Source organism: Arthrobacter sp. CC3 (genome assembly GCF_039907775.1).
In the GTDB taxonomy this organism is placed as follows: Bacteria; Actinomycetota; Actinomycetes; order Actinomycetales; family Micrococcaceae; genus Arthrobacter.
In genome coordinates this window covers 57,672-114,331 of record NZ_JARCCY010000012.1, presented here as the reverse complement: position 1 = coordinate 114,331, position 56,660 = coordinate 57,672, and the positions used below count along the sequence as shown (strand labels likewise).

The 56,660-nt window shown below is 66.0% G+C and carries 49 protein-coding genes, 4 tRNA genes, 1 other RNA gene and 1 pseudogene (2 of these 55 cut by a window edge); 36 read left to right on the top strand and 19 right to left on the bottom strand.

Annotated features, from left to right (window positions below):
- The 4 genes from rnpB to PV761_RS09675 all read left to right on the top strand — a co-directional run.
- Nucleotides 1–224, top strand: an RNA gene (gene rnpB, locus PV761_RS09690) — RNase P RNA component class A; it begins 168 nt to the left of the window's first position.
- Nucleotides 225–495: 271 nt separating this feature from the next.
- The gene (locus tag PV761_RS09685) at nt 496–1,974 is read left to right on the top strand and encodes a glyceraldehyde-3-phosphate dehydrogenase (RefSeq protein WP_081818761.1); all 1,479 of its coding nucleotides are present in this window, start codon (nt 496–498) and stop codon (nt 1,972–1,974) included.
- Between the two features lie 79 nt (nt 1,975–2,053).
- A complete protein-coding gene (locus PV761_RS09680; protein ID WP_028268959.1) occupies nt 2,054–2,263 on the top strand; it encodes a hypothetical protein in 210 nt (69 codons plus the stop codon).
- A 92-nt stretch (nt 2,264–2,355) separates the two neighbouring features.
- Nucleotides 2,356–3,153 carry an HNH endonuclease family protein gene (locus PV761_RS09675; protein WP_347896236.1) on the top strand — a complete coding sequence of 266 codons (798 nt, stop codon included), beginning with the start codon at nt 2,356–2,358 and terminating at the stop codon, nt 3,151–3,153.
- A gap of 91 nt (nt 3,154–3,244) precedes the next feature.
- Here PV761_RS09675 and def read toward each other — a convergent pair whose 3' ends face one another.
- The 3 genes from def to orn form a co-directional block, all read right to left on the bottom strand.
- The gene (gene def / locus PV761_RS09670) at nt 3,245–3,817 is read right to left on the bottom strand and encodes a peptide deformylase (RefSeq protein ID WP_028268961.1); all 573 of its coding nucleotides are present in this window, start codon (nt 3,815–3,817) and stop codon (nt 3,245–3,247) included.
- A 99-nt stretch (nt 3,818–3,916) separates the two neighbouring features.
- Nucleotides 3,917–3,989: transfer RNA gene (locus PV761_RS09665), tRNA-His, on the bottom strand.
- 131 nt (nt 3,990–4,120) lie between these two features.
- Complete coding sequence (gene orn, locus PV761_RS09660) at nt 4,121–4,756, bottom strand: oligoribonuclease (protein WP_081818762.1); 636 nt, start codon at nt 4,754–4,756, stop codon at nt 4,121–4,123.
- Nucleotides 4,757–4,913: 157 nt separating this feature from the next.
- Between orn and mptB the strand changes: the two genes are divergently transcribed.
- Entirely contained in the window at nt 4,914–6,470 is a 1,557-nt protein-coding gene (gene mptB / locus PV761_RS09655) for a polyprenol phosphomannose-dependent alpha 1,6 mannosyltransferase MptB (RefSeq protein WP_347896234.1), read from the top strand.
- 35 nt (nt 6,471–6,505) lie between these two features.
- On the opposite strand, the gene PV761_RS09650 is transcribed toward mptB, so the two are convergent.
- Complete coding sequence (locus PV761_RS09650; RefSeq protein WP_347896232.1) at nt 6,506–7,192, bottom strand: DNA alkylation repair protein; 687 nt, start codon at nt 7,190–7,192, stop codon at nt 6,506–6,508.
- A gap of 108 nt (nt 7,193–7,300) precedes the next feature.
- Here PV761_RS09650 and PV761_RS09645 point away from each other — a divergent pair, with 108 nt between their 5' ends.
- Complete coding sequence (locus PV761_RS09645) at nt 7,301–8,206, top strand: aldose 1-epimerase family protein (RefSeq protein ID WP_347896230.1); 906 nt, start codon at nt 7,301–7,303, stop codon at nt 8,204–8,206.
- 8 nt (nt 8,207–8,214) lie between these two features.
- Here PV761_RS09645 and xylB read toward each other — a convergent pair whose 3' ends face one another.
- Together xylB and xylA are read right to left on the bottom strand one after the other, a co-directional pair.
- Nucleotides 8,215–9,642: a xylulokinase gene (gene xylB, locus PV761_RS09640; RefSeq protein WP_347896228.1), complete on the bottom strand. Its 1,428-nt coding sequence runs from the start codon at nt 9,640–9,642 to the stop codon at nt 8,215–8,217.
- Between the two features lie 86 nt (nt 9,643–9,728).
- Entirely contained in the window at nt 9,729–10,916 is a 1,188-nt protein-coding gene (gene xylA, locus PV761_RS09635; RefSeq protein ID WP_347896226.1) for a xylose isomerase, read from the bottom strand.
- A gap of 137 nt (nt 10,917–11,053) precedes the next feature.
- Here xylA and PV761_RS09630 point away from each other — a divergent pair, with 137 nt between their 5' ends.
- On the top strand, nt 11,054–12,292 hold the full coding sequence (locus PV761_RS09630; RefSeq protein ID WP_347896224.1) for an ROK family transcriptional regulator: 1,239 nt from the start codon (nt 11,054–11,056) through the stop codon (nt 12,290–12,292).
- Between the two features lie 34 nt (nt 12,293–12,326).
- Here the strand turns inward: PV761_RS09630 and PV761_RS09625 are convergent, their stop codons facing one another.
- The 3 genes from PV761_RS09625 to PV761_RS09615 are packed head-to-tail and all read right to left on the bottom strand — an operon-like array spanning nt 12,327 to nt 14,769.
- Nucleotides 12,327–12,932 (bottom strand): GNAT family N-acetyltransferase, encoded by a 606-nt coding sequence (locus PV761_RS09625; protein ID WP_347896222.1) that lies wholly within the window; start codon nt 12,930–12,932, stop codon nt 12,327–12,329.
- The gene (locus tag PV761_RS09620; protein WP_347896220.1) at nt 12,929–13,687 is read right to left on the bottom strand and encodes an alpha/beta hydrolase; all 759 of its coding nucleotides are present in this window, start codon (nt 13,685–13,687) and stop codon (nt 12,929–12,931) included. Before PV761_RS09620 ends, PV761_RS09625 begins: the two co-directional genes overlap by 4 nt.
- Nucleotides 13,675–14,769, bottom strand: coding sequence for a LacI family DNA-binding transcriptional regulator (locus PV761_RS09615; RefSeq protein WP_347896218.1), 1,095 nt, complete (start codon nt 14,767–14,769; stop codon nt 13,675–13,677). Before PV761_RS09615 ends, PV761_RS09620 begins: the two co-directional genes overlap by 13 nt.
- Before the next feature lie 159 nt (nt 14,770–14,928).
- Between PV761_RS09615 and PV761_RS09610 the strand changes: the two genes are divergently transcribed.
- The 5 genes from PV761_RS09610 (at nt 14,929) to PV761_RS09590 (ending at nt 18,999) form a co-directional block, all read left to right on the top strand.
- Entirely contained in the window at nt 14,929–16,098 is a 1,170-nt protein-coding gene (locus PV761_RS09610) for a Gfo/Idh/MocA family oxidoreductase (protein ID WP_347896216.1), read from the top strand.
- Nucleotides 16,098–17,312 carry a dihydrodipicolinate synthase family protein gene (locus tag PV761_RS09605; protein ID WP_347896214.1) on the top strand — a complete coding sequence of 405 codons (1,215 nt, stop codon included), beginning with the start codon at nt 16,098–16,100 and terminating at the stop codon, nt 17,310–17,312. Before PV761_RS09610 ends, PV761_RS09605 begins: the two co-directional genes overlap by 1 nt.
- Nucleotides 17,309–18,166, top strand: coding sequence for a sugar phosphate isomerase/epimerase family protein (locus PV761_RS09600; RefSeq protein ID WP_347896212.1), 858 nt, complete (start codon nt 17,309–17,311; stop codon nt 18,164–18,166). The genes PV761_RS09605 and PV761_RS09600 overlap by 4 nt, the downstream gene beginning before the upstream one ends.
- A gap of 140 nt (nt 18,167–18,306) precedes the next feature.
- Nucleotides 18,307–18,738: an SRPBCC domain-containing protein gene (locus PV761_RS09595; RefSeq protein ID WP_347896210.1), complete on the top strand. Its 432-nt coding sequence runs from the start codon at nt 18,307–18,309 to the stop codon at nt 18,736–18,738.
- Between the two features lie 84 nt (nt 18,739–18,822).
- Nucleotides 18,823–18,999: a hypothetical protein gene (locus PV761_RS09590; protein WP_156037030.1), complete on the top strand. Its 177-nt coding sequence runs from the start codon at nt 18,823–18,825 to the stop codon at nt 18,997–18,999.
- 52 nt (nt 19,000–19,051) lie between these two features.
- Here PV761_RS09590 and PV761_RS09585 read toward each other — a convergent pair.
- Nucleotides 19,052–19,124, bottom strand: a tRNA-Arg gene (locus tag PV761_RS09585).
- A gap of 220 nt (nt 19,125–19,344) precedes the next feature.
- On the opposite strand from PV761_RS09585, the gene ssb reads away from it, so the two are divergent.
- The 3 genes from ssb to ettA all read left to right on the top strand — a co-directional run bounded on the left by ssb (nt 19,345) and on the right by ettA (nt 22,332).
- Nucleotides 19,345–19,890 (top strand): single-stranded DNA-binding protein, encoded by a 546-nt coding sequence (ssb, locus tag PV761_RS09580; protein WP_347896208.1) that lies wholly within the window; start codon nt 19,345–19,347, stop codon nt 19,888–19,890.
- 63 nt (nt 19,891–19,953) lie between these two features.
- Entirely contained in the window at nt 19,954–20,565 is a 612-nt protein-coding gene (locus PV761_RS09575; RefSeq protein WP_347896206.1) for a hypothetical protein, read from the top strand.
- Between the two features lie 84 nt (nt 20,566–20,649).
- Nucleotides 20,650–22,332, top strand: coding sequence for an energy-dependent translational throttle protein EttA (ettA, locus tag PV761_RS09570; RefSeq protein WP_028268978.1), 1,683 nt, complete (start codon nt 20,650–20,652; stop codon nt 22,330–22,332).
- Nucleotides 22,333–22,450: 118 nt separating this feature from the next.
- On the opposite strand, the gene PV761_RS09565 is transcribed toward ettA, so the two are convergent.
- Entirely contained in the window at nt 22,451–23,431 is a 981-nt protein-coding gene (locus tag PV761_RS09565; protein WP_028268979.1) for an acyl-CoA thioesterase II, read from the bottom strand.
- A 63-nt stretch (nt 23,432–23,494) separates the two neighbouring features.
- Between PV761_RS09565 and PV761_RS09560 the strand changes: the two genes are divergently transcribed.
- The 3 genes and pseudogenes from PV761_RS09560 to PV761_RS09550 all read left to right on the top strand — a co-directional run bounded on the left by PV761_RS09560 (nt 23,495) and on the right by PV761_RS09550 (nt 26,289).
- Nucleotides 23,495–24,154 (top strand): hypothetical protein, encoded by a 660-nt coding sequence (locus PV761_RS09560; protein ID WP_028268980.1) that lies wholly within the window; start codon nt 23,495–23,497, stop codon nt 24,152–24,154.
- A 383-nt stretch (nt 24,155–24,537) separates the two neighbouring features.
- Nucleotides 24,538–25,467 (top strand): annotated as a pseudogene (locus tag PV761_RS09555) (M20/M25/M40 family metallo-hydrolase); the annotation flags it as partial.
- 114 nt (nt 25,468–25,581) lie between these two features.
- Complete coding sequence (locus PV761_RS09550) at nt 25,582–26,289, top strand: Pr6Pr family membrane protein (protein WP_347896203.1); 708 nt, start codon at nt 25,582–25,584, stop codon at nt 26,287–26,289.
- A 30-nt stretch (nt 26,290–26,319) separates the two neighbouring features.
- Here PV761_RS09550 and PV761_RS09545 read toward each other — a convergent pair whose 3' ends face one another.
- Nucleotides 26,320–26,778 carry a globin gene (locus PV761_RS09545; RefSeq protein WP_347896201.1) on the bottom strand — a complete coding sequence of 153 codons (459 nt, stop codon included), beginning with the start codon at nt 26,776–26,778 and terminating at the stop codon, nt 26,320–26,322.
- 4 nt (nt 26,779–26,782) lie between these two features.
- Nucleotides 26,783–27,448: a mechanosensitive ion channel domain-containing protein gene (locus PV761_RS09540; RefSeq protein ID WP_347896199.1), complete on the bottom strand. Its 666-nt coding sequence runs from the start codon at nt 27,446–27,448 to the stop codon at nt 26,783–26,785.
- A gap of 108 nt (nt 27,449–27,556) precedes the next feature.
- Between PV761_RS09540 and PV761_RS09535 the strand changes: the two genes are divergently transcribed.
- Nucleotides 27,557–28,543, top strand: a complete 987-nt coding sequence (locus tag PV761_RS09535) for an NAD-dependent epimerase/dehydratase family protein (protein WP_347896197.1) — start codon at nt 27,557–27,559, stop codon at nt 28,541–28,543.
- 17 nt (nt 28,544–28,560) lie between these two features.
- Here the strand turns inward: PV761_RS09535 and PV761_RS09530 are convergent, their stop codons facing one another.
- Together PV761_RS09530 and pepN are read right to left on the bottom strand one after the other, a co-directional pair.
- A complete protein-coding gene (locus tag PV761_RS09530; protein ID WP_028268986.1) occupies nt 28,561–29,040 on the bottom strand; it encodes an OsmC family protein in 480 nt (159 codons plus the stop codon).
- A gap of 107 nt (nt 29,041–29,147) precedes the next feature.
- On the bottom strand, nt 29,148–31,700 hold the full coding sequence (pepN, locus tag PV761_RS09525) for an aminopeptidase N (RefSeq protein ID WP_347896194.1): 2,553 nt from the start codon (nt 31,698–31,700) through the stop codon (nt 29,148–29,150).
- Nucleotides 31,701–31,845: 145 nt separating this feature from the next.
- Here pepN and PV761_RS09520 point away from each other — a divergent pair, with 145 nt between their 5' ends.
- From PV761_RS09520 to PV761_RS09510, 3 genes are all read left to right on the top strand, one after another.
- Nucleotides 31,846–32,847, top strand: coding sequence for a hypothetical protein (locus PV761_RS09520; protein WP_347896192.1), 1,002 nt, complete (start codon nt 31,846–31,848; stop codon nt 32,845–32,847).
- 188 nt (nt 32,848–33,035) lie between these two features.
- The gene (locus tag PV761_RS09515) at nt 33,036–33,530 is read left to right on the top strand and encodes a ribose-5-phosphate isomerase (protein WP_347896190.1); all 495 of its coding nucleotides are present in this window, start codon (nt 33,036–33,038) and stop codon (nt 33,528–33,530) included.
- Nucleotides 33,530–34,444, top strand: a complete 915-nt coding sequence (locus PV761_RS09510; RefSeq protein ID WP_347896188.1) for a DNA-formamidopyrimidine glycosylase family protein — start codon at nt 33,530–33,532, stop codon at nt 34,442–34,444. The genes PV761_RS09515 and PV761_RS09510 overlap by 1 nt, the downstream gene beginning before the upstream one ends.
- Before the next feature lie 121 nt (nt 34,445–34,565).
- Here PV761_RS09510 and PV761_RS09505 read toward each other — a convergent pair.
- Nucleotides 34,566–34,639: transfer RNA gene (locus PV761_RS09505), tRNA-Gly, on the bottom strand.
- Between the two features lie 162 nt (nt 34,640–34,801).
- Here PV761_RS09505 and PV761_RS09500 point away from each other — a divergent pair.
- The 6 genes from PV761_RS09500 (at nt 34,802) to PV761_RS09475 (ending at nt 40,100) form a co-directional block, all read left to right on the top strand.
- Nucleotides 34,802–34,876 (top strand) — tRNA-Pro (locus PV761_RS09500).
- 66 nt (nt 34,877–34,942) lie between these two features.
- A complete protein-coding gene (gene tig, locus PV761_RS09495) occupies nt 34,943–36,355 on the top strand; it encodes a trigger factor (RefSeq protein WP_347896186.1) in 1,413 nt (470 codons plus the stop codon).
- 267 nt (nt 36,356–36,622) lie between these two features.
- Nucleotides 36,623–37,234, top strand: a complete 612-nt coding sequence (locus tag PV761_RS09490; protein ID WP_028268992.1) for an ATP-dependent Clp protease proteolytic subunit — start codon at nt 36,623–36,625, stop codon at nt 37,232–37,234.
- A gap of 36 nt (nt 37,235–37,270) precedes the next feature.
- The gene (locus PV761_RS09485; protein ID WP_347896184.1) at nt 37,271–37,930 is read left to right on the top strand and encodes an ATP-dependent Clp protease proteolytic subunit; all 660 of its coding nucleotides are present in this window, start codon (nt 37,271–37,273) and stop codon (nt 37,928–37,930) included.
- 198 nt (nt 37,931–38,128) lie between these two features.
- Nucleotides 38,129–39,418, top strand: coding sequence for an ATP-dependent Clp protease ATP-binding subunit ClpX (gene clpX, locus PV761_RS09480; RefSeq protein WP_028268994.1), 1,290 nt, complete (start codon nt 38,129–38,131; stop codon nt 39,416–39,418).
- A 67-nt stretch (nt 39,419–39,485) separates the two neighbouring features.
- Nucleotides 39,486–40,100, top strand: a complete 615-nt coding sequence (locus tag PV761_RS09475; RefSeq protein WP_347896181.1) for a disulfide bond formation protein DsbA — start codon at nt 39,486–39,488, stop codon at nt 40,098–40,100.
- 400 nt (nt 40,101–40,500) lie between these two features.
- Here the strand turns inward: PV761_RS09475 and valS are convergent, their stop codons facing one another.
- Nucleotides 40,501–43,122 carry a valine--tRNA ligase gene (gene valS, locus PV761_RS09470; RefSeq protein ID WP_347896179.1) on the bottom strand — a complete coding sequence of 874 codons (2,622 nt, stop codon included), beginning with the start codon at nt 43,120–43,122 and terminating at the stop codon, nt 40,501–40,503.
- 62 nt (nt 43,123–43,184) lie between these two features.
- On the opposite strand from valS, the gene PV761_RS09465 reads away from it, so the two are divergent.
- The 3 genes from PV761_RS09465 (at nt 43,185) to PV761_RS09455 (ending at nt 45,549) form a co-directional block, all read left to right on the top strand.
- Nucleotides 43,185–43,544 (top strand): DUF488 family protein, encoded by a 360-nt coding sequence (locus tag PV761_RS09465; protein ID WP_347896177.1) that lies wholly within the window; start codon nt 43,185–43,187, stop codon nt 43,542–43,544.
- Nucleotides 43,545–43,553: 9 nt separating this feature from the next.
- Entirely contained in the window at nt 43,554–44,315 is a 762-nt protein-coding gene (locus PV761_RS09460; RefSeq protein WP_347896175.1) for an SDR family oxidoreductase, read from the top strand.
- A 160-nt stretch (nt 44,316–44,475) separates the two neighbouring features.
- Nucleotides 44,476–45,549 carry a glycerophosphodiester phosphodiesterase gene (locus tag PV761_RS09455; protein ID WP_347896173.1) on the top strand — a complete coding sequence of 358 codons (1,074 nt, stop codon included), beginning with the start codon at nt 44,476–44,478 and terminating at the stop codon, nt 45,547–45,549.
- Here the strand turns inward: PV761_RS09455 and PV761_RS09450 are convergent.
- Complete coding sequence (locus tag PV761_RS09450; RefSeq protein ID WP_347896171.1) at nt 45,546–46,574, bottom strand: endonuclease/exonuclease/phosphatase family protein; 1,029 nt, start codon at nt 46,572–46,574, stop codon at nt 45,546–45,548. The genes PV761_RS09455 and PV761_RS09450 overlap by 4 nt on opposite strands.
- 360 nt (nt 46,575–46,934) lie before the next feature.
- Between PV761_RS09450 and ileS the strand changes: the two genes are divergently transcribed.
- The 4 genes from ileS to ndk are packed head-to-tail and all read left to right on the top strand — an operon-like array spanning nt 46,935 to nt 52,564.
- The gene (ileS, locus tag PV761_RS09445; protein ID WP_347896169.1) at nt 46,935–50,297 is read left to right on the top strand and encodes an isoleucine--tRNA ligase; all 3,363 of its coding nucleotides are present in this window, start codon (nt 46,935–46,937) and stop codon (nt 50,295–50,297) included.
- Between the two features lie 4 nt (nt 50,298–50,301).
- Nucleotides 50,302–51,660, top strand: a complete 1,359-nt coding sequence (locus tag PV761_RS09440; protein WP_347896167.1) for a Mur ligase family protein — start codon at nt 50,302–50,304, stop codon at nt 51,658–51,660.
- Nucleotides 51,661–51,662: 2 nt separating this feature from the next.
- Complete coding sequence (locus tag PV761_RS09435) at nt 51,663–52,106, top strand: DUF4233 domain-containing protein (protein WP_028269003.1); 444 nt, start codon at nt 51,663–51,665, stop codon at nt 52,104–52,106.
- 38 nt (nt 52,107–52,144) lie between these two features.
- Complete coding sequence (ndk, locus tag PV761_RS09430; RefSeq protein ID WP_028269004.1) at nt 52,145–52,564, top strand: nucleoside-diphosphate kinase; 420 nt, start codon at nt 52,145–52,147, stop codon at nt 52,562–52,564.
- A gap of 84 nt (nt 52,565–52,648) precedes the next feature.
- On the opposite strand, the gene PV761_RS09425 is transcribed toward ndk, so the two are convergent.
- The gene (locus PV761_RS09425; protein WP_347896164.1) at nt 52,649–53,320 is read right to left on the bottom strand and encodes a vitamin K epoxide reductase family protein; all 672 of its coding nucleotides are present in this window, start codon (nt 53,318–53,320) and stop codon (nt 52,649–52,651) included.
- A 469-nt stretch (nt 53,321–53,789) separates the two neighbouring features.
- On the opposite strand from PV761_RS09425, the gene PV761_RS09420 reads away from it, so the two are divergent.
- Nucleotides 53,790–56,660: the 5' portion of an Rne/Rng family ribonuclease gene (locus PV761_RS09420; RefSeq protein WP_347896162.1), read on the top strand. It continues 498 nt past the right edge of the window; the window shows 2,871 of its 3,369 coding nt (coding positions 1–2,871); the start codon lies at nt 53,790–53,792; its stop codon lies beyond the right edge, outside the window.

The window sequence follows — 56,660 nt, the reverse complement described above, 5'->3', positions numbered from 1 at the left end:
GAAACGGTGGTGTAAGAGACCACCAGCTTCCCGGGTGACCGGGAAGGCTAGGTAAACCCCACCCGGAGCAAGGCCAGACAGGGCACGTTCGAGGGCTGCTCGCCCGAGTGTCCGGGTAGGCCGCTGGAGGGCGTCGGCAACGGCGTTCGTAGATGGATGGCCGCTACTCCCGCACCGGCAACGGCGCGGGAACACAGAACCCGGCGTATCGGTCAACCCATCCATCACCGCTTTGGCGGCACATCTGCCGTCACCGGCATGTGAGTGACTTCACGCTTTCCGGGGCAGTACTGGCGGCGTCGCCGCCCTAGAATGGATAGCGAACGTAGAAGTTCTGCCGCCGGGTCTGCGTTCGCAGCCGGCGGTTTTTCTTTGCGATTCTCCAAGGTGTCCGGGGTGGACCGAATCCCCGCCGATGCCTGTGCCCCGGAATACCTCCGGTGGCCGACATCCGCATACGAGGACGTATGTGGTTGACCCAAGGAAGGTAGTTCTGTGAGCCAGACGTCAGATTCTTGTCTTGATACGTGGATGGGCCGTGAGGCACTTGCCGAGGCCATGATCCCGGTGATCGGCCGGCTGTACCGCGAGAACAACGTGGTGACTTCCATCCACGGCCGCAGCCTGATCAACAAGTCCACCATGAACATCCTGAAGGCGCACCGTTTCGCGCGCCGGATGAGCAAGGACGAGCTGCTCCTGGAAGAGACGGCCCCGTTGCTGGATGCCCTCGCCGGGCTGGATCTGGGTGCTGCTGCCATCGACATCGCCCGCCTGAACCAGAAGTTCAAGGCCGAGGCCAACGGTGCGAGCCTGGAGGAGTTCCTGCGCGCTGAACTCGCGGACGTCGTGGGCAAGCGTGGCGGCGACGACCGCACCAGCACCGACGTCGTGCTCTACGGCTTTGGCCGCATCGGCCGCCTGCTGGCGCGCCTCCTCATCGAAAAGGCCGGTGGCGGTCACGGACTCCGTCTCCGCGCGATCGTGGTCCGCCGCGGCTCGGACAACGACCTCGCCAAGCGCGCCAGCCTGCTGCGCCGCGACTCCGTTCACGGATCGTTCGAGGGCACCATCAAGGTGGATACCGAGAACAACACCATCACGGCCAACGGTGTCCAGGTCCAGGTCATCTACTCGGACAACCCCTCCACCGTGGATTACACGGCCTACGGCATCAAGGACGCCCTCGTGGTGGACAACACCGGACGCTGGCGCGACGCCGAAGGCCTGTCCCAGCACCTCCTGAGCAAGGGCGTCTCCCGCGTCCTGCTCACGGCACCCGGCAAGGGCGAGCTGAAGAACATCGTCCACGGCATCAACCACGGCACCATCCTGGACTCGGACAAGATCGTCACCGCGGCGTCCTGCACCACCAACGCCATCACCCCGGTCCTGAAGGCCATCAACGACAGGTTCGGCGTGGTCCACGGCCACGTCGAGACGGTCCACTCGTTCACCAACGACCAGAACCTGATCGACAACTTCCACAAGGGCGACCGCCGCGGCCGCTCCGCCGCGCTGAACATGGTGATCACCGAAACCGGTGCCGCCAAGGCCGTGGCCAAGGCGCTCCCCGAACTCCTTGGCAAGCTCACGGGCAGCTCCATCCGCGTCCCGACCCCGGACGTTTCCCTGGCCATTCTGAACCTGAGCCTGGAGAACGGCACCACCAAGGACGAGGTCAACGACTTCCTGCGGCAGATGTCCCTGCACTCCGAGCTGCGCAAGCAGATCGACTACATCGATTCCCCCGAGGTCGTCTCCACGGACTTCGTCGGTTCGCGGCGTGCCGGCATTGTTGACGGCCTGGCCACGATCTCCAACGACAAGAACCTGGTTCTCTACGTCTGGTACGACAACGAGTTCGGCTACAGCTGCCAGGTGGTCCGCGTGATGGAGGAAATGGCCGGTGTCAACCCGCCGTCGTTCCCCGTCAAGGAACCCGCTGCGGCGCTGGCAGCAATCGCGGTCTAGCGGTCCGTGCGGGATCCGGGTCTGAGGTTTCCCGGCCGGTGCTCTGGCATCGGCCGGGAAACGGACCCAAAATGGTGTCATGGAACACGAATCGACTCTCGAACATGAAACCACCCTCGAACACGCCCTCGACGTAGCGCGGCAGAACCACAAGGAAGCTACCCGCCTCCTCGAACAGGCGCGAGTGGCGCATGCTGCGGGAGAGATTCCCGATAGCAGGATCAAACAGCTTGAGGAGCTGCTGGACCTCGCCACCGTGGACCTGAAACGTGTGATGAAAGAGCAGTAACTTCCCCTCCACACTGTGGATATCGGCCGTATTGTCAGTGGCCGCACCTAAGCTCGTCCGGTGCGTAGGAATCAACATCGGGCTCTGCAACCATGACCATCAGCTGGGCGGCTTACCGGCGTGCACGGCGCCGCTCCCGCCAGGCCTGGGCTGTCCTGATAGTGCTGGCCGCCGGCCTGGTTTCAGCCGTGTGCTGGTTCTTTACGGCAGGCCAGTTTGCTGTGGCGGAGCCCTCCGTCATGGGCCCCAGCACCGCTCCTGTGCTTGATCCGGCGTGGATGAAAGCTGTTCCGCCTGTCCGGCCTGTACCGGAAGGCCGTGCGGCCGATGCGCTGGAATCGCTCGAGGTGAAAGGGCGGGCGGCCAACGACAACTACGAACGCACCGCATTCGGCCAGGCCTGGCTGGATGTGGACCGCAACGGCTGCGACACCCGCAATGACATCCTCCGGCGGGACCTCGGCGGGGCACAGTTCACCGAGGGTTCCCGGTGTCGTGTGGCACGCGGGGAATTCCAGGAGCCGTACACCGGAGCGGTGGTGACCTTCACCAGGGGAGCGGAGAGCAGCAAAGCCGTCCAGATTGACCACGTCGTGGCCCTGGGCGACGCGTGGCAGAAGGGCGCCCAGCAATTGACGCCGCTACAGCGTCAAAACCTCGCCAACGATCCCCTGAACCTCGTGGCCGCAGACGGTCCCGCCAACCAGGAAAAGAGCGCCTCGGACGCAGCCGGCTGGCTTCCGAAAAACAAGGCCTTCAGGTGCCACTACGTGGCCCGCCAGATCTCAGTGAAAGCTGCCTACGCGCTGTGGGTGACCCAGGCCGAAAAAGACGCCATGAAGCGTGTCCTGGCCTCGTGCCCGCAGCAGCAGACCCTCATTCCGCGATAGGACGCCCGCTACGGGCGGCCGCCCGGTGCCCGATTAAAGCCGGTGCCCGACGAAATCCGGTGCCCGATCAAAAATCAGTGCCCGATTAAAATCAGTGCCCGAACGGGTCGGGGTCGACGCCGGGCATCCACGTCAGGCCGGGAACGCCCCAGCCGCTCCGCTTGGCCTGCTTCATGGCTTTGCGGGCGTAGCGGTCCATCAGCCGGTTCACGTAGAGCTTGCCGTCCAAGTGGTCGTATTCATGCTGGATGATCCGGGCGAACCAGTCCGTGGCCTCGAAGTCCACCGGATTCCCGTCACCGTCGAAGCCCTGCACCCGAGCCCACTCCGCACGCTTGAGCGGGTACTGGCCGCCGGGGAAGGACAGGCAGCCCTCCACTTCCTCATCGGGGTCCGGGAGGGCGCCGGAAACCTTGGACAGCGTCAGGACCGGGTTCACCACGGCGCCGGCAGGGGGCACGCCGTCGTCGTTCGCGAACTTGTACACAAAGATGCGCTTGCCAACGCCCACCTGGGGGGCGGCGAGCCCCACGCCGTTGGCGGCGTCGTTCGTTTCGAACATGTCGGCGATAAGGGTGCGGAGTTCGTCGTCGAAGACTTCCACTTCGGCGGCCCGGCGGTGGAGAACCGGCTCGCCCCAGATGGTGATCGGCAGAACGGTCATGTCAGGTGGTTCCTTTGAGGCAGTGCGGAAACAAGTAAAGGCCGCACCGGATAACCGGTGCGGCCTTTAGGTAAGGGCGAAAATCCTGCCCTTCATGAGGGTGAGCTACGGGGGTTGAACCCGCGACCTCCTGGACCACAACCAGGCGCTCTGCCAACTGAGCTAAGCCCACCATGTGCCCCGCGAGACCGTCCGGGTTACCGGCTGTCTTGGAAGGCAACGTCATATAGCTTACCTGCTCCGCGGGGCTGTTTTTGCCACTTTTGCCGGTTTTGGGAAAATTTCCTTCAAACGTGGCGCAGATTACTTTTCCGTCGCCGCTGCAAGGGACTCGGCGGAGGCCATGACGGACTTCGAAATGCGCTGGGCGGTGGCACTGTCCGGTCCCGGCGCCGGGACGAAGACTGCCTCCCGGTAGTAGCGCAGTTCATCGATGGAATCCTTGATGTCGCCGAGGGCGCGGTGCCCGCCGTGCTTGGCCGGAGCCTGGAAGTAGGCCCGCGCGAACCAGCGCCGCGACAGTTCCTTGATGGTGCTGACGTCAATGACCCGGTAGTGCAGGTGCTCCACCACCGCCGGCATGTCCCGGGCAAGGAAGACGCGGTCCGTGCCCACGGAGTTGCCGCCCAGCGGAGCCTTGCGTGGATCCGGAACCCACTTGGCGATGTATTCCATGATCACGGCTTCGGCCTCTGCCATCGTCTTTCCGTGCGGAAGCTCTTCGAGAAGCCCGGATCGGGTGTGCATGTCGCGGACGAAATCGTTCATCTGGGCCAGCGCGGCGTCGTCCGGCCGGATGACGACGTCGACGCCGTCACCCAGGATGTTGAGTTCGGAGTCCGTCACCAGTGCGGCCACCTCGATTAGGGCGTCATTCTTGATGTCCAGGCCGGTCATCTCGCAGTCGATCCAGACAATGCGTTCGTTAGTAATAGGCACCCGACCAGCCTACCGTTCCGCTGCCACGGAGCTGTCCGGTGCTAGGATTTCGATACGTGGCGGTGCGCTGTTTTTCGCTGCCGCGGCCCCACCCCCGCCGGCGTGACCGGCTGCTAGCGGGTGAACAATGCCCCACAACAGATTGGACGATCCTGAGATGACGGCGCCTGTGCCTGCGGCGGGAAGAGTGGCTGCCGGTACGTCACCGGAGCCGGCTGAGGCTGAAGTGGACAACGCCCTCTCGCCGCTCCTCTCGGGGTTCGCCGGCTCGATGTTCATGGCCATCGGCTCGCTGGGCGTCGGCTGGCTTGCGCCCGTCTCTGAACTTCGCCGGCTGCCGCTGTTCATCTGGATGCGCACTGAAGCGGTAGGGGTGGCACTGTCCATCGTGCTGCTGGCCGTCGGCGGCATGCTCCTGGTGCGGGCCTGGCTTCGCCTTGGCCAGCGTGTCCGCGTCTGGGGCGCGGGTGCCCGGAAGGCCACCCTGCAGGCTGTGGCCCTATGGGGGCTTCCCATGATGTTCTCGGTCCCGCTCTTCAGCCGTGACGTCTACGCCTACATCGGCCAGGGCCGGCTGATGGTTGAAGGCTTCAATCCCTACGAAAACGGGATTTCGGCACTCTCCAACTATTTCCAACTCGGGGCCGACAAGATGTGGACCGAGGCGCCCGTTCCCTACGGGCAGTTGTTCCTGTGGATCGAACAACTGGTGGTGTGGTCCACCAACGTGCAGCCCGAGGCGAGCATCATGCTCTTCCGTGTTGCCGCCCTGGTGGGCGTAGTGCTGTGCATTGTGTACGTTCCCAAACTGGCGGAGCTGCACGGCGTGAATCCGCACCGCGCGCTGTGGCTCACCGCAGCCAATCCGCTGTTCCTGACCAACTTCATCGCCAGCGTCCACAACGACGCGCTCATGATCGGCCTGGCGCTGGCCGGACTTTATTACTGCGCCACCAAACGCGTGGTGTTCGGGCTCGTCCTCGTGACGCTGTCGATCTCCGTCAAGCCGATCACCATCGTGTTCCTGCCGTTTATCGGACTCCTATGGGCGGGAAAGAACGCCGGCTGGCCGCGGAAGTTCGTTTTCTGGGGACTCACTGCCGGCATCAGCCTGGCGATGCTGTACGCCATGAGCCTGGTTAACGGCTTTGGCTTCGGCTGGGTGAACGGACTCTCCGCGCCGGGCAGCATCTGGATCTGGTACGCGCCGGTGGGCCTGCTGGGGCTTGTGGTGGCATCCATTTCGAACGCCTTCGGGCTGGACGGCTGGGGACTGGCCAAGTGGGTTTACGACGCCGGCAAACTGCTGGCCGTCGGAATTGTCGCCTGGCAGATCTTCCGCGGCGACCACGACCGCCTGATGCGCCGGCTCACCCTGGGGTTCGCGGCCGTGGTCCTGCTCGCTCCCATGATCCAGTCCTGGTACGTTGTGTGGCTCATCCCGCTGTTCGCCGTCACCGGCATCCGGGACGACTGGCAGGTGAAAGCCCTTTACTTCATCGTGTCCTTCTTTATGGTCTACGCCATCTCAGACCAGCTCGAGGTCTTCCCCTACCTGCAGACGGAGGACCTGGGCCTTCCGCTGGCACTGGCACGCAACGCCGCGGCCATCATCGCGCTGCTGTTCGCGCTGTACCTGATCTTCCTGGATCCCAAAACGAAGCAGCTGTTCAGCAAGCCGGATGAGCCGGTTACCACCCGCCCGGTCATCTGAAGCGGCCGCAGGGCCGGGAGTCACACGGCCGGGAGTCATCCGGCCGGGAGGTTCTTAAGGGCCTCGCGGCGGGAGAGCGGGCTGAGCTCCGTGCCGTGGCGGTCAACGAACTCCCGGACCCAGGCCGGATCGGTCTTCGCGTACTCGCGTAAGGCCCAACCAATGGCCTTCCGGATGAAAAACTCCGGGTCGGACAGATTGGCCTCGATGACCGAGGCGAGCAGCTCCGGGTCGGTGGCGGCCTTTGCCGAGAGCTGGGCAATGATGGCGGATCTGCGGATCCACATATCGGGGTCCTTGCTCCAGGCGCGGAGGATCCGGTCGAGCTCCGGAGGGTGTGCCTGCAGCAGGGCGCACATCCGGTGCGCCACCCCGTCCACCAGATCCCACCACGCCCCGGTCCGGATAATCTCTTCGTATACCGGCAGCAGTTCCAGCCGGCCGACGGCCAGCCGCGAACCCGTCAGGTCAATGGCGGCATACCGCTCTTCCCGGAATGCGGCCGAACGCCAGAGCACCAGGACTGTATTGCTCAGGTCCTGGATTGAACTGCAGGGCCACTGCGCGGCGGCGCCATGGGTGATCTTCCGCACCTCGGGAACCCTGACTCCAAGCGACGGCATGTCCGACTTCATGTAGGCCTGGCTTCCGGCTGCCCGCACCGGGTCTGCCGAGTCCCGCAGCCGGCTGCGGATTCCGGCTATCAGTTCTTCGTTCGCCATGGTGGCAACTCTACTGGCGGACGGTCACATCATCCTTGCCCTGTCCGACAGGCGGTGTATTAGAATAGTGAGCGCTAACACACCGTCTCCGGCAGTAAATGGACACCTATGACCCCCACCGAGCATGAGATCAGTTTCGGCCCCTACACCGCAATCGCGACGGCCCGTGGAGGAGCACTCCGGGAACTGCAGCACGAAGGCCGCGATCTGGTCATCGGCTTCGGGGCCGAGGGGGAGATTCCTGACTACCGCGGCGTCATCTGCGCCCCGTGGCCCAACCGGCTGGCTGATGGCCGGTACAGCTTCGACGGCAAGGAGTTCCGTTCCGCGGTCAACGAGGAAGCCCGGGGGACTGCACTGCACGGCCTGGTGTTTGGCGCGCTGTGGGAACTCCAGGAGCACACCGCGTCCTCTGTCCGCCTCGGTACCCGTGTTGAACCGGGAAAGGGGTATCCGGGGCGCCTTGACATCTCTGTCGAATACGAACTCCGGGCTGACGGGCTGCGCAGCACGGTGCGCGCCGAGAATGTTGGCCCGGACGCCGCGCCCTATGGTGTGTGCCCGCATCCGTACCTCCTCGCCGGACCGGCCCCGCTGGATGAGTGGACCGTGCAGATCCCGGCCACCAAATTCATGGAGGTGTCCGCCGACCGGCTGCTGCCGGAGGGCATGGCCGGCGTCGAAGGCCATGCCTTTGACTTCCGGTTCGAGCGGGTCCTGGGTGCGGTCGAAATCGACCATGCCTTTGCCGGCCTGATTCCCAACGCGGACGGCCTCGCGGCAGTTCGGGCCTATGACCCGTCCGGCACCGGCGTCGAACTGGAATGGGATTCTGCGTGGCCGTGGCTGCAGGTCCACACGGCCGACAAGCCCGCAGGTCCGTCCCGGCTGGGCCTCGCGGTTGAACCCATGACGTGTCCGCCTGACGCCTTCAACAGCGGAACCGACGTGGTCCGGCTGGCCCCGGGGGAGTCCCACGAGGCCAGCTGGACCGTCCGCGCAATCAGTCGCTGAGGTAGGCGTCAGCCGGCGAGATAGTTGCTGGCGTACCGCCGGTACTGTGCAAGGACCTCCGGTGCACCGCCGTCGGCTGCCTCTACTTCGGTGCCGCCGGAACCCCACTGCGGCCATTGACCCGTCAGGACGGCTGCCGCTTGGCGGGCGGCGCCGTCGGCCACGTATTCCCCTGGTTCGGGCACCACCACGGGGAGTCCGAAAACGGACGCAGCAATCTGCTGCACGGCCGCTGATTGCGCCCCGCCACCCACCAGGATGATCCGGCCGGCCTTCACTCCCTGGGTCTGTAGGGCCGCCAGGCCGTCCGCAAGGGAGCAGACCACGCCCTCGATCGCGGCCCGGGCCAGGTTGTCTCGGGTGTAGCTGGCCAGGGTGGCCCCGTGCAGGGATCCGGTGGCGTCGGGCAGGTTGGGCGTGCGCTCGCCTTCGAAGTACGGAACGAGCGTGAGGCCGCCGGAACCGGCCGGGGCGGCGAGGGCCAGATCGGTGAGTCCGGCAAGGGTTACTCCCAGCAGCGCGGCCGTGGCATCGAAGATCCGGGTGGCGTTCAGGGTGCAGGCCAGCGGGAGGAAGTTGCCCGTGGCATCTGCGAAGCCTGCCACGAGTCCGGTGGCATCGGCGGACGGGGTCTCCGAGACGGCGAATACCGTTCCTGATGTCCCCAGCGACACCACAACGTCACCCGGCCGGGCGTCCACGCCGAGGGCTGCCGCCGCATTGTCGCCGGCGCCGGGGCCAATGAGTGCGCCGGCCGGCGTCCTGCCTGCGGCTTCCAAGGGGCCGACGACGGCGGGAAGCGCCGGAAGATGGCCCAGCGCCTTTTCGAGGACTTCCGGGAGATAGGTTCCCGAAGCGGTGGAGTAGTATCCGGTGCCGGACGCGTCCGATCGGTCGGTTCGCAGGAGCTGCAGCGACGACGGCCCGCTTCCAGGGCCGTGGCCGGCCAGGCGCCAGGACAGCCAGTCGTGCGGCAGGCAGACGGCCGCAACGCGGCGCGCGTTGTCCGGTTCGTTGCGGGCAAGCCAGCGGAGTTTCGTGATGGTCAGTGATGCCACCGGGACCGTACCCGTCGCCTGCGCCCAGACGTCGGCGCCTGCCGCCGCGTCGCCGTCGCCGGCCGCTGCGATAAGCTGTTCCGCATCTCCCGCGGAGCGTGTGTCGTTCCACAGCAGGGCGGGGCGAACCACCGCCCCCGCATCATCCAGGCACACCATGCCATGCTGCTGGCCGCCAACGGAGACGGCGGCAACGTCATCGAGGCCGCCGGCCCGGGCGATGGCCTCCTGGAGGGCGGTCCACCAGTGGTCCGGGTGGATCTCGGTGCCTTCGGGGTGGGCCGCGCGCCCTTGGCGGATGAGGGTGCCGGTCTGCGCATCCCGGATCACCACTTTGCATGACTGCGTGGAACTGTCGATTCCTGCTACCAGCGGCATGTCGGTTCTTTCTGAAGGGCTCTGCCGCCGGACCCGGGAGTACGGGTCCGGCGGCAGCGGGTGTTTGTTGGGCGGGGGAGCCGGGCCTAGCGTGCTCCGAGCAGGTGCTCGATGGCCAGCTGGTTGAGCCGGACAAATGCAAACGATCGCTGCGCGGCAGCATCGGCGTCGAACTCCGCGAAAGCGGACGCGTCAGCGAGCAGCTCCGCGGCGGTCTCCCCGGCGGCGAGCGTGGGCTCGCCGAGTTCGAAGACCCCGGAGGTGGCCAGCGCTTCCTGGACGTCCGGGTCGGCGCGGAAGGCCAGGGCCCGCTCCTTCAGGAGCAGGTACATGGACATGTTGGACTTCGCCGATTCCCAGACGCCGTCGTAGCCGTCGGTGCGGGAGGGCTTGTAGTCGAAGTGGCGCGGGCCGTCGTACGTGGGGCCGCCGTTGGGGAAGCCGTTTTCGAGGAGGTCCACGGTGAAGAAGGCACTGGTGAGGTCGCCGTGGCCGAAGACGAGGTCCTGGTCGTATTTGATGCCGCGCTGGCCGTTGAGGTCGATGTGGAAGAGCTTCCCGGCCCACAGCGCCTGGGCGATGCCGTGGGTGAAGTTCAGTCCTGCCATCTGCTCGTGGCCGGTTTCCGGGTTGAGGCCCACGATGTCGCCGTGTTCGAGCTGGGCGATGAAGGCCAGTCCGTGGCCGACGGTGGGCAGGAAGATGTCTCCGCGGGGCTCGTTGGGCTTGGGCTCCAGGGCGATCCGCAGGCCGTAGCCCTTGTCCTTGATGTACGCCGCAGCCGTGTCCACGCCTTCCTTCATCCGGTCCAGGGCGGCGGAGAGGTCCTTGGAACCGTCGTACTCGCTGCCTTCGCGTCCGCCCCACATGACGAAGGTTTCGGCACCCAGCTCGGCGGCAAGGTCGATGTTCTGCAGGACCTTGCTGAGGGCGAACCGGCGGACGGAGCGGTCGTTGGAGGTGAAGCCGCCGTCCTTGAAGACCGGGTGGCTGAAGAGGTTGGTGGTCACCATGGGTGTCTTCAGGCCGGTCTCGGCCAGGGCGGCCTTGAAGTTCTTCAGGATCAGTTCGCGTTCGGACGCTGATGCATCGAACGGAACCAGGTCGTTGTCGTGGAAGGTGATGCCGTACGCGCCGAGTTCACTGAGCTTGTGGACGGCCTCGACGGGGTCCAGTGCTGGGCGGGTGGCGACGCCGAACGGATCGGCGCCGGTCCAGCCGACGGTCCAAAGGCCAAAGGTGAAGCGGTCTGCAGGGGTGGGCTGAAGAGTCATGAAGCGTCCTTGGTTCAGGGTTGTGGAGGGTGGGGTCCAGGCTGCGGCCCACCGCCGAAGCGGCAGTGGATCAATTAGTTTTCAACCTGAACTATATGCATCATGATTGACTAAGGTCAATGATGAAGGCGGCGGAAATGTCACTGGGAAAGAATGTCGACGGCGGTACGGTCCGTCCTGCGCCCGGGCGTGTCGAGGATGTCCGGCGCGGAAACCTGGTGCGCATCCTGGCGTCCCTCGCGGAGCCGCGGACCGATCCGGACGTTCGCCCCACCCGCGCCGACCTGGCCGCCAGGACCGGCCTGACCAAGGCGTCCGTGTCCAGCCTCGTCGCCGAGCTCGTGGACGCCGGCCTGGTGGCGGAATCCGGTGCGGCCCGGGACGGTGAGCGCGGCCGCCCTGGCGTGGGCCTTGAGCTCAGCACCCGTCGCGGCGTGGTGGGCATGGAAATCAATGTCGACTACATTTCGGCCGGGCTCCTTGACCTTGGCGGGACCCTGCGGATCCACAGGACACTGGAATGCGGCAACCGCGGCAAATCACCGCAAGCCGTGATGGCCCTGCTGGCGGGTCTCGCCGCCGATGTTGCCTCGGAGGCATCCGCGGGCGGAATCGAAATCCTTGGCGGGGGCCTGGCTGTTCCCGGCCTTGTGGACACGGGGTCCGGAACTGTTTCCAGCGCCCCCAACCTGAAATGGCACGGGGTTGCCCTTGAGCTGCAGGGGTTGCTGCCGGGGGCGCCGCAGGGCACTCTCCTGCACAACGAGGCAAACTGCGCTGCGCTGGCGGAGCTCTGGTACGGGCACGGCGTTGATTTCCAGGACTACCTCTTTGTCTCCGGCGAAGTGGGCGTCGGTGGCGGCCTCGTCATCGGATCGCAGCTCTTTTCGGGACCCCGCGGGCAGGCCGGCGAAGTGGGGCACGTAGTAGTGGATCCTTCGGGGCCGGAGTGTTCGTGCGGCGGCCGCGGCTGCCTGGAAACGTTCGCGGGCCAGGAGGCCATCTTCGCTGAAGCCGGCGTTCCCGACGGGACCGCGTCCGCGCGGCTCGAACACCTCACCGAGCTGCTTGCGGCCGGAAATGCGGACGCTATTTCCGCAGTGGCGCGCGCCGGGCACTACCTTGGGATTGCCGCGGCGTCCACTGCCCGATTGATGGATCTCTCAGCAGTTGTCCTCGGCGGCCATTTCACCCGGATGGGGCCGTGGATTGGACCCGCCGTCGTCCGGAGCCTGGCGGACTTTGCGCCCGGCGTCGTCGGCCCGGCCGGTGTGGCAATCTCGGAACTCGGCCAGTCGGCCGCCCTCCTGGGCGCGGCCGGGAGCGCCCTGCGTTCGGTGCTGGCTTCGCCGCAGGGGTTGAGGCCTGCGGGGTAGGTCTTCACGTTAGGTCTTCGGGTCCGTCGAGGCCTCAGGCCCGAACGGCGAGGCGGACCACTGCCCGGCCGGGCACCGCATCGCTGACCACCTCGAAGCCTGCGTCCAGGAACAGCTTCAACGTTCCGTGGTACAGGTCCGCAGGGCCGGCTTTGGGACGCATCTCCGGATCCACCGGGTAGCCTTCCACAACGCCGGCGCCGTGATCCATGGCATGGCCGACGGCGGCGCGAAGCAGTGCTGCAGCCACGCCGCTGCGACGGTGCCCCGGCGCGACGACGAAACAGGTCACCGACCAGACGGAACCTTCGGGACTGTCCTCCGGCGGGCTCTGCACGGCCGGTCCGGCCGCCTTGAACACCTTCGAACGCAGGATCCTTGGGTAGCAGTCGCGCGGTTCAACCGCGCACCAGCCCACCGGCTGTCCCTCCCTGAAGGCGAGGACCCCCGGTGCCGGGGTATCGGCGTCGAACTTCGCCCGGAACTGTTTCTTCCGGTCCCCGGGCGTGACGTCATTCCACTCGGCTCCCGTCAGGGCAAAGAACCTGCACCAGCAGCGCGACGGCTCACCGCGCACTCCGAAAAGGCGTTCGACGTCGGGCCAGTCGGCCGGCGCTGTGGTCACTGGCGTGGCGGTCACGGGCACCAGCCGTGTCCGGCGAGCCAGGTGGTACAAAGCTCGGTCCATCGCTCGACGCCGGCCACCCCGTCAGCGAGGCCCAGCCCGTGGCGGCCGTGCGGAAAGATATGCAACTCTGCAGGGACGGCTGCCTGTCGCAGCGCCAGGGCATAGCGCAGGCTGTGTTCCACATCAACGGCGTCGTCGTCGGATGTGTGCCAGATGAAGGCCGGGGGAGTGCCGTCCGTGACTGTGAGCTCGGCAGAAAGCTCTGCCAGGAGGTCACCGGACGGTGAATCGCCGAGCAGGTTGTTGATGCTGCCCTGGTGGACGGCCGCTTGGAAGGACACCACGGGGTAGCAGAGGACGGTTAGGTCCGGCCGGGACGACGGCAGATCAAGAGCGTCATCTCCGGCGGAAAGTCCCGAGGCGAGGGTGGCGGCCAGGTGGCCGCCCGCGGAGAATCCCAGCACGCCCACGCGGGAGCTGTCCACTGCGAGCCCGTGGCTCCCCCGCCTGATCCAGGCCACAGCGGCCTTCGCGTCCGCCAGCGGTGCCGGGTGGCGGTGCGGCGCCACCCGATACCGGAGCACGAAAGCGTGGATGCCCAGCGACGCCAGCCATTCGGCCACCGGTTCGGCTTCGTGGTCGGCGTGGTGTTCGTAGCCGCCGCCCGGAAGGACAAGCATCGCCGGGGACCTCCGGGCAGCAGGCTGGCGGGCCGGGATGACGGTGAGGCCGGCCGGCGTCGCGGGACTGCCGCTCAGGCGGTCCACTCGGTGCTCCGCCTGAGCGTCACCTGACCCGTGACGGCCGGACCGTCGTCGTGGTGTCCTTCCGTGGCGCCGGGACCGGACCCCACGGTGCTCAGCGTGGCCAGGCGGCCGATCTCCTCCAGCGGCAGGCGGACGGTCGAGAGTCCCGGGCGGAAGTCCCGCAGGGTTTCGATGTCGTCGAACCCGGCGATCAGGGCGTCGCGGGGAATCCTGAATCCCTCGGCACGGAGCGCCGCCGTGGCGCCGATGGCCATGACGTCGTTCGCGGCGAAAATGCACAGGCCGGGCTGTGCGCCCTCATTCACTGGTTCGGCTTGCCGGGCAGTCCTCAAGCGTTCGGCCAGCGCGAGGCCGGCGTCGTAGCCGCCGGCGCGGTTGAACGATGCCCGGAGGACTTCAGCTGCGGGGCGGCCAGCGGCGGCAAGGCCGGACTGGAAGCCGCGGACCCGGTCGTCTGAGGTGATGAGTCCCTCGGGGCCGCCGATGATCACGAAGTCACCCGGATGGCTGGCCGCCAGTTTCGCGGCGAGTTCCGCAGCAAGTTCTTCGTTCGGCACTTCCACCAAGTGGTATCCGTCCAGCGCGCCGGCTCCGACGATCGCCTGCCCCACCACGCCGACATGCCCGCCGTTGCGGCAGTAGCGGTCCAGTTCGGCGGCGAGCTCGGCATTGCCCTGAGCGTCCTCCGGCCGGCTGGACCGGGAGCCGGCAATGACAATGGCGTCGGCCCGTCTGGCCGCAAAGGCGGCTACTGCTTCCTTCTCATCGGCCGGCGTCCCGCCGGTGGTGGCCAGCAGCACCATCTTGTGCTGTTCACGAGCCACGTCCTGCACGCCGCGGGCTATGGCCGAAAAATACGGATCCGCGATGTCGTGCACGATCAGACCCACGAGTCCCGAGCTGGATTTCGCGAGCGCCTGGGCCTGGGCGTTGGGGATATAGCCGAGGGCTTCTGCCGCCTGCCGGACCCGCTCGGAAACCCCCGGACCGGGTTTGCGGGCGGAACCGTTGAGGACGCGTGATGCAGTAGCCGGTGAGACCCCGGCCAGTCGTGCCACCTCGGTGAGAGTGCTTGCAGCCACCGGTTTCTCCTGTTCAGCCAACGTGCGCGTAGTGGCCATTATGGCAGTTTGAACGACTTTCGGGAAAGCGCTTGCCATGAGGCGCCCGAAGATGCATCATAAATGCAGTGGGAACGCGCTTTCCCAACGCTCGATGAGAAAACGAACTGTGGAGGACACATGGGCTTCGAAACAAAGACGATCCGTATCGCCATGAACGGCATCACCGGCCGGATGGGCTACCGCCAGCACCTGCTGCGCTCCATCCTCCCCATCCGTGACGCCGGCGGCTTCACGCTCGAGGACGGCACCAAGGTGCAGGTTGAGCCCATCCTGGTGGGACGCAACGAAGCGAAGATCAGGGAGCTCGCCGAGCTGCACAAGGTCTCCGAGTGGTCCACCGACCTGGACGCCGTCATCAACGACCCCACGGTGGACATCATCTTCGATGCCTCCATGACCAGCCTCCGGGCCGCCACGCTGAAGAAGGCCATGCGCGCCGGAAAGCACATCTTCACCGAAAAGCCCACGGCCGAAACCCTCGAAGAGGCCATCGAACTGGCCCGGATCGGGAAGGAAGCGGGCGTCACCGCCGGCGTCGTGCACGACAAGCTGTACCTGCCCGGCCTGGTCAAGCTGCGCCGCCTCGTGGATGAAGGCTTCTTCGGCCGCATCCTGTCCATCCGCGGCGAATTCGGCTACTGGGTCTTCGAAGGCGACGTCCAGGCAGCCCAGCGCCCGTCTTGGAACTACCGCAAGGAAGACGGCGGCGGCATGACCACAGACATGTTCTGCCACTGGAACTACGTCCTCGAAGGCATCATCGGCAAGGTCAAGAGCGTGAACGCCAAGACCGCCACCCACATCCCGGCCCGCTGGGATGAAGCCGGCAAGGAATACAAAGCCACGGCCGACGACGCCTCCTATGGCATCTTCGAACTCGAAACCCCCGCGGGCGAGCCCGTCATCGGCCAGATCAACTCCTCCTGGGCCGTCCGCGTCTACCGCGATGAACTGGTCGAGTTCCAGATCGACGGCACCCACGGTTCAGCCGTCGCCGGCCTGAACAAGTGCGTCGCCCAGCAACGCGCCCACACCCCCAAGCCGGTCTGGAACCCGGACCTGCCCGTCACGGAATCCTTTCGCAGCCAGTGGCAGGAAGTCCCCGCCAACGCCGAACTGGACAACGGCTTCAAGCTGCAGTGGGAAGAATTCCTGCGCGACGTCGTCGCCGGCCGCGAACACCGCTTCGGCCTGCTCTCCGCCGCCCGCGGCGTCCAGCTCGCCGAACTCGGCCTGCAGTCCAACAACGAACGCCGCACCATCGACATCCCGGAGATCTCACTCTGATGACATCACTGATCCTTCCCACCCACGACGGCGGAACCCGCGAGTACCGGCTCCAGTCCGCCCCGGCCTGGTCCAGGCCAGCGGCGCCCATCACCTCGCGCCACGTCTACGCGGCGGCCCACGTCATCCCGGAAGTCACCGCGGACAACACCCCGGGCGCCCCCGCCCGCCTCGACTGGGACGCCACCATGGCCTACCGCCACGAGCTCTGGTCCTACGGCCTTGGCGTTGCCGACGCCATGGACACGGCGCAGCGCGGCATGGGCCTGGACTGGGCCGCCACCCAGCAGCTGATCAAACGCACCGGCGTGGAGGCCGCTTCAGTGGTCTCTTCCGGCGGCGCGGCGACGGCCGGCAAGTCCGTCCGAGACCTCGTCTCCTGCGGCGCCGGTACCGACCAACTGGATCCGGCCGCCCTGCCGTCAGGCGCCGCCGGCATCCAGGCCGTCATCGACGCCTATCGCGAACAGATCGCCGTGGTGGCCGAAGCCGGTCCCAAGGTGATCCTCATGGCCTCCCGGGCCCTGGCGAAGGTAGCCAGCGGAGCGGACGACTACCTGCACGTTTACTCGACCCTCCTGCAGGAAGTTGACCAGCCGGTCATCCTGCACTGGCTCGGCACCATGTTTGATCCTGCCCTGGCCGGCTACTGGGGCTCCGACGACGTAGCCACGGCCACCGATACGTTCCTGTCCCTGATCCGCGAACACGCGGACAAGGTGGACGGCGTGAAGGTCTCGCTCCTGGACGCGTCGCACGAAGTAGCGCTCCGCGCCAGCCTCCCCGAAGGCGTCCGGCTCTACACGGGCGACGACTTCAACTACCCGGAACTGATCGACGGCGACGGAACGCACCACTCGGACGCCCTGCTGGGCATTTTCGCCGCCATCTACCCGGCGGCATCGGCCGCGCTGCAGAGCTACGACGCCGGCGACGCCGTCAGGGCCCGCGCCATCCTGGACTCCACCCGGGAACTCGGCAAGCACATCTTCAGCGCCCCCACGTTCTACTACAAGACGGGCATCGCGTTCATGTCCTGGCTCAACGGCAAGCAGCCGGGTTTCCAGATGGTGGGCGGACTGCACTCGGGCCGCTCCGTGGTGCACCTGGCGAAGACCTTCGAACTGGCCGACCAGGCGGGGCTGCTGAAGGACCCTGCCCTGGCCGCTTTCCGGATGTCGGACTACCTGCGGATCAACGGGGTGGGAGTATGACCTTGAACCCAGGACCGTCCCCCTTCTCACGGCTGTCCCTGAACAGCGCCACCACCAAGAAATGGACCCTGGCAGAGGCCGTTGACGGTTGCGCCCGCGCCGGCATCCCCGCCATCGGCCCGTGGCGTGACCGCGTGCACGAAGCGGGCGTGGACAAGGCGGCCAAGCTCATCCGCGACGCCGGCCTGCGGGTGTCTTCGTTGTGCCGGGGCGGCTTCCTGACGGCGGTTGACGCCGAGGGACAAGCTGCTGCGCTGGCCGACAACCGCGCCGCCATCCTCGAAGCCGTGGCCCTGGACACGCAGGAATTGTTCCTGGTGGTCGGCGGCCTTGCCCCGGGGGAGAAGGACGTTGTGGCTGCCCGCCAGCGCGTTGCCGACCGCCTCGCCGACCTGGTTCCGTTCGCCGTCGAAAATGGCGTCCGGCTGGTGCTCGAGCCGCTGCATCCGATGTACGCCGCGGACCGCGCCCTGATCTCCACGCTCGGACAAGCCCTGGACCTGGCGGCACCTTACGACGCAAAGGCGGTCGGCGTCGCCGTCGACACCTTCCACGTCTGGTGGGACCCGGAACTGAAGGCGCAGATTGAACGGGCCGGCCGGGAGCACCGCATTGCTTCCTACCAGGTGTGCGACTTCAATCTGCCCATCGCGGCCGATGCGCTGTTGTCCCGGGGCATGATGGGCGACGGCGTCATCGACTTCGCCACGATCGGCGCCTGGGTCCGGGAGGCCGGCTACACCGGCGACATCGAAGTGGAAATCTTCAACCAGGAAATCTGGGACGCCGACGGCGACAGCGTCCTGGCGACCATGAAGGAGCGTTACGCGGGACTCGTCCTGCCGTACGCCTGACCGACTCCAGCCTGACCGCACCCGTCCTGAGGCCCGGTACCGCCCCCAAGCGGTGCCGGGCCTTCGTCCTGTTCCGTAGTCGTCCTGCCCCTTAACAGGGCGGGGGCTCGCGCGTATTGTCGTGCGGAGGAGGCAATCTCATGAAGGACCAGACCAAGGACGCTGAAGCCACGGTGCTCGTGAAGGCACCGGTAAGCGTGGTGTGGGAGGCGCTGACCGATCCCGCGATCGTCAAACAATATTTCCTCGGCACCACCCTGACCACTACCTGGCGGGAAGGTGACCCCGTGACGTTCGCGGGGGAGTGGAAGGGCAAGAGCTACGAGGATAAGGGCATCGTGCTCAAAAACCGGCCCGGGGAGATGCTCCGCATCACCCATTACAGCCCCCTCTCGGGGCTGCCGGACGTGCCGGAAAACTACCACACTGTGGAGTACCGGCTGGATGATACGCCGGCGGGAACGCAGGTCAGCATCAGGCAGGGAAACAACAAGAGCGATTCCGAGGCGGAAGAGTCCGCGAAACTCTGGGACATGGTGCTGGGAAACCTCAAGGAACTGCTGGAGAGCTGAAGGCATAGCGCCTGCCGGGGGCGGCGGGTTGGGGCGGAGCGGTGACCCGTCGACAATCCGGACGTCCGGGGCTAGCTTGGGCACATGACCGAGATTCCAGACGAAGACGGCAGCGCGCGCGGCGACGACGGCACGTCCCGGCCGGCGGACGAGGCAGCACGGGATTCCATTGCCGGCGACCTGGCCGCAACGATCGAGCCCGACATCGCTGAGATGGATGACACGCCGGAGGGGCACCCCGGCGGCGTTGATCACCGCTAATCAGAAGCGGCCCGCGGCTGCAGTGCTGCAGGGGCGGGCCGCTTCATTTTTGTGCCCCAGGAGGGAATCGAACCCCCGACCGGCGGATTAGAAGGCCGCTGCTCTATCCCCTGAGCTACTGGGGCACGTGGGCGCTTTCGGACTGCTCCGGCGGCGCCTAGAAAAGTTTACAGTGCCGCGCGGGTTCGGCCAGTCAGCCGGCTTGCGGCGTTTTGACTCATCCCCCACACCCCCGTGCTCCCCGTAGTTTTGCACATAGGGGGACCTGTGCCTCGAAACGGCGGCGTTGCGGCGTGAAGCTGAAGGTGCCTGCTAGGGCATCATCATTCGAGACAGGACACCAAGATGACTGACAACATGACCGTCCGGGGCTTCGTCGCCACGGAGATCAAGACTTCCACCACACCCGGGGGCGTCCCAACGGCATCCTTCCGGCTTGGCTCCACGGACCGCCGGTACGATCGCGCATCCGGTACGTGGGTCGATGGAAATACCAACTGGTTCACCGTTCAGGGCTACCGGCAGCTTGCCGGGAACATGGCCTGCAGCATCAAAAAGGGCCAGCGGGTCATCATCGTGGGAAGGCTCAAAATGCGGAGCTGGGAAAAGGAGGGCCGGATCTACCACTCCGCCGAGATCGACGCGGACTCCGTCGGCCACGACCTCATGTGGGGTTCCGCCAATTTCATCCGCAACGCCGGCAACCCCTCGCAACAGGGCGCGGGCCAGGACCCGCAAGGTTCTGCCTCCGAGACCCAGGGCATCGGCGACCATGGCGACCCCGATGAAACCGGCGACTCGTCCGCAGACGGGATCTTCGTTGACGACGAAAACGGCGACGTCCTGCAGCTCGATTCGGAGACCGGCGAACTTACCGGGGCCGCCGCCTGAACAGATCCCGCTGATGCCGCCAGTGCGGCACCGTCCTGCGGTGCCGCATGGCAGAATGGCCAAGTGATCCGAGCAGAGACATCCCAGCGACAGTCCGGAATTCGCCAGGACCGGATCAGCCGGTCCGGAACGCGACAGTTCGGAACGCGACAGTCCGGAACCCGACGGCGCCTGGCAGGGTCGCCCGCGCTGGCACTCGCCGCTTCCATGCTTGCGGTGGCACTCGCCGGTTGCACCAGCACTGGCACTGGCGCCGATTCCGCTTCCCGGACCCAGCAGTCGGCCTCCCCGGCCGCTGTGCCGGCATCCGGGGCCGCGCAGCCTGCACCGACAGCGACGGCCGGGACCACCGCCTCTGGCAGTGCCGCGGCGCCGGAACCGGACGCGGCGACTGCCAGGTTGAAGGAAACTGTGACCAACGCGCTCCAGGGCGTCGCCGCGGCTAACCCCAAACCGGGCCAGGAACAGCTGGCAGCGGCCTTGACCGGCGCCGGAATACCCGCCGGTTCGTTGCAGGTATCCGCCAGCCGCACGCCCACCGGCCTGGAGGTCGACGCCATTGAGGCCGCCGCCCTGCAGGGGGCGGATTGTGTGATCGGCCAGATCCGCGACGGAAGTGTCGTCGTCACAGTCCTGCCCGTGCTGGCAACGGGAAAGTGCTTCGTCGGCGGCTGAGCCTGGCGCGAACCGCCACCAAGGCGCCTGCCAATGACAACCGCGAATGTGAGTTAACCCCGTCGACCCACTAGATTTGGAACCATGGCGGAATTTATCTACACAATGACCAAGGCCCGCAAGGCTGTTGGCGAAAAACTCATTCTCGACGACGTGAGCATGTCCTTCTTCCCTGGTGCCAAGATCGGTGTTGTTGGCCCCAACGGTGCCGGTAAGTCCACCATCCTCAAGATCATGGCTGGCCTGGACACCCCCTCCAACGGTGAGGCACGGCTGAGCCCCGGCTACACGGTGGGCATCCTGCTCCAGGAGCCGCCGCTGAACGAGGAGAAGACGGTCCTGGGCAACGTCCAGGAAGGCGTCGGCGAGATCTACGGCAAGATCCAGCGTTTCAACGAGATCTCCGAGGAAATGGCCAGCCCGGACGCTGACTACGACACCCTGCTGGAGGAAATGGGCCAGCTCCAGGAAGCCATCGACGCCGCCGACGCATGGGACCTCGACTCCCAGCTCGAGCAGGCCATGGATGCCCTCCGCTGCCCGCCGGCCGATGCCGACGTCACGCTCCTCTCCGGTGGTGAGCGCCGCCGCGTCGCACTGTGCAAGCTCCTGCTGCAGAAGCCTGACCTCCTGCTGCTGGACGAGCCCACCAACCACCTCGACGCCGAAAGCGTCCTGTGGCTGGAGCAGCACCTCTCCAGCTACGCCGGTGCCGTCCTCGCCGTCACCCACGACCGGTACTTCCTCGACCACGTCGCGGAATGGATCGCCGAGGTGGACCGCGGGCACCTTTACCCGTACGAAGGCAACTACTCCACGTACCTGGAGAAGAAGCGCGCCCGCCTGGAAGTCCAGGGCAAGAAGGACGCCAAGCAGGCCAAGCGCCTCACCGAGGAACTCGAATGGGTCCGCTCCAACGCCAAGGGCCGCCAGACCAAGTCCAAGGCGCGCCTGGCCCGCTACGAGGAAATGGCCGCGGAAGCGGACCGGACCCGCAAGCTCGACTTCGAAGAGATCCAGATCCCGCCGGGACCCCGCCTCGGCGGCCTGGTGCTCGAGGCCAAGAACCTGCAGAAGGGCTTCGAAGACCGGACTCTCATCGACGGTCTGTCCTTCACGCTGCCCCGTAACGGCATCGTGGGCGTCATCGGCCCGAACGGTGTCGGCAAGACTACCCTGTTCAAGACCATCGTGGGCCTGGAGCCGCTGGACGGCGGCGACCTGAAGATCGGCGACTCCGTCAAGATCTCCTACGCTGACCAGAGCCGCGGCGGCATTGACCCCAATAAGACGCTCTGGGAAGTTGTGTCCGACGGCCTCGACTACATCCAGGTGGGCCACGTTGAAATGCCGTCCCGCGCCTACGTCGCTGCCTTCGGATTCAAGGGCCCGGACCAGCAGAAGAAGGCAGGTGTCCTCTCCGGTGGTGAGCGCAACCGCCTGAACCTGGCGCTGACCCTCAAGCAGGGCGGCAACTTGCTGCTCCTTGACGAACCGACCAACGACCTCGACGTCGAAACTCTCAGCAGCCTCGAGAACGCGCTGCTGGAGTTCCCCGGCTGCGCCGTGGTGGTATCGCACGACCGCTGGTTCCTGGACCGGGTGGCCACCCACATCCTTGCCTACGAAGGTGACGAGGAAAACCCGTCGAAGTGGTACTGGTTCGAAGGCAACTTCGAGTCGTACGAAGAGAACAAGGTGGAGCGCCTTGGCCCCGATGCGGCCAAGCCGCACCGCGTCACGCACCGCCGCCTGACCCGCGACTAGGCTCCACAGCCACCGCGGTCACGCAAGAAGGCCGGCTCCCCGAGGGGAGCCGGCCTTCTTGCATTCCTGCTCACGGGCAGGAGCGGGCCGTCGTCGGCTGTTCACCGGAACTGCCGGGTCAGCCCTTCCCGGCCTTGCGCAGCTGGTGCTGGAGGACCTTGGCCTGGACAGCGCCCGCTACCTTGTTTTTGAGGTCGGTGGGAACCCGGACCATGCCCTCCTGGGCCACCGTTGCGACGTGCTGGCCGTCCCGGCTGAAGATCTTGCCGGTGGCCAGCCCGCGGGCGCCCTGGGCGCTGGGAGATTCCTGGACGTACAGCAGCCATTCATCGACGCGCACGGGCCGGTGCCACCACATGGCATGGTCGAGGCTTGCGACGCTCATGCCCGGCGTGATCCAGCTGAGACCGTGTCTGCGCAGAATGGATTCCAGCAGCGTGTAGTCACTGGCGTAGGCAAGGGCCGCGCGGTGCGTGTTGGCGTCATCCGGCATCGGCCCGAAGGTCTTCATCCACACGGCGTTGCGGGCGTCCCTCTCGCCGTTGGCCGAAACGTACAGCGGCGGGTCCACGTGCCGGATATCGAAGGGACGCTCGTAGGCCCAGTGCCGTGCCACCGGGTGGTCGAACTTGCCCAGGAGGTCCGCCGTGCTGGGCAGCGATTCGGGGTCGGGAATGCCCGCGGGCATGGCGGACTGGTGGTCGATTCCCTCGTCTTCCTCCTGGAAGGAGGCGATCATGGACAGGATGGGCATGCCGTCCTGGTACGCGTGCACCCGGCGGGCCGAGAACGAACGGCCATCCCGCAGCCGCTGGACACCGAACGTAATGGGCTTGTTGGCATCACCCGGGCGCAGGAAGTATCCGTGCATGGAATGGACGCTGCGCGCGGGGTCAACGGTACGGTTCGCCGCGATGAGCGATTGTGCCAGGACCTGGCCGCCGAAGACGCGCTGCCGCGGCTGCCGCTGGGACGGGCCCATGAAGATGTCCTCATCGGTCCTGGCCCCCTCAAGCTCGCCGAGGTCAAGGAGTTCAATGAGCGAGGAGGTGGGGTCCGGGGGCGGTGTCCCCTGCAGTCCGGCGTCGGCTTCAGTCATGGTTCGACTTTAGACGTGACTCCGGCGCCGTCCCAAAGAGGCACAGCCGGTAGAGTCGATATTGTGTCTGACGTCCTAACCCAGCCCCTGCAGTTCACCGATCCCCGCGACCTCGCCGATCTGCGCACCTTTGCCACCCGCGCCAAGTCGATCGACGACGGCGCCATCCGCCTCCAGGCGTCCGGCCCGGTACTGGCCGCCTACGTGTGCGTGCTGCGTCCCAGGCTGCTGGGCGAGGCGACGCCGACGATCCTCGGGCTGCGGACCATGGCCCTCGCGCAGCCGGCGGACACGGACGTCACTGTTCCGATTTCGGCAGTGCTGGACCGGCTCGCCCGGGCAGGGGAGAACGACGTCGAACTGCCGCTGCCGCCCATGACGGTCACCGAATCGTGGGCAGGCGTGGGCGCGCCACGCGCGGGCTGGGAGCGCGTGGCCACACTGCCGGACGCTGAACTGCGCCAGGCCGCCGAGGCCGGCATCACCGAGATCGCCGCCATCATCCCGGACAAACCCGGCGCGCTGATCGTCAACAACGCCCGGGCCACAGTCTGGGGCAGGGAACTCCCCGGAGCTGCCGGGCTGCCGCTGGGCGCGGCCTTCGCCGCCCTCACCCTCGGATTCCTCGCCGACAGCGAACAGCAGCTCTACCGGGCGGGGCGCTGGTTCAGGCTCAGCGGATCCCGCGGACACGTCCTGGCGCGCACAGGGTCGGGACTTTAGTTCCCTTGTTGCCGGCGGAAGGAATATCGAGCGATGTCAACGGAGTTCGGCCCCCTTATTGACCGCATGGCCCGGGCGCGCCGTGCCGAGCTGATCGCGCTCCGTCACCGGTTGCACCAACACCCGGAGCTCTCCAACCGCGAGAGAACCACATCCGCACTGGTCGCAGGTCATCTGCGGTCCCTTGGCCTCGACGAGGTCCGCACCGGCATCGCCGGGTACGGCGTCGTGGGGGTCCTGCGCGGGGGACTGCCGGGGGACAGGGTCGCTGCCCTCCGTGCGGATATGGACGCCCTTCCGGTCGCCGAGGCATCCGGCCTGGAGTTCGCGTCGACAGCCATTGACGACGGGTATCCGGGCGGTCCCACCCGGTCTCCCACGCATGCGGCCATGACTGCCATACGGCGGTGGTGCTCGCCACGGCCGGTGTCCTGGCGGAGCTTCGCGACCGGCTGCCCGGCACAGTTGTCTTCGTCTTCCAGCCAGCCGAGGAAGGGCCGCCGCTGGACGAGACCGGGGGAGCGCGTGCCATGCTCGCCGCTGGAGCCCTGGCTGACCCGGAACCAACGATGATGTTCGGCATGCACGTCTCGCCGTTGCCTGCCGGCGTGGTGGGCTATCGTGCCGGAACCGCATATGCGTCCTCGTGCGTCGTGCGGATCACCATCACGGGCCTGCAGGTGCACGGCTCCACGCCGTGGATGGGGATCGACCCGATGCCGGCGGCCGCGGGAATCATCGGCGGAATTGGCGAGCTCTACCGGCAGGTTCCTGCCTACCATGCCGTCTCCGTCAGTGTTGGCCACGTTGAGGACGCGGGCCGGTTTAACATCATCGGCCAGACGGTGACCCTGTTCGGGACAATCCGCTGCGCCGTAGAATCCGACATGCACGCCGTCCAGCAGAAACTGCTGCGACTTGCCGGGCACCAGGCGGCGGCCTACGGCTGCACGGCCGAAACGGAGTTCCTGCAGCCCGTGCCGTCAGTCGTCAACCGGCCGCAGTGGATTGACGCCATGCTGCCAACGCTCAGCCGGATCCTCGGTCCGGGGAGGGTCGTCGAAGTGCCGCTGACGCTGGGCTACGACGACATGTCGGAGTTCGTCAACGCCTTTGGCGGCGCCTACCTGAGCTACGGGGTCCAGGATACGCAGATGGACGCCGATGAGCTGCGGCCGCTGGAGGGCGGCCGCGGACTCTTCCCCAATCACAGCCCGGGATTTTACGCGGACGACGACTGTCTGGTCGATGCTGTCCGGGTGCACGCGGGCGTCGCAGTCGCCCATCTTGCAGGAGAGATCACCGTCCTCTGAACATGTGCCTGTGCTGGTTCAGGCTCAGCGGATCCCGCGGCCACGTCCTGGCGCGGACAGGGTCGGGACTTTAGCTCCTCCCTGCCGGGCGCGGCAGCCTGACATACTGACCGCATGAGCGACGTGGCCATCGTGGTTCCCCCGATCGAGCGGCACCCCGGCTTCAACGATGCGCTGCATCCCGACCGCGTCTGGATCCGCCTGCTCCGCGTTGCAGTCGGCCTCTTCGTCCTGGTGGCCCTGGTCCGGAAAACGTACGACGCCACGCTTCCGGGCAGCGACGTGGACATCGGCCAGCTCTACTCGGAGTTCACAGTCCAGTCGAACCTCGTCCTCGGACTGGTCCTTGTTTATTCCGCCGCGCGGACGCGGGCGAGGCTACCGGAGTGGTGGGACCATTTGCTGGGCGCACTCACGTTCTATCTGGTCATGACAGGAATCATCTACGCGGTCCTCGTCGCCCCGCCGGACGAGCCGTGGTGGAGCTGGGACATGTACTGGCCCCAGCTGGCACACCACCGCCTGGCTCCGCTGTTCATCGCCCTCGACTGGCTCCTGGTCACGAAAACCGTCCGCGGAAAATTGTCCCGGCCGCTCACCTGGCTCATCTACCCGTCCGCTTTCCTGGTCTACTCCTGGATGCGCGGGGCAATCGACGGGTGGTACGTGTACGACTTCCTCGATCCGACACTCGAGGGCGGCTGGCCGGCCGCGTTGACGACGACGGCCCAGGTGCTGGTGGCGTTCCTTGTGATTGCCTTGCTGGTGCATGCCGGCGGCAACGCACGCGCCGCACTCGCGACGCGGCGGAAACGGCGCTAACCGCGTGTCGGCCGGGATGCGGAAGCGTTCTCAGGCGTCCGCGGGGCTGTTCACCATCGACAGCGCTGCCCGCTCCATGTAGTCCCACAGGGTGCCTTCATAGAGCGGCGGAAGTTCCAGCGCGTCCACTGCTGCGCGCATATGGTGCAGCCACCGCTCCTTCGCCTCGGGGGTGACGCGGAACGGCATGTGGCGCATGCGCAGCCGCGGGTGTCCGCGTTCCTCGCCATAGGTGGTGGGGCCGCCCCAGTACTGCTCGAGGAACATCAGGAAACGCCTTTTTGCCGGCCCCAGGTCCTCTTCCGGATACATCGGCCGGAGCAGCGGGTCGGTGGCCACACCGTCGTAGAAGACATCAATGAGCTTCACGAACGTCTCGTGGCCGCCCACTGCGTCGTAAAAGTTGTCGGTGTAGCCAGGCTGCGTGAACGGATCGTTCTGCATCAGCTGCTGTGGCTGGCGGGGTTCGCCGGCGCTGGGAATCGTCATGGTTCTATTCTCCGGCCTTCTGCTGGGGTGCGGTCTCAGGGGCGGGCGCCTCCGCGGATTCGTCCACCGGGGCTACATAGTTTCCCTGGGAGCGGTTGCCCACCCGAAGGATTTCGCCGTTGCGCAGGTACCAGATGGCGCCGTCGTCGGAACGGACACGGGTGATGCGCAGGCCCATGGATTCGACCGTGCCCACCACTTCACTGGTCTCAATGACGTCGCCGATGCCGTACTGGTCCTCGATGGTGATGAAGATGCCGGCGAGGAAGTCCCGGATCAGCTGCTGGGCGCCGAAGCCGATGGCGACACCCAGGATACCCACGCTTGTCAGCAGCGGCGCGATGTCCACGTCCAGGTTCTTGAGGACGTACATAATCGTGATCACGGCGATGAGGACACCCGCCACGCTGTTCAGCAGGGATCCGATTGTTTTGGCACGCTGGACCCGGCGTTCGTGGTCCAGTGCCCGCAGGGCCGGGGCCACCCAGCGGAAGTGCGGTTTCTTGAAAAAGGTGGTGCCGGCGGCCACGCTCTTGGTGATTCCGGCAATCACGAAGGACGCGACGAGCCAGATCGTGACGCCCACTCCGATGCTGATCACGACACCTGCGGCGTTGATTCCGGAAATATCCGGTGTGGCGGGCGGGGTGATCGACAACATGCTGTACATCGGCAGGGATGCTCCTTATTGCTTATCGGCTTCCGCCGGAGCTGCCGGGCGTTCGCCGGGCGCATAACACTCTGTTCACCTTCAACACTAGCGCCGTAGCGTGGCCACATGCGCATCCTGATTCTTGGCGGCACCGCTTTCCTGTCCGCCGAAATTGCCCGGCAGGCGGCTGCCGCGGGCCATGATGTTACCTGCCTGGCCCGCGGCTCGGCGGCCTCCCCGCCGGAGGGAACGGCCTGGCTGCGGGCCGATCGGGCCGCCGGGCGCCAGTCCTATGAACAGGCCGCAGGGGACTGGGACGCCGTCATCGACGTAACCCGTGATCCGGAGCACGCCCGGGACGCGCTGGAGGCTCTGGCGCCCGTGGCAGCGCACTGGACCGTGGTGTCCAGTTGCTCCGTTTACGCAGACCATTCGGTGCCGGGCGAAGACGAAAGTGCCGGTTTGTTACCGCCGCTCACCCCGGGCACAGCCGCTGTCCCGGAGAATTACGGCGAGGCTAAATCGGCGATTGAGCACTACGCGGCAACCATCGCCGAGGGCAAGGTCCACCTCTGCCGAGCGGGGCTGATCGGTGGTCCCGGCGACAGTTCGGACCGTTACGGCTACTGGCCCGCACGGTTTGCCCGGGATGGCAAACCCGCCATCGTTCCGGACATCGGCTCCAGTGCAACGCAGGTGATCGACGTCCGCGATCTCGCCGCGTGGATCCTGAAGGCCGCCGGACTGCAGATCACGGGTGCCTTGAATGCGGTGGGCACCGGCGTGCGGTTCGATGACTACCTGGATGAATCCCAGCGGCAGGGTATGTATTCCGGCCGGACGTACAGCGTCCCGGAAGACTGGCTGGTTGCCCGGGGGATCGGGTACTGGGCAGGTCCGGATTCGCTGCCGCTCTGGCTCCCGGCGGGACACGACGGTTTCGCCACACGCTCCAACGCGGCCGCTGTTGCGGCCGGGCTCAACCTGCGGCCGTGGCAGGAGACATTGCGGGACACGCTCGAGGACGAACGCCGCGGCGGCCTGGACAGGGAACGGAAAGCCGGGCTCAGCGCCGGGACTGAGCGGCGGCTCGTGGAAGAATTCCTGCCCTGACCATTCCCTGCCTGAGGCTAGGGTTCCTCAACGTGCACCGAGGGTTCGTGGAGCACGGGAAAGTTCACGCTCCGGGCAATGAAGCAGACCTTGTTTGCCTCGTGATGCAGCTGTTCCATGAGCGCGTCGTCCACGGCGGCGGCCACCGTCACTTCGGGCCTGAGCGTGGCGGATTCGAACTGGCCGCTGCCGTCGCGGTTGGTCCGCATCAGGCCCGCGGCGCGGTCCTCGTACGCCGTTACCACCACGCCGTGCTTCACTGCCACGTGCAGGAAAGAGAGCATGTGGCACTGCGAGAGGGCGGTCAACAGCAGCTGTTCGGGGTTGTACCGCGTCTTGTCCCCGTGGAAGGTGGGGTCGGCCGACCCCTTGAGGACGGGAAGCCCGGGGATCTCGATGTCGTGGTCGCGGGAATACCCCCGGTAGGTCGACGTTCCGTCCCCCCGGTTCCCGGTCCATCGGACAGTCACGGCGTAGCGGTGCTCATCAAGCGTCATGCCGCAATTCTAGTGACGCCGCAACTCCACATCGGCCGAACGCCGGAACCCCGGAGCAACAGCACGCCAGCTCCGAGGTTCCGGTTCGTGGGAACAGATGCCGGCGGCTATCCGATGTCGGCCTCGCGGGCCCGCAGCGCGCGCGCCACGCCGTCGCGGTTCTCCAGCATCATGCGCCGCAGCGCGGTGCTGTCCTCCGGCAGCGCGGCCAGGAACTCGTCCGTCCGGTCCACAGTTTCCTGCGTGGTCTGCTGGGCGGGGTAAAGTCCGACGACGATCTGCTGGGCAAGCGCATGGGTGCGGTTGGCAACGATGCCGGGAACGGCGTCGAAATACTTCTCCGTGTACGGCGCCAGCAGAGCCGGGTCCAGCACCCGGGTGAATCCTGCCACCGCGGATGCCTGCAGGGCGTTGGACAGCTCGCCCTTCACCACGATGGAATCCCAGGCCGCAGCCTTGGCCTCGGGCGTGGGGATGGCGGCCTTGGCCAGCGCGGCCGCGTTCTGGCCGTTCGCGGTGTTGTCCCGCTCAAGTTCAGCGTCGATCCGGTCCTGGCCTGCCCGGCCGCCGGCTACCAGTGAAGCAAGGAGCTCCCACCGCAGATCCTGGTCGACGGTGAGGCCTGCCAGGGATGCCGAGCCGTCCAGCAGCGCCGAAACCGTATCCAGCTGGCCGTCGCTGCGCGCCAGCAGCGCGAAGGACTTCACGAACTGCAGTTGCGCATCCGAGCCCGCCGGCACGGAACCGGCCAGGTCCCAGAGAGTGTCCGCTGCGGCTATGGACGTCTTTTCCCGGTGTTCCTCGGCTACGTAATAGCTGAGCGTTGTGGCCAGCTGCCGGAGCTGGACCAGGATCACCGAGGAATCGGATTCGGACGCGATGTTGGCGAGGATCAGTTCGACGTAGCCGCGGGCCGGGGTTTCGCCGTCGCGGGCAGCGTCCCAGGCGGAACCCCAGACGAGCGTCCGCGGCAGGCTCTCGCGGAAGTCCTTTAGGTGGGCCGTTGCGGTGGCCAGCGACTTCGGATCGAGCCGGACCTTGGCATAGGCGAGGTCGTCGTCGTTCAGCAGGATCAGGTCCGGCTGGCGCAGACCGGCCAGGCCGGGCACCTCGGTCCGTTCCCCGTCGACGTCCAGTTCCTCGCGGTGCACCCGGACAAGCTGCCCTTCGGTGACGTCGTAGAACCCGACAGCCAGGCGGTGCGGGCGAAGGGTGGGCTGCTCGGCCACCGCGGACTGCACGATGCTGAACGAGGTGATGGCTCCGGAAGAATCCACCGCCACATCGGGAGTCAACGTGTTGACACCGGCGGTTTCCAGCCACAGCCGCCCCCACTCGTCCAGGTCGCGGCCACTGGCCTTTTCCAGCTCCACCATGAGGTCGCTGAGCTCGGTGTTCTGCCAGGCGTGCTTGCTGAAATACTCGCGCACTCCGGACATGAACTGCTCCGGACCGACCCAGGCCACCAGCTGGCGCAGAACCGAGGCGCCCTTGGCGTACGTGATGCCGTCGAAGTTCACTTCAACGTCCTGCAGGTCGTTGATCTCGGCGAAGATGGGGTGGGTGGTGGGCAGCTGGTCCTGGCGGTAGGCCCAGGACTTCTCCACCGAGGCAAATGTGGTCCAGGCATGGTCAAACTCGGTGTTCTCCACCGCCGCCAGGTGCGACATGTACTCGGCGAACGATTCGTTGAGCCACAGGTCGTTCCACCAGCGCATGGTGACCAGATCGCCGAACCACATGTGCGCGAGCTCGTGCAGGACGGTGATGGCGCGGCGTTCCACCTGCGCGCCCGTGACCTTGCCGCGGAAAACGTAGCCTTCCAGGATGGTCACGGCGCCGGCGTTTTCCATGGCGCCGGCATTGAACTCGGGCACGAAGAGCTGGTCGTACTTCGCGAACGGGTAGGGGCAGCCGAACTGCGCCTCGAAGAACTCGAATCCCTGCCGGGTGAGTTCGAAGATGTTGTCGGCGTCGAGGTATTGCATGAGCGACTTGCGCGCAAACACACCCAGGGGAACGATGCGCCCGTCGGCGCACTTCACCTCGCTGCGCACCGACTGGTACGGACCGGCGATCAGTGCCGTGACGTAGGAGGACAGCCGGGGTGTGGCGGCGAACTCCCAGACCGAGCGTGCGCCGCCGTCTTCACCGGGAATGGTTTCGATGGGGACAGGCGTGGGGGAGTTGGACACCAGGTCCCAGTGCGACGGCGCGGTGACGGTGAACGTAAAGCTCGCCTTGAGGTCGGGCTGCTCGAACACCGCGAACATCCGGCGCGAATCCGGAACCTCGAACTGCGTATACAGGTAGACCTCGTTGTCGACGGGGTCCACGAAGCGGTGCAGTCCTTCGCCGGTGTTCATGTACGGGGCCTCGGCAACCACCAGCAGATCGTTCTCCGCGGCGAGGTACGGCAGTTGGATGCGGACACCGTCCGACACCTCCGCCGGGTCGAGTTCAGTGCCGTTCAGCATGACACTGTGAACCTTGTGGGTAACCGCGTCGATGAAGGTGGAGGATCCGGGCCGGGCGCTGAACTTTACGGCGGTAGTGGATCCGAAGACTTTGTCACCCTGGGTCAGGTCCAGGCTGACGTCGTAGGACTCAACGGAGATGAGGTTGGCGCGCTCACGGGCTTCGGCGCGCGTCAGGTTCATGCCTGGCAAGGTGGGGCCTCCAGAAAGGGTTGCGGTTGCCGGCCAGCAACGGTCATTGCCAGCACTGTGAAGTTATTCTTTCACTTCACCCGGCGATGGCAAGTTAGGTGGATCACGCGGCATCGGCACGGAGTAGCGTTGGGGTATGGGAAAGTTCAGGGACTCGGTGGACGTCAGGGCTTTGCGGTTCGCGGTGGGTTTCCCTGCGTTGCTGGCCGTCGCATTCGTCGTCTGTGCCTTCCTGCTCCGGACGGACGTGCCGGACCCCATGGCGGTGCTGTGGTCCGGGACCGGACCGGCCGGTTTTGCGCCGTTCTCCGCCTTCGTGACCTGCGGCGGCCTGATCATCGCGGTGGTGGGCTGGCTCGTCCTGGGGCAGGCCGTGCCGTTGAGCCGGCCCGCCGTCATGCGACGTGTGATGATGGGCGCCGGGCTCACCCTAAGTCTCTTTGTCACCACGGTGCTGGCGGCAGTCCTCGTGGGCCAGGCGGGAATCGCCGACGTCCGCGAAGCACGTGTTGATATGTCCGTCCTGGCCCTCGGGAGCGGGGCGGCACTACCCCTGGGCGTCATCATGGGCTTCGTTTTCAAGGCCGACGAGCGGTGGTCTGTGGAAGATGAGCGCGCCTTGCGGGACGCGCTGGAGCGCGAATCGGACCCCGAGCTGGCGTCGGATTCAGTACGGCTGTGGGTCCATGCGCGCAGTTCGGTGTTTGTGATGCTGGGCGTCGCATCGCTGTTCCCGGCAGCGCTGGTCTCCATCGCCGTCCCGTGGCTGGGTGCACTCCTGGTGGTGCTGGCGGTGCTGGCGGCCGCCTTCCTCTTCGCCCGTATCATCGTTGACCGGCGCGGTTTGCGGGTTTTCGCCGCCGGGTTCGTCCGCGTGATGGAAATTCCGGCGGCGGCGATTTCCTCGGCAACCCCGGCCGATGTCCGCGCCGCAGACTATGGCGGCTGGGGCTACCGCCACCACGGCGGGACCACCGCCATGCTGGTCAGCAGCGGACCCGCCGTCGTCGTCAACCGCGCGGACGGACGGAAAGCGGCCGTCAGCGGCGGCAGTCCCGACTCGGCCGAAAGGGTGGCCGCCGTCCTGTCCCGCGTAGCTGCCCGGGCCCGCGGCGAGAAGCGCCCGCCCCAGCCCTGAGTCCGCCAGCCCTGAGTCCGCCGGCCCTGAGTCCGCCGGCCCTGGGTGCCGTGGCGCCGGGCCCGCCGGCCCGGGCGTCCGCAGAGTGTTCATGGCAGGCAGCCTGTGCCCGCACCCTAGTACGCTTGGATGCGACCCCCGAAGCAGCCCGGAAGCCTTCCGGTGCTTATGACTGAACGGACCTTGCCGTGACCACATCTTCCGATCTTCCGCGCGTCCACATCGCCACCGACCACGCCGGCATGGAGCTCAGCGCCCACCTCGTGTCCCACCTCACGGCCAAGGGCTACGACGTGGTGGACCACGGGCCCAAGGTCTACGACGCCCTGGATGACTACCCCTCCTTCTGCATCAACGCAGCGCTCGCCGTCGTGGCGGACCAGGCTGCCGGAGTGAACGCCCTGGGCATCGTGCTGGGCGGCTCCGGAAACGGCGAGCAGATCGCCGCCAACAAGGTCAAGGGCGTGCGGGCTGCGCTGGCCTGGAACCTGTCCACCGCAACGCTGGCGCGCGAGCACAACGACGCCAACGTCGTTGCAGTCGGCGGCCGCCAGCACAGCGTGGACGAAGCAACGGAAATCATCGAGGCCTTCCTGCAGGAACCGTTCAGCAACGACGAACGCCACGTCCGCCGCATCGCCAAGATCGCGGCCTACGAGAACACCGGCGAGGTTATCGCCTAGTGCCGGAGGGACATTCGGTCCACCGGCTGGCACGCCAGTTTGCGGACGTGTTCTCCGGGCAGAGACTCGCTGTTTCCAGTCCGCAGGGGCGGTTCGCCGACGGCGCGGCGCTGCTGGACGCCAGCACGCTCGTGGGCACGGTGGCCCACGGCAAGCACTTGTTCCTGCACTTCGACCGCGGGCTCGTCCTGCACGTGCACCTTGGCCTGTACGGTGCGTGGGATTTCGGAGGTGACGCCTCCTTCCGCGGTGCCTCCAGCATCGGAGCGCCCCGGAAAGTGGGGGAGCGGGAAGTGTTCGACGACGGCGCCGCAGCTTCAGCGGACGACGGTTCGGTTTACTCCGGCCCGCCTGCGCCTGTCGGTGCGGTCCGGGTCAGGCTGGCGGGCGCCCACGGCTGGGCTGACCTCCGGGGCGCCACCACCTGCCACGCCATCACCGAGGCTGAGGCCGGCGCCGTCCTGGCACGGCTTGGGCCGGACCCGCTCCGCAACCTTCCCGGGGACCGGGAAGCCTTCGTCACCGGAGTGACGGCACGGAAGACGCCCCTGGCGGCTCTGCTCATGGACCAGAAGGTGATTGCCGGCGTCGGGAATGTCTACCGTGCAGAACTGCTCTTCCGCCAGGGACTGGACCCCTGGCTGCCGGGCCGTGCCCTGGACGCCGGTGCGGCCGGCGCACTGTGGGAGGACACCGTTGCCGTGATGTCCGACGGCGTCCGCGACGGCAGGATCATCACCACGCCTCCCAGCTACTGGACAGAGCCGGCCGCCGGACTGCCGGCGCCCGAGGAATCGCACTTCGTCTACCGGCGGCAGGGCCTCGAGTGCCGCAACTGCCGCACCCCCGTGGCGCTGACGGATCTGGCTGCCCGCAAACTCTACTGGTGCCCTGTGTGCCAGCAGGGTTCCTGAGGGAACGAGGCAGGGACCAAAAACGAGGCAGGGACCAAAAACGAGGCAAGGAACAAAAAAGGGGAACAAAAAAGCCCCTCCGGAGAGGGGCTGTTTGTTGTCTTGGAGAAGACTGGTGTCCTGGAGGGGACGACGGGAATCGAACCCGCGTAATCAGTTTGGAAGACTGAGGCTTTACCATTAAGCTACGTCCCCGGGAATGCGCTGCTACTACTGTACGTCTACATGCTGTACGTCGCTTGCGGCGCTGCACTTCCGGTCGGCTGCTCGAGCCGGATATAACTAAACCTAATTCAGGGCCCCGGTGTCAAATGTGCATATCCGGCCGATATGACCGTAGACTGTTCTGTGCACTTACGGGGTGTAGCTCAGCTTGGCTAGAGCGCCTGCTTTGGGAGCAGGAAGTCGCAGGTTCAAATCCTGTCACCCCGACTCTGCAGCTTGTCAGATCATTGCGTTTGCAGAACCCCATCCCACAAAACCAGGAGTACTTAGACTGTGAAGAGCGCTGTCGAGAACCTCACCCCCACGCGGGTCAAGCTCAATGTTGAGGTCCCTTTTGAGGAATTGAAGCCCAGCATCGAAGAGGCATACAAGACTGTTGCTTCGCAGATCCAGGTCCCTGGGTTCCGCAAGGGCAAGGTCCCCGCGAAGCTGATCGACCAGCGCGTTGGCCGCGGCTACGTGCTGGAAACGGCCATCAACGAAGGCCTCAACGGCTGGTACCAGGACGCAGTCCAGGAAACCGGCATCCGTCCGCTGAGCCGTCCCGAGGTTGAAATCACCGAGGTTCCGGACCCCACCGCGACCGACGGCGAACTCAAGTTCCACGCCGAGGTTGACATCCGTCCCGAGATCGAACTGCCGGACTACTCCGGCATCAAGGTCGAGGTAGCCGCCGCCGAGTCCACCGAAGCCGATGTTGACAAGGCCCTTGACGAACTCCGCGGCCGCTTCGGCACCCTGAAGTCCGTGGACCGCCCGGCCGCCGACGGCGACTTCCTGACCATCGACATCACCGCATCCATCGACGGAGCCGAAGTTGACTCCGCCTCAGGCCTGTCCTACCAGGTTGGCGCCGGCACCATGCTCGAAGGCCTGGACGAGGCCGTCACCGGCCTCAGCGCTGACGAGGACGCCATCTTCGAGACCACCCTCGTTGGCGGCGACCACGCCGGCGAAGCCGCCCAGGTCAAGGTAGTGGTCAAGTCCGTCAAGGAGCGCGAGCTTCCCGAGGCCGACGACGACTTCGCCCAGCTGGCTTCCGAGTTCGACACGCTTGCAGAACTGCGTGCGGACCTCGGCAAGCAGGCTGCCGAATCCAAGGTTGTTGAGCAGGGTGTCGAGGCACGCGACAAGGTCCTGGACAAGCTCGTTGAGCTCGTCGAGGTCCCCGTTCCCGCCTCGGTGGTCGAAGAGCAGCTGGAGCAGCACTTCAAGGCCGAGAACTCCCACGGCGAGGGTGACCACGACACCGAGGAGCACCGCGCCGAGGTCAAGGCCAACACCGAGCGTGCCTTCCAGAACGAGATCATCCTGGACGCCATTGCGGACAAGGAAGAGGTCGGCGTCAGCCAGAACGAGCTGATCGACTACATCGTGACCACTGCCAGCCAGTACGGCATGGACCCGAACCAGTTCGCACAGATCATCGATCAGTCCGGCCAGGTTCCCATGATGGTTTCCGAGGTCCGCCGCCGCAAGGCCCTGGCAGTTGTGCTGGGCCAGGCCGAGGTCACCGACTCCGAGGGCAACAAGGTTGACCTGAGCGACTTCGTCCGCCCCGGTGGCGAAGAAGCTCCTGCCGCCGAAGCTGAAGAAGCCCCCGTCGTCGACGGCGAAGCTGCTGAAGGCGAAGCTGCCGCCAAGGACGAAGCGTCAAGCGACGATCCGGCAGCCGTGAAGTTCTAACACCACGTTGCACGGAAGCCCCCGGATCCCTGATCCGGGGGCTTCCTGTTTAACCCCTGAGCCAACCCCGCACAGCGGCGGTGCAGTGCTGTGCGGTGGGCCGCTGCGGCAATCGTGCGCCGTCAGCGAACAGCGCGATCCGCGTGAACAAAACGGCCGCGAAACCGGTTAGTGTCCAAGTAGTGATTTTCAGTGGCGTCGTCCCGTGACGTCACCGTCGCCAGCGAGAGGTAAGTACATATGTCACAGCAAGCAGGGGCCCCCCGGATGGCTACTGTCGATCCGGCAGCCCAGGACAACTACATTTACAACCGCCTGCTGAAAGAGCGAATCATCTGGCTCGGCTCCGAGGTCCGCGATGAGAACGCCAACGCGATCTGCTCGCAGTTGCTGCTGCTGTCCGCGGAGAACCCGGATAAGGACATCTACCTTTACATCAACTCGCCGGGCGGCTCCGTGACGGCCGGCATGGCCATCTACGACACCATGCAGTTCATCCCGAACGACGTCGTAACCGTCGCCACCGGCCTCGCCGCGTCGATGGGCCAGTTCCTGCTCTCATCGGGCACCAAGGGCAAGCGCTACGCCACCCCGAATGCGCGCATCCTGATGCACCAGCCTTCCGGCGGCATCGGCGGCACGGCCTCGGACATCAAGATCCAGGCTGAGCTCATCCTCCACATGAAGAAGGTCATGGCGGAACTCACCGCAGACCAGACCGGCCAGACCGTGGAGACCATCCTCAAGGACAATGACCGCGACAAATGGTTTACGGCTACTGAGGCCCTCGAGTACGGCTTCTTCGACAAGATTGCCGCGCACGCGGGATCTGTGGCCGGCGGCGGCGGAACGCAAAACGCCAGCGGCTCGGAAAAGTAACCGGCGAAGACAGAAATGATTCCAGGAGAAATGAACATGAACTATAATCTCGGATCGTCTGCCGGGAACCTGCCCACCAGCCGCTATGTGCTGCCGCAGTTCGAGGAACGTACGCCCTATGGCTTCAAGCGCCAGGACCCGTATACCAAGCTCTTCGAGGACCGGATCATCTTCCTCGGCGTCCAGGTGGACGATGCCTCCGCGGACGACGTTATGGCACAGCTGCTGGTGCTGGAGTCCACCGACCCGGACCGCGACATCACGCTGTACATCAACTCCCCGGGCGGTTCCTTCACCGCCATGACGGCCATCTACGACACGATGCAGTACATCCGCCCCGAGATCCAGACCGTGTGCCTGGGCCAGGCGGCAAGTGCGGCGGCTGTCCTGCTCGCGGCCGGCACGCCCGGCAAGCGCCTGGCACTGCCCAACGCACGCGTACTCATCCACCAGCCGGCACTGTCCGGCGGCCAGGGCGGACAGGCCTCCGACCTTGAGATCCAGGCAGCCGAAGTCATGCGCATGCGGTCCTGGCTCGAAGACACCCTGGCCAAGCACTCGGGCCGTACGTCCGAGCAGGTCAACAACGACATCGAACGTGACAAGATCCTGACCGCCGCCGAGGCGCAGTCCTACGGCCTGATCGACCAGGTTCTTGATTCCCGCAAGATCAAGCCGCAGGCGATCAGCAGGTAATTAAGCACGACACGCGGAGCCGGTGCGGTTCATGGAAAATGGACCGCACCGGCTTTCGTTTTCAATACGTAAGGTTCCACCCCTCAGGCCGAATGTGACTTAGAGTGGAACATGTCACGGCCGGACCTTCCGGACCCACCGTGATTCCAGCAACCGGTGCAGTGCTGCGGTAGCAGCAGGATACTAAGGGGTTCACATATGGCTCGGATTGGCGAGAGCACGGATCTGCTGAAGTGCTCTTTCTGCGGAAAGAGCCAGAAGCAGGTGCGCAAGCTCATTGCCGGGCCCGGCGTCTACATCTGCGACGAGTGCATTGAACTCTGCAACGAGATCATTGAAGAGGAACTCGCCGAAGTAGCGGACCTCGGCAGCTTCGAACTGCCCAAGCCCCGCGAGATCTTTGATTTCCTCCAGGAATACGTGATCGGCCAGGAGCCCGCCAAGCGCTCGCTCGCCGTCGCGGTCTACAACCACTACAAGCGGATCCAGGCCGGCCACGCGCCCAAGAGCGGCAGCCTCGCCGAAGGCGTCCATCACGACGACGTCGAGATCGCCAAGTCGAACATCCTCCTGATCGGCCCCACCGGCTGCGGTAAGACCTATCTGGCCCAGACGCTGGCCCGACGCCTCAACGTTCCCTTCGCCGTCGCGGATGCCACGGCACTGACCGAGGCCGGGTACGTGGGCGAGGACGTCGAGAACATCCTCCTGAAGCTGATCCAGGCTGCTGACTATGACGTCAAAAAGGCCGAGCAGGGCATCATCTACATCGACGAGATCGACAAGATCTCGCGGAAGAGCGAAAACCCTTCCATCACCCGTGATGTCTCCGGCGAAGGCGTACAGCAGGCCCTGCTGAAGATCCTCGAAGGCACGGTGGCCTCAGTTCCCCCGCAGGGCGGCCGGAAGCACCCGCACCAGGAATTCATCCAGATCGACACCACCAACGTGCTGTTCATCGTTGCCGGAGCCTTCGCAGGGCTCGAGGACATTATCGGCTCCCGTTCGGGACGAAAGGGCATCGGATTCGGTGCTCCGCTGAACGAAGTCAAGAACAATTCCGACTCCTACGGCGAGGTCATGCCGGAAGACCTGCTGAAGTTCGGGCTGATCCCGGAATTCATCGGCCGGCTTCCCGTCATCACCACGGTCTCCAACCTGGACCGTCCGGCCCTGATCCAGATCCTCTCCACACCGAAGAACGCCCTGGTGAAGCAGTACCAGAAGATGTTCCAGCTGGACGGTGTGGAACTGCTGTTTGACGACGCAGCCCTGGACATGATCGCCGACCAGGCACTGGAACGGGGCACGGGTGCCCGCGGGCTCCGCGCCATCATGGAAGAAGTGCTCCTCCCCGTGATGTTCGACCTCCCCAGCCGGGACGACATCGCCAGCGTCGTCATCACTGCCGACGTCGTGGCGAAAAAGGCGCAGCCCACCATGATCGCGCACGACGTTGTGGCTAAGCGCCGGAATAAATCCGCTTAGTTCTTCGCTCTTGCTAGATGTGCGCCTGAGGTGCGCCACGCCCCGATGACTTTACGAGGAGATCTCCGTGCCTGAAACCACCGCGAGCAAAGCCGACTTCTGGTTCGACCCCCTGTGCCCCTTCGCCTGGATCACGTCCCGCTGGGTGGGCGAAGTGGAGGAAGTCCGCGACATTGAAACCGAATGGCACGTGATGAGCCTTGCCGTCCTGAATGAGGGCCGCGAACTGGACCCCGGCTACCGCGAGGCGATGGACAAGGCGTGGGGCCCGGTACGCGTCATCATTGCCGCCCGCGAGCAGCACGGTGACCAGGTCATCAAGCCGCTCTATGACGCCATGGGCAGCCTGATCCACGACGCCGGCGAAAAGGATTTCGCCGTCGTGATCAGCAAGGCCCTGGCGGACTGCGGGCTCCCTGCCGGGCTCGCGGCCGAAGCGACCTCGGACGCCTTCGACCAGCAGCTTCGCGCCAGCCACGAAGAGGGCATCTCCCTTGTAGGCCAGGACGTGGGAACGCCCGTGGTGGCCTTCAACGGCACGGCATTCTTCGGCCCGGTCCTGACCCGCATTCCCCGGGGCGAAGAAGCGGGCCGGCTGTGGGACGCCGCGGTGACCCTGGCTTCGTACCCGCACTTCTTCGAGATCAAGCGCAGCCGCACTGAACGGCCTGAATTCAACTGACAAGCTCCGCCTATCGCCCCTCAGGGGGAACCGGAATTACTAGGATGTAGTTCTTTCGGGACCCTTGCGGATCGGCCCGGGTGGGACAACAATAGTTCTTACCCACTTCGAAAGAAGAGGGACACGGAAACCAAAGATTCAGTGACACGCATCTGACGCAGCCTTCGGCAAAGTCAGAAGCTGGCTACCAGTGACGAGGTAGGAAGACCTGAAATTCCGAGGATTCCGCCAGATTGTCACAGACGTCACGAGACAATCGAAAAAGTCGAAGCCCCACCAACGGCAAAACGCTGATGGGGCTTCCCCTTTGCCCAAAAACAGGGTGACACCCGAAGACGGAAGCCCCACCAGCGACGAACGCTGATGGGGCTTCACGTGTGTCCGGTAGCCGGTGAGCGGGCTAGGCGCCGTGTGCTTCTTCCGGCTGGGCCAGCACAACATCGCTGACCGTCAATTCGCCGTCGCCTGCCACGAGGGTGAGCTCGCGGGCATTCGAGGCGGCCTTCAGGTCGGCCAGGCCGGCCTTCAGCTGCGTGGTGATCGACTCCGTGGCGGTGATCGTGGCGGACAGCACCTCGGTGCGCTGCTTGACCTTGGCCTCGGACTTGGCCTTGCGGATACCGCTCAGTGCAACCCCGACCGTCGCGAGCATGGTGGTGTCGCCGTCGGAGACCTCTGACGCCGCGGGCCACTCGGCACGGTGCACTGATCCGGTGCGCCACCAGCCCCAGACCTCTTCGGTGGCGAAGGGCAGGAACGGCGCGAACAGCCTCAGCAACGTATCCAGGGTGGTGGCCAGCGCCGCCAGCACTGATGCCTGCTCTGCTTCGCCGGCCGCCCCGTAGGCCCGGTCCTTGATGAGTTCCACGTAGTCGTCCGTGAACTGCCAGAAGAAGCTCTCGCTGATCTGCAGCGCCCGGGCGTAGTCATAGTTCTCGAACGCCTTGGTGGCCTGTGCCACCACGTCGGACAGCTGTGCCAGGACGGCGCGGTCCAGCGGGTTGGTCAGTACGGACAGGTCCGTGGACACTACCGAGTTTTCCGTGGCGCCCAGGTTCAGGACGAACTTCGAGGCGTTGAGGAGCTTGATGGCCAGGCGGCGGCCGATCTTCATCTGCGCGATCTCGTAGGCCGTGTCCGCGCCGAGCTTTGCCGAGGCCGCCCAGTACCGGACCGCGTCCGAACCGTACTCCTCAAGGACATCGGTAGGCACGATCACGTTGCCCTTGGACTTGGACATCTTCTTGCGGTCCGGGTCGAGGATCCAGCCCGAAATGGCGGCGTGCTTCCACGGCGCGGTGTCCTGCAGCGCATCGGCACGCACGGCCGTGGAGAACAGCCAGGTCCGGATGATGTCGTGGGCCTGCGGGCGCACGTCGAACGGGTAGACCTTGGCAAAGAGTGCCTCGTCAGTGCTCCAGCCGCCCACGATCTGCGGTGTCAGCGAGGACGTGGCCCAGGTGTCGAGGACATCGGCGTCACCAGTGAAGCCGCCCGGCTGGTCGCGCTGGGCTTCCTCGTAGCCGGGCGCCGCGTCGGCAGCCGGATCGACGGGGAGTTGCTGGTCCGTCGGGACGATCGGTGCGTCGTATTCCGGGTTCCCGTCGGCATCCAGCGGGTACCAGACCGGTACCGGCACACCGAAGAAGCGCTGGCGGGAGACCAGCCAGTCGCCGTTCAGTCCTGAGATCCAGTTCTCGTAGCGGGAGCGCATGAATGCCGGGTGGAACTCGATCTCGTTGCCGCGGCCGATCAGACGTTCGCGGCGGTCCTCGTCGCGTCCGCCGTTGCGGATGTACCACTGGCGCGAGGTCACCACTTCGAGGGGCTTGTCGCCCTTCTCGAAGAAATTGACCGGGTGCATGATCTTCTTGGGCTCGCCGTCGAGGAGTTCGGCTGCGGCGAGCTGCTCGACCACTGCTTCCTTGGCGCTGAAGACCGTCTTGCCGGCGATCGATTCGAAGGCCGCCCGGCCCTGCTCGGTGGTGATCCAGTCCGGCGTGTCACCGATGATGCGGCCGTCACGGCCCACGATGGCGCGGGTGGGCAGCTGGAGCTCGCGCCACCAGGTCACGTCGGTGAGGTCTCCGAAGGTGCAGACCATGGCGATGCCGGAGCCCTTGTCCGCCTTGGCAAGGTGGTGGGCCTTCACCTCAACCTCGACGCCGAACAGGGGAGAGGTGACCTTCTTGCCGAACAGCGGCTGGTACCGCTCGTCGTCGGGGTTTGCCACGAGGGCGGCACAGGCGGCCAGCAGTTCCGGGCGCGTGGTCTCGATGTAGAGCTTCTCGCCGTCCTCGGTGAAGAACGGGTAGCGGTAGTACGCGCCTGCGACCTCGCGGTCCTCGAGTTCAGCCTGGGCCACCGCGGTGCGGAAGGTGACGTCCCACAGCGTGGGGGCCTCAGCCATGTAGGCGTCGCCGGCGGCGAGGTTCGCCAGGAAGGCGCGCTGGGAGATGGCCCGGGACTTGTCATCGATGGTCCGGTAGGTCAGGTCCCAGTCGACGGACAGGCCAAGGGTCTGGAAGAGGTTCTCGAAGACCTTCTCGTCCTCGACGGCGAGTTCCTCGCACAGTTCGATGAAGTTGCGGCGCGAGATGACGTCAAAATCGCGCTGGTTCTTGGCCGGTTCAGCCGGCGGACGGTAGGCGGCGTTGTAATGGACGGCCGGATCGCAGCGCACACCGTAGTAGTTCTGGACGCGGCGCTCGGTGGGCAGGCCATTGTCGTCCCAGCCCATGGGGTAGAAGACGTTCTTTCCGGTCATGCGCTGGTAGCGCGCCAGGACGTCGGTCTGGGTGTAGGAGAACATGTGGCCCACATGCAGGGATCCCGACGCCGTGGGCGGGGGAGTGTCGATCGAGTAGACCTGCTCCCTGGTGGTCTCCCGATTAAACTTGTAGGTTCCTTCGTCAAGCCAGCGCTGCGTCAGGGCAGCTTCCAACCCCTCAAGGGCGGGCTTGTCCGGAACGTTGATAGGGGCGGTAGTGGGCGTGTCTGTACCCTGAGTGTCTTCAGCCATGGAGCAATTGTTTCATGTTCTCTTCCCTCGCTGGCGCCGGGCCCCTGCAGTAGCATCCCGGTATGGACAGTGATGACCGCAAACTGGTGACCAAACGCATCTACGATGACCCCTCCGACGACGACGGTTTCCGCGTCCTGGTGGACCGGCTCTGGCCGCGCGGCATCAGCAAGGAACGGGCCATGCTGGACCTCTGGCTGAAGGAGGTGGCGCCCTCAACAGCGCTGCGGACCGAGTTCGGCCACATGCAGGAACGTTTCGCGGACTTCCGTGAACAGTACGAGGCGGAACTCGAAAACAACCCGGCCGTGGCCACGCTGCAGGAGCTGGCGGTGAAGCACGGGCGCATCACCCTCCTGTACGGTGCCAGGGATCCTGAGACCAACCATGCCCGTGTGCTTCTGGACTTCCTCCAACGTTAGGGTGGTGCCATGACTGAGGAAAAGCGCACAAAGGCAGCAGTAGTTACGGGAGCAAGCACGGGAATCGGCGAGGCGACGGTCCGCGCGTTGCGGGCCGAGGGTTGGACGGTTTTCGCCGTTGCCCGCCGGGCGGACCGGCTCGCGGCGCTGGCCGAGGCCACAGGAGCCACGGCTGTGCCGGCGGATATCGCCGACGACGATGACGTGGAAAGGCTCCTGGCCGAGGTGACGAAGGCCGGCGGCATCGACACCCTGATCAACATTGCCGGGGGTGCACGGGGCGCGGACCGGATTGCCGATGCCAAAACCGAGGACTGGGAGTGGATGTTCGACGTGAACGTCCTGGGCACCATGAAACTAACCCGCGCCTTCCTTCCCATGCTGCGGGCCAACGGCGAGGGCACAGTCCTCAACCTGACCTCGACGGCGGGACTTTCCGCCTATGAGGGCGGTGCCGGCTACAACGCGGCCAAGTTCGCCCAGCACGCCATGACCGGAGCGCTCCGGCTGGAAGAGGTGGAGAACAATGTCCGTGTCATCGAAGTTGCTCCGGGCCTGGTGCACACCGAGGAGTTCGCCCTCAACAGGCTGGGCGACCAGGAGGCCGCCGGAAAGGTCTACCAGGGCGTGGAGAAGCCGCTCACTGCCGACGACGTAGCCGATGTGGTCCGCTACGCCGTCACTGCGCCGCACCACGTCAACCTGGACCAGATCGTGATCCGGCCCGTTGCGCAGGCAGCCACCCACAAGCTCATCCGTAAGCAGGCCTAAGCCGGGGGAGGAGGGCCGGGGAGCCTGGTACGCAGGGGCTTCCCGGCACCGGAGGTTCATCCCGGGTTGGTCTGGGCGTTCCGGACCTGTGACCAGCTGTTGATGATCGACGGCGACTGTGGCACTTCACCTGAACACCCACCAGAGTGGAGACCACACCATGCAACACCCGAAGACGCTTGGCGCCGCCGTACTCAGCGCAGCCCTGCTCATCGCCCTCCCGTCCCCGGCCTTGGCCGCAGACACCAACCCGCAAGGGGGCGACAACCACTTCGACCTCGAGGCCCATCGGGGCGGCATTGGACTCACGGTCGAGTCCACCCTTGCCTCCTTCGCCAAGGGCATCGAGACAGGCGTCACGACGCTCGAGCTTGACCTTCAGATCACCAAGGACGGTCGCGAAGTCATTACGCACGACCGCAAGATCAGTCCCGCCAAATGCCGGGACACAGCGCCTGTAGAGGCGGGTGATCCGCAATTCCCGTATGTGGGCAAATACGTCAAGGATCTGACGTTTGCGCAGGTCCGGAGCCTGGACTGCGGCAGCCTCACCCTTTCCCAGTTCCCGGGGCAGGCCGCGTCTCCGGGCGCGCAGATGCCTACGCTTTCGGAGGTGTTCGCCCTGGCGGAGTCCTACCGTGCCAGCCAGGTGAAGTTCAACATCGAGACCAAGGTCGAAGCCGGCGCTCCGGAGCAAACGGCACCGCGGGAACAGTTCGTGGATGTAGCGCTGCGGGAAATCAAGGCAGCCAACATGCAGCACCGTGTCTCCATTCAGAGCTTCGACTGGGGTTCGCTGCGCCTGGTACAGCAGCGCGATCCGCAGATCCGCACTGTTGCGCTGACGAACAAGGACTTCCTCCAGGCCGGGCAACCGGGCAGCTCGCCTTGGCTCGGAGGCATTGACTCGGACGACTTCGGCGGAGACCTCGTCAACGCGGCCTCTTTTCTAGGCTTCGACGCCATCTCGCCGGTGCACGGCTCCCCGCAAAACGGCTCGGTGACGGATCCCGGCTATGTCCCCTACGTCACTGCCGACATGGTGCAGCGCGCCCATGATGCGGGCATGCAGGTCATCCCGTGGACCGTGGACGACAAACCCACCATGCGCTCGCTGATCGCCGCCGGTGTGGACGGTATCATCACCGACTACCCGGACCGGCTCCGGGACGTTATGGCAGAGGCCGGCATGAAGCTGCCGCAGAGCTTCGACCAGCCGAAAACCTTGCGCTAACCTGCCGACGGGACGGCCAGCGTCGCCACGACGGCGGCGTGGTCGGTTCCGGGTATGCGGTGGACCGAGTAGCCGGCACTGGTGATGCCCGGGCTGGTGACGAGGTGGTCGATGGCGATACCGGGCAGCCGGTGCCCCTCCATCGGCCACGTGGGGACGAGCCGCATTCCGGCGGCCGTCCCCGCATCCACCATTTTCCGGCCGTCCGGGCCGTCGTCCAGCAGCGCACGGAACTCCGCGTGGTCATAGGTGGCGTTGAAGTCGCCGATCAGGAGCCGGTTGCCGGGCCGTGCCGCCAGGCGGGCAAGGGCCGCAAGGTCGCTGCGCCACTGCTCAACGCGCACGTCCAACGGCGGAAGCGCATGGACGTTGGCCACCTCGAGGACCGCCGGCGTTCCCGCACCGTCCAGCGTCAGCCGGACAATCGGCATCTGGAACGGGGTATCGGGCAGGGTGCCAACCGCCTCCAGGCGGTGCGCGGAATAGATGGCACTGCCGGCGCCGTCGTCCGTGGGATCGCTGAGCCGGTTCGGCAGCAACTCCGGCAGCCCGGCAGCGGCCAGCCGGTCTTCGAGTACCTGCGAATGCTCCTGGACCGTCAGCAGCCCGACGCCCTTCTCCCGAACCAGGCGGACGATTTCCGCCGCGTCCGCCTGGCCGAATTCCGAATTGATGTTCATTGCCGTCAGGGGCACTGTTACTGCGCCGGCCTCCGGGGCGCCCCGCCCGTAATCCAGCGGGAACAGCCAGAAGAGCTGGGCCGCCGCCGCGACCGCCGTCAGCCAGACCAGCCACCTGCGCCGGCCCACAACGGCCAGGAGAATTGCGGCTCCGGCTGGGATCAGCAGCCACGGCGTGAAGGACAGGAGCTGCACGACGACGGTCGGCCACTGTGCCGGGATGGCGCGGAACACCGACAGCCCGGCCACCGGCACGGTGGCCAGCACACAGAGCACCGGCCAGACGGCGGACCGGCGGCGCGCCGGCCGTCCGGTGGCCGGGGAGGCTGTGGAACGGAGGGTCATGGCTCCGAGTCTATGCAGTCGAACTGTCCGCGTGTGCCCGGGATTACCCTTCCGGCTACCACAACCCAGGGCAACTCTGGGTAGAATCGGGTAACAGCGTTGACCCGGCCATCTCCGGTGAGCTTCCGGAAGAACCCCCGGACCCCCTGCCGTGCAGGAACCCGGGGCAGTAGAACCGGACGGGTAAGCCCGTCACAGCAGCAATGAGCGGCCGACGCCGGTGCTCTGTCCTTATCGCAGGGGCCCGGCGACGGTAAGTGAGGTGGTACCGCGGTACCGGTGCAGTTGGAAAACAGCGCACGGGCCGTCCTCGCATCCTGAATGATCCACTTGTTCACTAGCTCAACCCAGGATGTCGAGATGACTTATTACCCCAAGGCCTCCGCCGCAGGCGCCGGCTCCACCGCCTCTGCTTCCAACACCTCCGGTGTATCGGCCTCCGTGAAGTTCCCGGAGATCGAAGAACGCATCCTCAAGTACTGGGATGAGGACGGCACCTTCCAGGCGAGCATCGACCAGCGCAGCGCTGACGCCCCCGGCGGGCAGCCCGGCAGCAACGAGTTCGTTTTCTACGACGGCCCTCCCTTCGCCAACGGCCTGCCCCACTACGGCCACTTGCTGACCGGCTACGCCAAGGACCTGGTGGGCCGCTACCAGACCCAGCGCGGACGCCGCGTCGAGCGCCGCTTCGGCTGGGACACCCACGGCCTCCCCGCCGAGCTGGAAGCCATGAAGCAGCTGGGCATGACGGACAAGACCCAGATCGAGGCCATGGGCATCGACAAGTTCAACGACGCCTGCCGCGCCTCCGTGATGAAGTACGCCGACGAGTGGAAGAGCTACGTCACCCGCCAGGCCCGCTGGGTGGACTTCGAGAACGACTACAAGACGCTCAACGTCGAATACATGGAGTCCGTGCTCTGGGCCTTCAAGCAGCTGCACGAAAAGGGCCTGACCTACAACGGATACCGCGTCCTGCCGTACTGCTGGAAGGACGAGACGCCGCTGTCCAACCATGAACTGCGCATGGACGACGACGTCTACAAGAACCGCCAGGACCAGACCGTCACGGTCACCTTCCCCATCACCGCCGGGGAATCCGAACTGTCACAGAAGCTCGCCGGTGTTCAGGCCCTCGCCTGGACCACCACGCCCTGGACGCTGCCCACCAACCTGGCGCTCGCCGTCGGCCCGTCCATCATCTACGCCGTGCTGCCTGCCGGTCCCAACGGCATCAAGGCCGCGTCCCCCGAGGCCCCCGTCACGGGCAGCTTCCTGCTCGCAGCCGACCTGCTGGGCGCCTACGCCAAGGACCTCGGCTACGGGGACGGCACCGCCGGCGTGGAAGCCGCCGAGGCCGCGGTTACCGCCACCTACACCGGCGCCGAGCTGGCCGGCCTGCAGTACCGGCCGCTGTGGAGCGACTTCAGCGACGCTGAGAAGTACGGCACCGAGAATGCCTGGCGCTTCCTCGTGGCCGACTACGTCACCACCACCGACGGCACCGGCATCGTCCACCAGGCGCCCGCCTACGGTGAGGATGACCAGAAGGTCTGTGAAGAGGCCGGCATTCCCGTGGTCCTCTCCGTGGACGAGGGCGCCAAGTTCCTGCCGCTCTTCTCGCACGGCGACCTGCACGACATCGTAGGCCTGCAGGTGTTCGAGGCCAACAAGCCCATCACGCAGGTGCTCCGCGCGCAGGGCCGCCTGGTGCGCCAGGCCAGCTACGAGCACAGCTACCCGCACTGCTGGCGCTGCCGCAACCCGCTGATCTACCGCGCGGTGTCCTCCTGGTACGTGGAAGTCACCAAGTTCAAGGACCGCATGTCCGAGCTGAACCAGGAGATCAACTGGATCCCGGGCAACGTCAAGGACGGCCAGTTCGGCAAGTGGCTGGCCAACGCCCGCGACTGGTCCATCAGCCGCAACCGCTACTGGGGCAGCCCCATCCCGGTGTGGCAGTCCAGCGACCCCGAATACCCGCGCACCGACGTCTACGGCTCCCTCGCCGAGATCGAAGCCGACTTCGGCCGGCTTCCGCTGAACAAAACCGGCCAGGTGGACCTCCACCGGCCGTTCATCGACGAGCTGACACGCCCGAACCCGGATGACCCGCGGACCCCCGAAGAGGGCCAGTCCGTGATGCGCCGCGTCGAGGACGTCCTGGACGTCTGGTTCGACTCCGGCTCCATGCCGTACGGCCAGGTGCACTACCCGTTCCAGAACGAGGAATGGTTCGACACCCACAACCCGGCGGACTTCATCGTCGAGTACATCGGCCAGACCCGCGGCTGGTTCTACATGCTGCACATCCTCTCCACCGCGCTGTTCGACCGGCCCGCCTTCCGCAACGTCATCAGCCACGGCATCGTGCTGGGTTCAGACGGGCAGAAGATGTCCAAGAGCCTGCGCAACTACCCGGACGTCTCCGAGGTCCTGGACCGCGACGGCTCGGACGCCATGCGCTGGTTCCTGATGTCCAGCCCCATCCTGCGCGGCGGCAACCTGGTGGTCACCGAACAGGGAATCCGCGACGGCGTCCGCCAGGTCATCCTGCCGCTGTGGAACGTGTACAGCTTCTTCACGCTGTACACGAACGCCGCGGACGGCGGGCGTGGTTATGACGCGAAGCTGCGGTACGACGGCTATGCCGACACCCTGGACCAGTACCTGATGGCCAACACCGGCGACCTGGTCCGCAATGTGACCGCCCAGCTGGACGGCTACGACATCTCCGGTGCCTGCGACGAACTGCGCAGCTACCTGGACATGCTCACCAACTGGTACGTGCGCCGGAGCCGCCAGCGCTTCTTCGACGAGAGCGTTGATGCCTTCGACGCGCTCTACACCGCGCTGGAAACCGTCTCCCGGGTGGCCGCCTCCCTGCTGCCGCTGGTCTCCGAGGAGATCTGGCGGGGCCTCACCGGCGGACGTTCCGTGCACCTGGCCGACTGGCCGGACGCGGAACTGTTCCCGGCCAACCCCTCGCTGGTGGAAGCCATGGACCGCGTGCAGCAGATCTGCTCCACCGGATCCTCGCTGCGCAAGGCCGCGAACCTCCGGGTCCGCCTGCCGCTGCAGGAACTCACCGTGGTGGCACCCGGCGCGGACGCGCTGGAAGGCTTCGCCGCCGTCGTCGCCGACGAACTGAACCTTCGCTCCGTCCGCCTGCTCGACGCCGAAAGCGCCTCCCCGGAGGAGTTCGGCATCGAGCAGAAGCTCGTGGTGAACGCCCGGGCCGCCGGCCCGCGCCTGGGGAAGAACGTCCAGCAGGCCATCAAGGGCTCCAAGTCCGGGGACTGGTCTGTTAGCGAAGAAGGCGTGGTCACCGCCGGCGGCCTGGCCCTGGAGCCGCAGGAATACACGCTGGAAACCGTCGTGGTGGAAGCCGCGGAGGGTGAAGGCTCGCGCGCGGCGGCGGTGCTGCCGGGCGGCGGGTTCGTGGTGCTCAACACCGAGGTCACCCCGGAACTGGAAGCCGAAGGTGCCGCCCGCGACATGGTCCGCGCCATCCAGCAGGCCCGCAAGGACGCCGGACTCAACGTCAGCGACCGGATCCACACCACCGTCACCGCGAAGCAGGACGTCGTTGATGCCCTGCTGGCGAACGCTGAACTCGTCAAGACCGAGACTCTGACAGTCCGGCTGGACACCGTCGCGGCCGACGTCAACGAACCGCAGGTCACTGTTGCCAGGACCGCGGCAGAAAAAGTAGAGGCCTAAACAAATGACCGACGAATTCTCCGTGGAAAGCGTCTACGCCGAGCTGCTGGGCCGGGCGCCGGAAAACAAAATGGAGCCGCGCCTTGCGCCGCTGTTCCGGGCCATGGATGTGCTGGGGGAGCCCAACAAGGCGTTCCCGATCATCCACGTCACCGGCACCAACGGCAAGACGTCCACGGCCCGGATGATCGAAGCCGGGCTCCGGGCCCACGGGCTGAGCACCGGGCGCTACACCAGCCCGCACCTGTCCAAGGTCACCGAGCGGATCAGCGTCGACGGCGCCCCCGTGTCGGACGAGACCTTCGTCCGGATCTGGGACGAGATCAGGCCCTACCTGCAGATCGTGGACAGCGAACTCGAAGCCGAGGGCCAGCCCCGGCTGACGTACTTCGAGTGCCTCACCATCCTGGCCTTCGCCGTTTTTGCCGACCAGCCGGTCAACGTGGCCGTCATGGAGGTGGGACTGGGCGGGATCACCGATGCCACCAATGTCGGCGACGGCCAGGTGGCCGTCGTGACGCCCATTTCACTGGACCACACCGACCTCCTCGGCGAGACCACTGAAGAGATTGCCTACGAAAAGGCCGGCATCATCAAGCCGGGAGGTTTCCTGGTCAGCGCCGCACAGCCCGTGGGTGCCGCCCAGGTGCTGCTCGAGAAGGCCCGCGAAGTCCAGGCACCGTACCGCTTCGAAGGCGTGGAGTTCGGCGTCGAGTCCCGGACTGTCGCCGTCGGCGGCCAGATGGTGACCATCCAGGGCCTGGCCGCCCGGTATGAGGAACTCCTGGTTCCGCTGCACGGCGCGCACCAGGCGGAGAACGCCGCCGTCGCCATTGCCGCGCTGGAGGCCTTCTTTGGCGGTGAAAAGCCGCTCGACGCCGAAATCCTCCAGGAGGCGTTTGCTACGGTCACCTCACCGGGCCGCCTGGAGGTGCTTCGGACTGCCCCGACCATCATCGTGGACGCCGCCCACAACCCCGAGGGGATCCGCGTTTCGGCCGAGGCGATCCACGAGGCCTTCAGCTTCACCAAGCTCGTGGTGGTGGTGGGCGTCCTGAAGGAGAAGGACGCCGAGGAGATTCTCCGCCAGCTCAAGGAGTCCCTGGGCGACCTCGCGGCCGAATACTGCTTCACGCAGTCCAACTCGCCCCGCGCCGTACCGGCCGAGGACCTCGCTGAAATCGCGCTGGACCTGGGCTTCGGCGAGGACAACATCCACGTTGCCGAAAAGCTCGACGACGCCCTGGAATGGGCCGTTGAGCACGCCGAGTCCAATGAGGACCTGGCCGGCGGCGTCCTGGTGACCGGCTCCATCACGCTCGTGGCGGAAGCCCGGATCCTGCTCGGAAAGGCGGATGCCTGACCATGGCCCGACTTACAAAAGCGCAGCGGGAGTGGCGTCCGGGGATGCCCAAGAAGCGGCGCTCCACCAAGGTCATGTTCGCCTCCACGGTCCTGGTTCTGGAAGGGTTCGTTGCGTTCTTCGCCACGCTGGCCGTCTTCGGCCTCCGCCGCGACGAGTTCCCGCCCGCTGTAATCCTCTCCGTGGGCATCGGCCTGAGCCTGGTGCTGGTGTTCACCTGTGCTGTGCTGTCCAAGCCGTGGGGTGTTGCCCTGGGCTGGATCCTGCAGCTCGTCCTGATCTTCGCCGGATTCATCGAACCCATGATGTTCGTTGTGGGGATCCTCTTCGCCGTGGCCTGGTGGTACGGCATCCGGACCGGCATTCGGATCGACCGCGAGGCCGCGCAGCGCGAACGTGAACAGGCCGAATGGGAAGCCGCCCACCCCGACGTCGAAACCAACTAGACTAATTTCGAACCCCCACCAACCACATTGGAGCAGCTGTGAGCATTGAGCGCACCCTCGTCCTGATCAAGCCCGACGGCGTGACCCGCAACCTGACCGGCGCCATCCTTGGCCGGATTGAAGCCAAGGGCTACACCCTGACCGAGCTCAAGAAGGTCGACGCCAGCCGCGAACTGCTGGAGCAGCACTACGAGGAGCACGTGGGCAAGCCGTTCTACGAGCCGCTCGTGGAGTTCATGCTCAGCGGACCCGTTGTCGCCGCCATCTTCGAAGGCCACCGCGTCATTGAGGGCTTCCGTTCCCTCGCCGGCACCACCGACCCGACGACGGCGGCGCCCGGCACCATCCGCGGCGACTTCGGCCGCGACTGGGGCCTGAAGGTCCAGCAGAACCTGGTCCACGGTTCCGACTCGGTCGATTCCGCCGAACGCGAGATCAAGATCTGGTTCCAGGACTAACAGCCACCAGCGCGAACGTACAGTTGAGGCCCCCGTTTCTTCGGAAAGGGGGCCTCAACTGCACGTTCGCGCTTTTTCTTTGGCCTAGTAGCCGGATGTCCCGACGAAAACCTGGATGAAGGCGAAGAAGATCGTGGCGATCACGGCCACGTACAGCAGGGCCGTGACAATCCAGCCGGAGTCGCCGGCGATCTTCGCGGGGCCTGCCGGCAGCTTGATCACGCCGTGTGCGATGTTCCGGACCGTGGTCCACACAAAGAGCGGAATCATCGCGGCCCAGACAACCATGCAGAACGGGCACAGGATGTGGATGGAATACAGCGCCTGCGACCACAGCCATACCACGAAGGCAAAGCCAAGCGTCACGCCGGCCTGCAGGCCGAGCCAGTACCAGCGGGCAAACTTGGCGCCGGAGAGAACCGCCATGCCGGTGGTGATCACGATGGCGAACGCCACGATGCCGATAAACATGTTGGGAAAGCCGAAGAGGGAACTCTGCCACGTCTGCATGACGGCTCCGCAGGAGACCCACGGACTGATGTCGCAGGCCGTGACATGGTTGGGATCCTTGAGGACTGCGAGCTTCTCCAGGACCAGGGCCCCGGAGGCGAGCCAGCCAATGACGCCGGTGATGACCAGCAGCCAGCCAAACGGTTTGTCCCGGGTCATGGGAGGCAAGCCTTCCCGGGCCGCTGAACGTTCGCGGAGGTCACCGTCCACCAAGTCGTTCTGCATGGAATTGGAGATGCTGGGCATGGGATGTCGCGTCCTTTTTCTAGAGGGCTCCTCGCCCTGATTGTAACGCCGGAGGCTGGACTGGCCCCACAGACTCCTCCCCGCCGCTCGTTGATCGTGGGTCGGATCGCGCCGCTTCCGCGTTGATTGACTGAGCGTATGAGAGAATGAAGCTGGCTGGAATACGATCCACATTCGAATTTCAGTCCGGTGGCTTGTTTGTAAGATCGCCAATGATGAGCAGGGCATGCTCCGGATCCACGATAGATCCCGGACTACCTGCAATGCCATTGGACGGCACCTGGTTGTGGCTTTGAGAACAACGGGTTTCAGAACAACGCTACCGGCCCTCCAGGGCTGCCGCACCCCACTGCCGGTGCGAACCTGAGGGTATCCAATTGACTTCTGTCAACGCCTGCGGGTTTTGACAATATGTGCCCCAATGGGTGCCGGATGTGGCGGTGCGTCAGGGGCAGGAGTGTCGCCACATATGGATAATGACCAGGTCCAAGCCGTTAATGAAGAAACCGCTGCTAGCGAAGAGGCAGTAGCGCCCCCAGCGCCCAAGCGGGCGGTCCGGACACGGCGCAAAGTTGTCCCCAGGGCTGAAGCCATCGAATCGGAGCCAGCCCGGGCGGAGACCCCTGCCGCAGAAGCCCCGGCAGCCGACGCCGCTGCAGAGGAAAAGCCGCCGGCGCGCCGCAGCCGTTCACGGAAAAAGGTGGAGCCCGCTGAGCCGCTTCCGGTATTCGCCGATGACGCGTCGGTGACGGTTGCTGCAGAGCAGGTTGAAACCGGGCAGGGTGAAGCCGGGCAGGCACTTGAGGCGCCGGCAGAAGCCGCCGTCGTCGAAAAGCCTGTCCGCCGCCGTGCCTCACGCGCCAAAGCCCCGGCCAAAGCCGCCGACGTCCAGCCGGCCGCTGAGCCTGCCGCCGCCACGGAAGCCGCGCCCGCTGCCGAATCCGTAGCAGCAGAACCCGCAGCAGCAGCAGAACCCGCAGCAACAACTGAACCGGCAGCAACCGAACAAAACGTGGCCGCCGCCGGCCAGGAACCCGCCGCTCCCGTAACTGCCGAGCCGGAGCAGCCTGCAGCGGCTGAAGCCGCCAGCCCCGTCGGTGCGCTCTTCCTCGAACCCGGCGCTGTCACCTCCATGATTTTCCAGGCACCGGACCTGAGCGCCGTGGTCCGCCCGGCAGCCGCGCCTGCCGCGGCCAAGGAAAGCGACGAGGAGACGGAGGACGAGGGCGAGGATGTCGACGCCGGTGGCTCGCGCCGCCGTCGAAGCCGCGGACGCCGTGGCCGCAGCCGCGTAACCGACCGGGAATCTGCCCGCGAATCCGAGGCTGGCGAAGGCGCCGGGGACGAGGACGCCGATGAGGAGTCCATCGTTACCGCGGACGACGGCGTCACCTCCCGCCGCCGCCGCCGCCGCCGCCGCGGCGACCAGGACCTTGAGCTCACTGGCGGGGGAGACGATGACCCGCCCAACACCGTGACGCGCGTCCGTGCGCCCCGGGCCATCAGCGAGGCGCCCGCTAACAACCGCGTCACGTCCGTCAAGGGCTCCACCCGGCTTGAGGCCAAGAAGCAGCGCCGCCGCGAATCCCGCGACACCGGCCGCCGCCGCACCGTGATTACCGAGGCGGAGTTCCTGGCCCGCCGCGAATCCGTGGACCGCCAGATGATCGTCCGCCAGCGCGATGACAGAATCCAGATCGGCGTCCTGGAAGACGGCGTCCTGGCCGAGCACTTCGTTTCCAAGACCCAGCAGGACTCCCTGATCGGCAACGTGTACCTGGGCAAGGTCCAGAACGTCCTGCCCTCCATGGAAGCCGCATTCGTGGATATCGGACGCGGCCGCAACGCCGTGTTGTACGCCGGCGAGGTCAACTGGGACGCCGTCAACCTTGAGGGCAAGCAGCGCCGGATCGAGAACGCGCTGAAGTCCGGGGACTCCGTATTGGTCCAGGTCACCAAGGACCCGGTCGGCCACAAGGGCGCCCGCCTGACGAGCCAGATCTCCCTGCCCGGCCGCTACCTCGTCTACGTTCCCGGCGGTTCCATGACCGGGATCTCCCGCAAGCTTCCCGACGTCGAGCGCAACCGGCTCAAGCGGATCCTGAAGGACCGCCTCCCCGAAGATGCCGGCGTTATTGTCCGCACGGCCGCCGAGGGGGCGTCCGAGGAAGAGCTGACACACGACATCAACCGCCTGCGCGCCCAGTGGGAAGGCATCGAAGGCCAGGCCACGTCCACCAAGATCCTTGCGCCGGAGCTGCTCTACGGCGAACCGGACCTCACCATCAAGGTGGTCCGCGACGTCTTCAACGAGGACTTCTCCAAGCTGATCGTTTCCGGCGAGGAAGCCTGGGACACCATCGAGGCGTACGTCACGTACGTGGCTCCGGACCTGGTGGGCCGGCTCGAAAAGTGGACCAAGGACACGGACATCTTCGCGGCCTGGCGGATCGACGAGCAGATCCACAAGGCCCTGGACCGCAAGGTCTTCCTGCCTTCCGGCGGCTCCCTGGTGATCGACCGCACCGAAGCCATGACCGTGGTTGACGTCAACACCGGCAAGTTCACCGGCAGCGGCGGCAACCTTGAGGAAACCGTCACCAAGAACAACCTGGAAGCGGCCGAGGAAGTGGTGCGCCAGCTGCGGCTCCGCGACATCGGCGGCATCATCGTCATTGACTTCATCGACATGGTGCTCGAATCCAACCGCGACCTTGTGCTTCGCCGCATGGTCGAGTGCCTCGGACGCGACCGGACCAAGCACCAGGTTGCCGAAGTCACCTCGCTGGGCCTCGTGCAGATGACCCGCAAGCGCATGGGCACCGGGCTCCTGGAAGTCTTCGGCGAGCAGTGCGAGGCATGCGCCGGCCGCGGCATCGTCACCCACGACGAGCCCGTGGAACACCGCCGCGCCAACGTTGTGGCCGCCGAACACCACGTGCCGCGGACGGAAACCCAGCAGCCACCCCGTACGGAGCGCAAGAGCCGCCGACGCGGCAAGGGCGGCCAGCCGTCTTCCGAGGCTGCTCCGCTGACGCCGGCTCCTGTGCACCACGAGCCCACCGACGCCGAGCGCCATGCCAAGGCTGAAGCGACCCGCGTGGCGCTGGCCAACATCGCAGCGGCAGCGCATGCTGCCCACCTCCACGATGCCGAGGCCGGCCATGCAGCCCCTGCGGCCGCGGCCGCAGCAGCACAGGCAGTAGGCCAGGCACTGGCAGCCCAGGCACAGGGCGCCCAAGCCCCGGCCGGGCAGGCAGGAGCGCCCGCGCGGCCGGCTCCGACGCAGGCCACCCCGTCTGCACCCGCTGCGGCCCGGCCCGCGAAGGTGTCGGAAACC

Bases quoted from the DNA above. Each gene is read 5' to 3' on its own strand.
- PV761_RS09610 (WP_347896216.1), top strand. From the start codon at position 14,929: ATGGGCTTCGAAACAAAGACGATCCGTATCGCCATGAACGGCATCACC.
- PV761_RS09490 (WP_028268992.1), top strand. From the start codon at position 36,623: ATGGCTACTGTCGATCCGGCAGCCCAGGACAACTACATTTACAACCGC.
- PV761_RS09650 (WP_347896232.1), bottom strand. From the start codon at position 7,192: ATGGCGAACGAAGAACTGATAGCCGGAATCCGCAGCCGGCTGCGGGAC.
- xylA (WP_347896226.1), bottom strand. From the start codon at position 10,916: ATGACTCTTCAGCCCACCCCTGCAGACCGCTTCACCTTTGGCCTTTGG.
- xylB (WP_347896228.1), bottom strand. From the start codon at position 9,642: ATGCCGCTGGTAGCAGGAATCGACAGTTCCACGCAGTCATGCAAAGTG.
- PV761_RS09440 (WP_347896167.1), top strand. From the start codon at position 50,302: ATGACCGACGAATTCTCCGTGGAAAGCGTCTACGCCGAGCTGCTGGGC.
- ileS (WP_347896169.1), top strand. From the start codon at position 46,935: ATGACTTATTACCCCAAGGCCTCCGCCGCAGGCGCCGGCTCCACCGCC.
- PV761_RS09530 (WP_028268986.1), bottom strand. From the start codon at position 29,040: ATGACGCTTGATGAGCACCGCTACGCCGTGACTGTCCGATGGACCGGG.
- PV761_RS09545 (WP_347896201.1), bottom strand. From the start codon at position 26,778: ATGACGATTCCCAGCGCCGGCGAACCCCGCCAGCCACAGCAGCTGATG.
- PV761_RS09550 (WP_347896203.1), top strand. From the start codon at position 25,582: ATGAGCGACGTGGCCATCGTGGTTCCCCCGATCGAGCGGCACCCCGGC.
- PV761_RS09465 (WP_347896177.1), top strand. From the start codon at position 43,185: ATGGACAGTGATGACCGCAAACTGGTGACCAAACGCATCTACGATGAC.
- valS (WP_347896179.1), bottom strand. From the start codon at position 43,122: ATGGCTGAAGACACTCAGGGTACAGACACGCCCACTACCGCCCCTATC.
- clpX (WP_028268994.1), top strand. From the start codon at position 38,129: ATGGCTCGGATTGGCGAGAGCACGGATCTGCTGAAGTGCTCTTTCTGC.
- PV761_RS09680 (WP_028268959.1), top strand. From the start codon at position 2,054: ATGGAACACGAATCGACTCTCGAACATGAAACCACCCTCGAACACGCC.
- PV761_RS09435 (WP_028269003.1), top strand. From the start codon at position 51,663: ATGGCCCGACTTACAAAAGCGCAGCGGGAGTGGCGTCCGGGGATGCCC.
- PV761_RS09460 (WP_347896175.1), top strand. From the start codon at position 43,554: ATGACTGAGGAAAAGCGCACAAAGGCAGCAGTAGTTACGGGAGCAAGC.
- PV761_RS09520 (WP_347896192.1), top strand. From the start codon at position 31,846: ATGGGAAAGTTCAGGGACTCGGTGGACGTCAGGGCTTTGCGGTTCGCG.
- mptB (WP_347896234.1), top strand. From the start codon at position 4,914: ATGACGGCGCCTGTGCCTGCGGCGGGAAGAGTGGCTGCCGGTACGTCA.
- PV761_RS09675 (WP_347896236.1), top strand. From the start codon at position 2,356: ATGACCATCAGCTGGGCGGCTTACCGGCGTGCACGGCGCCGCTCCCGC.
- PV761_RS09485 (WP_347896184.1), top strand. From the start codon at position 37,271: ATGAACTATAATCTCGGATCGTCTGCCGGGAACCTGCCCACCAGCCGC.
- PV761_RS09645 (WP_347896230.1), top strand. From the start codon at position 7,301: ATGACCCCCACCGAGCATGAGATCAGTTTCGGCCCCTACACCGCAATC.
- PV761_RS09605 (WP_347896214.1), top strand. From the start codon at position 16,098: ATGACATCACTGATCCTTCCCACCCACGACGGCGGAACCCGCGAGTAC.
- PV761_RS09630 (WP_347896224.1), top strand. From the start codon at position 11,054: ATGTCACTGGGAAAGAATGTCGACGGCGGTACGGTCCGTCCTGCGCCC.
- pepN (WP_347896194.1), bottom strand. From the start codon at position 31,700: ATGAACCTGACGCGCGCCGAAGCCCGTGAGCGCGCCAACCTCATCTCC.
- PV761_RS09455 (WP_347896173.1), top strand. From the start codon at position 44,476: ATGCAACACCCGAAGACGCTTGGCGCCGCCGTACTCAGCGCAGCCCTG.
- ettA (WP_028268978.1), top strand. From the start codon at position 20,650: ATGGCGGAATTTATCTACACAATGACCAAGGCCCGCAAGGCTGTTGGC.
- PV761_RS09425 (WP_347896164.1), bottom strand. From the start codon at position 53,320: ATGCCCAGCATCTCCAATTCCATGCAGAACGACTTGGTGGACGGTGAC.
- PV761_RS09450 (WP_347896171.1), bottom strand. From the start codon at position 46,574: ATGACCCTCCGTTCCACAGCCTCCCCGGCCACCGGACGGCCGGCGCGC.
- PV761_RS09535 (WP_347896197.1), top strand. From the start codon at position 27,557: ATGCGCATCCTGATTCTTGGCGGCACCGCTTTCCTGTCCGCCGAAATT.
- PV761_RS09600 (WP_347896212.1), top strand. From the start codon at position 17,309: ATGACCTTGAACCCAGGACCGTCCCCCTTCTCACGGCTGTCCCTGAAC.
- ssb (WP_347896208.1), top strand. From the start codon at position 19,345: ATGACTGACAACATGACCGTCCGGGGCTTCGTCGCCACGGAGATCAAG.
- PV761_RS09540 (WP_347896199.1), bottom strand. From the start codon at position 27,448: ATGTACAGCATGTTGTCGATCACCCCGCCCGCCACACCGGATATTTCC.
- PV761_RS09590 (WP_156037030.1), top strand. From the start codon at position 18,823: ATGACCGAGATTCCAGACGAAGACGGCAGCGCGCGCGGCGACGACGGC.
- def (WP_028268961.1), bottom strand. From the start codon at position 3,817: ATGACCGTTCTGCCGATCACCATCTGGGGCGAGCCGGTTCTCCACCGC.
- PV761_RS09595 (WP_347896210.1), top strand. From the start codon at position 18,307: ATGAAGGACCAGACCAAGGACGCTGAAGCCACGGTGCTCGTGAAGGCA.
- PV761_RS09565 (WP_028268979.1), bottom strand. From the start codon at position 23,431: ATGACTGAAGCCGACGCCGGACTGCAGGGGACACCGCCCCCGGACCCC.